We start from the raw sequence: 57,671 nt of genomic DNA, 5'->3' as shown, positions 1-57,671 counted from the left end.
CGTGCCGACCGTGCCCGTCGACCCCGAGTTGGTGGTGCCCCCACCGGTGGAGGTCCGGCCAGTGCGGCTGCACTGGACCGGACCGCAGAGCCGGTTCGACCAACGCGACGGCGCCCGGCAGAACGCCGCCCTGCCGTACGCGCGGATGTCCGAGGGCTACCCGGCGGCGATGACGGTCGCCTACCGCTTCCTCGACGCCTGGCAGGAGTACCTGTGGCACGCCCTGCCGCTGCTCGCCACCGCCCTCCAGCCGCTGTCCGACACCGACCTGGAGACCGGCACCGGAGACGTCTTCGCCGAGTGGGCCGAGCTCAGCTGGACGGTGTGGAACCTGTGGCCGGACACGGCCGCCGACATCGCCGCCGCCGACCGGGCCATCGCCCGGCTGCGAGCGGCCTTCTTCGCGACCGCCGTCGACGTGGCGGCGGTGCACCGCGAGATGCTCGCCGTCGACGCCCCCCTCGGTGGTCTCGAGGCCCGAGATGAGGCCGCACTGGACGCCGAACGTGACGGGCTCATCGGCTGAGCCGGAGCATCGGGCCCGCGGCGGCGCTGCATGATGCGGGTCGGCATCGGCCCTGACGACGGCGGCCGCCGGGCCTCGCGGAGCCCGGACCGCCGGATCAGCTCTCCTTCAGCGGTTCCCGGTCCTCGGCGGGAACGGAGTGGAGGCGCACGATCTCGCTGGCCAGCAGGTAGGTGTTCAACGCGCAGAACTCCGCTTCTGACCGGGCCGGCGCAGCCACACCGGGAAGGACGTCCTGGCCGGTGGGTCCCCGCAACGCGGACTACGGGGCCCGCGAGGGTCCCGGCAGACTGAGGGACGTGGAGGACATCGAGGTGTGCGAGTGCTCCGGGCAGGACCTTGAGTGGCACGGTTACATCCACGAGGCCGCGCATGCGGTAGCCGCCGTGGACAACGACATCCGCTTCGAGTGCATCTACCTGTACGCCGAAGGTGCCGGGCCGAGCGTCAACGGTGGTCTGAGCCGTGTCACAGCAGAGGCGAAGATGCCGAGCGAGGACCCAGCTACCTGGGTCCTCCCCGACACAGCGACCAGCTTCCGGTTCTGCGCTGCGGGCACGCTGGCCGAGGAGCAGCTGATCGGCCACGGCATGTACGGCGCCTACGACAAGGACGTCGAGTACTGGCTCAAGGGCGCCGGACGGCTGGGCGCGATCACCGCAGCCGAGTTCCACGCGCTCATCGGGGGCTCGGCCGACGACGTCGCCGCCAGCATCATGGCCTGGGCGAGTTGCAACGAGGAGCGGATCGAACGACTCGCGGCGCACCTGGCCACGCTGTCGAGGCCGACGGAGGTGTCGTACGACGAAGTCGTGTCACTCGTCGGGCGCAATTGAGGTTCGCGCCCCTCCCCGTCCTTTGATGCCGACCGCGCTCGCAGCGCCTGTCCCCGGTCTCCAGCGCACCGGCGTCATCGTCGGCCGGCGCCGGTGGATGCCGCCGCCCATCGCGACCTACAAGGGCACGGTCACCCGGCTGCGGTATGCACAGAGCTGTCATGCGGCCCCCGACTGTGGTGGAACGGCAAGAAGCTCGTCGACGACGGCGTCTTCGACCTGAACCAGCAGATCGGCAGGGACTTCGCACGCCCCTGGATATGAAGTGCCGGCGCACCCGCGGACGGCGCCGGTGGTCGGTCCTACGGTGACCGCATGGCGGGGAACCCGGAGGCTGCGCGGCGCACGCTGGCCGCCTTCGCCGGCCGGGCCGAGGCGATCATGGAAACCGCCGCCGCGCAGCGCGAGGACCTGGCCACCGTTGGGTCGACCATGAACATCCTGGTCCGAGTCGGCCAGCGGGAGCATCGCATCGAGCGGTTTCACCTGCCCGTGCCCGAGCTGATCGAGGCCGCCGTGATGCTCCGGCCGGTCACCGTCCTGCAGAAGGAGCCGGTCCAGATCGGCAAGGTCCTCACCGCCCTGGGGTTGCTTCTGATGGACGCGCCCGAGCCGGTGCGGGATCTGATCCGGGAAGTCCGACGCCAGGTGAACGAGCTGCTCGGGGGGGAGCGCTGGATCGTCATGGTCGCTGGCCCCGGGGTCGATGAGCAGACCCGGCTGACCGACGTGGAGATCGCCGAGCGGTGGTTCGACGCCTACGTCTGGCACAACGACCTGGACAAGCAATGGGTCTTGCGGCACATCTCCCGGGACGAGTGCCTGATCAGCGCGTCGGCGTGGGTCAGCCACCGGATTCTGATCGTGCGCGCCCTGCAGCAGCTCATCGTCGACCTGCGCCAGGCGGGACACCTGAAGGCATAGTTGCCTCGACGCCCAGAGGCAAGGCGAGTTCCTGGCCGCCGCGGCCGCCTGCCCGGTCGGGGCATCCTGACGGATGCCGTCGCGCGTCGTCTTCGTCCGAGGCAGTCCCAGACGAGTAATCTGTGCCCATCCCCACTGAGACTTGAGGGCCTAGTGGAGGCAGGAACACCCAAGGCAGCGCGGACGACGACAAGGGGACCGCTCCCCCGCTGCGGCGGCAACTGGTGGGCAAGGCCCACGTGGCGGAGTCGAAGTTCCCCTCGAACACCGACAATTGAAGAGGGCCCGGACTCGATCCCACACTGCCAGGCCGTCATGATCGCGTTCGCAGCGGTTCCCGACCGTTCCGTAGGCCACTTGACGTGCCCGTTCGTACGACCGCAGACGCTGATGCACCGGAGCGAACACGCGCAACTGCAACCAGAACTGCAACCACGCCGGCACAGCTGCCCGGGCAAGGGCCCTCTCAGGCGACAAGACGATGGCCGCGCGTCTGCATGTCCCTGACGGCCCGCCTGCTGCGCCGATCGCTCCTGTCGGTGCGGGGTGGCATCCTGCATGCGGCGTCACGCCGGACGGCGGCACCGAGTCAGAGGAAGAGGAAGACGCTGTGCTCGGCCGGGCTTCCTGACGCAAGGGCGACCGGCCATTTCGCGAGGGGGAAGTCATGAGGGCGGCCAACGGGGTGCCGGGGCTACCCGTGCCCTCGGACGGAGAAGTCGCGCTGCTCCTCCAGACCGTGTGGGACCTGCTCACGGCGGGCGACCACTGGCCACCTACGAGCGCGTTGACCGCGCGATGTACCACCATCACAACGTCCCCATCGACACGGTCATCAGCCGTACGCCCACCGACCTCCTGCTGGGGGGCCGGCCCGAGGGCGCGGCGCCACCCAGGGACGACGGTCAGCTGATGCTGACCCTGGCCGGCGCAGCGTCGTGCACCGGCACTAGCCCGGCGATCGACGTGGTGGTGGCTGCGGCGCGGCTCGCGGCGGCCGCCGAGCGGGACGTTGACCCGTCCGGCGGCGAGCCCGTGCTCACCGTCGACCAGGTCGCCGGCGAACTTGGCATGGACCCAGTTGGTGCTCGGGACGTCGCTCGGCAGTCCGGCCTGCTGCTGGCCACCGAGCCGTGGACTGGGAGCCACAGCCGGTCGGCGGACTCCTGGCAGCTCCGGGTGGATCGGCGTGCGCGGCCCTACGCCGGCGTCCACGATCTCGCGGAGTACTGGATGCGACGGCACGGGGCGGACGGCGTCCCCGAACGGAACGCGGAGGCAGTCACGGTGGACAACGTCATTCAGCTGAAGCGCCGCTGGGTGCTCGGCGAGCCGCTCAAAAGGGGCGGCTTCGGTCAGGTGTACGCAGCGACCGGGGATGATGGCAGTTCCGTGGTCGTGAAGCTGGTCCCGAAGGAGCCAGGGGCGGACCGCGAGTTGCTGTTCGCCAACCCGGACGAGGTCCGGAATGTCGTCCCGGTGCTCGACGTCGGCGAGATCGACGGCTCCTTCGTCATGGTGATGCCGAGGGCGGACGTGACGCTCCGGGAGCGACTGGTCGATGCGGGTGGCGCCCTGGCTGCCGAGGAGGCGCTGACTGTCTTGACCGACGTGGTGACCGCCCTTGCGGATCTGGACGGCCGCGTGGTGCACCGTGACATCAAGCCGGAGAACGTCATGCGCCTCAACGACACGTGGTGCTTGGCTGACTTCGGCATCTCCCGGTACTCCGAGGCGTCCACGGCACCAGACACCCGGAAGTACTCCTGGACCAAGCAGTACGCGGCGCCTGAGCAGTGGAGGATGGAGCGCGCGTCGTCCGCGACCGACGTCTACGCCGTGGGTGTCATGGCCTTCGAGCTGCTCGCTGGGGAGCGGCCGTTCCCCGGTCCGGAGGTGTTCGACTTCCGGGAGCAGCACCTGCAGGGCGCGCCGCCGCGGCTCGAGGGTGTCTCCCCGCAGCTGGGCGCGATCGTCCAGGACTGTCTGGCGAAGCCGCAGCAGGCCCGGCCGACGCCATCGAGCCTCCTGAACCGTCTTCAGCGGGCAGGGGCTCCGAGTACTGCACCAGGGCTCTCGACCCTCGCTGAGGCGTACCGGCAGCAGTCCGAGCAGCGGGCGGCGGCAGAGGCAGCGGAGTCGCGCACCATGACGGAGCAGGAGCGCCGGCGCGACCTTGCCGACGCTGCCAGCCGAATCCTCGAGGGTGTCTCGACGACCCTGCTTTCAATCGTCCTCGGCGAGGCGCCCGGCATCCCGGTGAAGCGGCGGGATGACGGCGGCTGGCATGTCGAGATGGGCGGGGCTCGGTTTGGCCTTTCCGCGTCGCAGGCGGTCAAGGACAGTCACCCGCGGTGGCCGTTCGACGTCATCGCACATGCAACGGTAAGCGTCGTGGCTCCTCGCAACCGCGCCGGCTGGGAAGGGCGCAGCCACTCGCTGTGGTACTGCGACGCGCAGCGAGCGGGTGAGTACGGCTGGTTCGAGACGGCGTTCTGGACCCTGGGGGGGAGCCGTCCGCAGGAGCCGTTCGCGCTTCCCCCCGGCAGTGAGGCGCAAGGCGCCGTGTCCGCGGCCATGACCTCCACCCAGGTGGCGTGGCCGTTCACAAAGCTGGTTCCCGGAGAGACCGACGAGTTCGTGGACCGCTGGATCGGCTGGTTCGGCGCCGCGGTCAAGGGCGAGCTGTTCCGGCCGTCAATGCTCCCGGAGAAAAACCCGGCCGGCAGTTGGCGCCGCTCCTGACGGGTCCAGGCGGCGACTCAGTGCGGGACTGATGCTTCATCGGTCCACGGCACGAGCAGCCGACCCAGGCGTGTTGGCCGACCGACCGGCCCCTGGACCCGATGCCGGCGAACGTCACCCCTTCGGTGCGTCGCAGGGCCGCCGCGCTTACACAAGCAACTGCGACGCGTCGAGAACTCGAAGCTCCAGGCCTTCGGCGGCGCAGGCGGTACTGAGCTGAGCGCGCAGGTCATCGTCGATGATGCCCAACGCCGCGGCGATGTGAACATCGGCGCCGAATCGTGCGCTGTTCCTGACATCGTTCTCGACGTCCGCCAGGCGGGCTGCTCGCCTCTTCACCTCCCCGGCCAGCACCTTCGTGCGGCCCCAGCCCAAGAGATCAACTTCGAAGTCCTCGCCGTCGCTGGTGGCTTCGGCGCCCGCGAGCAGGTGGACGCCCTCGGCTTGGAGCACGGCCGCGGCGGCGAGGACGGGAAGGCCACCGTTGGCACTGATGAGCCGCATAACCGGGGAGAGCCGGTAGTACATCGCGGGCTCACCACGCGCTCCGGCGGCGTAGGCGGCGGGCGCCCGACAGGCCCGGCACGTCGGCGCGGCGGCGGCCTCGGTCAGCTGCCGGAGCTCACGGGTATCGCACAGGGTGCAGTCGGCGCGCAGCCCGCGGTGGACGTGGGCTCGGTCCACCAGTTCGCCGAGGGCTTCGGCGACGCGCTTGGCCGTCACTCCCGTCGGCGCCGGAGGCTTCAAGAGCGTTCGGACCTCGTCCAGCGCACGGAGGTCGGGCTCCTTCACCGATGCCACTGCGGCCAGGATGAGCTCTCGATCGGGCTCATCGAGCTTCCCGAGCTGGGCGAGGGAGCGCTTGAGGTCCCGGCTGTCGATCGGGCTGAGCGCCTCGATGACGGAGAGCACCACCGGATCGCGGTAAAGGTCAAGCGATCCACCTTCACGCGCCAGGACGGCCCGCAGCTGGCGCGCCTTGTCTGAGGCTCGGTACGGCAACGCGACGGCGGCGTCCAGAATCTGGTCTGGCCCGGGTAGCCGGAGGTTCAGTTCGTAGCGCGGCAACAGCGCCGAGCGCAGGCGTAAGGCGCCGCCGACCCAGTTGGCGTTCTGGTGGAACAGAGGGGCGACAGCAGGTCGGCGGGGGACGTCGAAGAGCTGGGACCGCAGTCGCAGATCGGTGCGCTGGCCGACGAACCTCGGGGCGACCGGCAACGGGCTCTCGAACGCCACCGTAGTGCCGGGGCGGTAAAGCGCGGTGGTCACGTCGGTGACCGCGCCGACCTCGCGCTCGCCGAACCAGCCACCTCGAGGGTCGCCGTTCACTACGGCGGTCGGCTCCACGGGCGCCTTTCCGAACCTCTGCTCCGTCCACTTGGTGCCCTCATGCTCGGGGATGCCAATGACGGAGAGCAGCCCTCGGAGCTCGTCCGCCGGCACGGACATGCTGACCAACGACAGGGAAGGAGTGCCCCGAGCAGTTCGGTGGACGAGTTCCTTGAGCACATCCGCATTGGGCAGGACATGCTCGACGCCCAGCAGCAGGTCGACTCCCTCTTCGCCGGGCCGCATGGCGCGCGCGTTCCAGAACCACAGCAGGTCTGTGAAAGACGGCTCGGCCCCGGTTACGTAGACCAACATCGGCGACTCCGCGAAAGGAGCAGACACCGCCATCGTGGGCAGACCGTGCCGCGTCACGTCGATGACGCTCCCCGCTGAGCTGCGCCTGCACGAAGTCGGTGTCCGAGACCGGGTGGACCTCGGCTCCGAACTCGGCCCACGAGTCGAGCTCTGAACGACAGGCCAGCCGACCGACGGCCGCCACCAGAAACGGGCTGTCAGTCGGAGCTTCGACCAGCCGCTTTCCGTCGAGGTCCGCGAGCGTGTGGCTGACCAACGTCGAGGGACTCCATTGAGTGGCGTCCTCTAGGGGCCGGGCAGGAACGACGGGAATCTGCCGACTGTCCGACGGCACCGTCCCGCCGGGAACCAGAGCTCCGGTGAAATCGATGAGGGTCGTTACCTGAAGGACGTCAAGGAGCTGTCGGCCCGTTCCCGCGTCGGTGACCTCACCGTCCGTGCTGATCGCCACGATGGGGAACCGACGCCCGCCCCACATGCTGCTGGCGGCCCGCATGGCGATCGACAGTTGGTCCAGGTCGCCATCTGAGACCGCGAGCGCCAGCTGCTCCGGCCCCAGCTCAAGGCGTATCCGCTCCTGCTTCACGAACTCGCCCAACTGGCCCTGACCCCCGTGGATGCTGCGCCGACGCCGCGCCACGATTGTGGCGGACCCGGCGCCGCGACGATCAGCGGGTTCGAAGCCGGCCACCACCCCGTTCACCACAAGCTCCAGAGTGTCGTTATCTGGAGAGTCGTGTCGTTTCCCGGACGCCTGACCGGGTGAGGCTCCCCGGACATCGCGACACTCCCGTCGGATTTCACAGGAGGTGCGACCCTCCACCCGCGGTTCCCGCACGGTCACCCACTACGGCATGACGAGTGCCGTCGAGTCCGTTGTGGAGGCTCTGCCCCCACGGCTGCCCATGACTGCGGGGCTGGGCCGGCTGCTCGGCCTCTACGCCGCGGAGGGGAGCACGACCGCGAACAAGGTGGCATGGACCTACGGCTCACATGAGCAGGACACGCTCGCCCCGGAGACAGTGGCACTCATCAAGGAGGCGCTCGGGGCTGAGGGGCGTGCTCAGCCGCGGCCCAACGGCATCGTGACGTCGTCCTGTACGGCAAGGCGTGGCGACTGCTGTTCGGGCGGCTCGTCCTGGGGACCACCAGGCATGGCGACAAGCACCTGTCCGAGCACGTCACCGCGGGCGACGCCGCGTTCCTCGCTGGCGTGCTGGGCGGTTGGTACGACGGGGATGGAAACGTGCGGGTCCGCAGCAACCACGCGAGTCGGGACGGCATCACCGTCGCGGCCCGACTGGCGCTGGACATGCACGCCATCGCCGTCGGCCTCGGCCGGCGGCCGGCCATAGTCGGCTCGGAACCTTCGGTGAACCGGCACCCTGCAACCCGCCAGGACCGCTGGAACGTAACGCTGCCGTCGGAGCGCGAGGAGGAGACGCGCGAGAGGTACCTGCCGATGCGGATGTGGGGAGCGGGTCACCACAGGCCTTCGGGCGGTGCGCAGCCGCCTCAAGCAGCAGTACATCACCGGGCACAAGCTGCGGGACTGCCGCAGCGCTCAGGACGAGAACCACCTGTGGCGGAAAAGTCCGCCAGGTCGTCGAGGAGCCCTGCGAGGGCGGGTACGTGTTCGACCTCGAGGTCGAGGGGGACCACTCCTACATCGCCGTTCAGGACGGGGCCGGCCGCGGCGGCGATGGCAGATAACGGCCAGTCCTGCGTCGTCCGGGCGCCCGGGCCGTGCCGGCGCCCGTTCGCGGCGACGCCCGCAGCGAACCTCGCTCCTACGCGTTATCTGTCATTCGACGAGTGAGCTTTTCATCATCGCGCTTTGGCCGTCCGGTGACAGTGCGGGCATCCGGTTCCGTTGCGGGTGCGGTTCTTCAAAGCGGTGACCCACTCGCCGGTGCAGGTGACGCATCGCCAGCGGCACCGGTCGTGGCTGCCCGGCTTGAGGGTGACGGGAGTCCGTGCCGCGTTGGTCTCGTTCGCGACGAACTCGGCCGCCAGTGCGGGGAACATGTCGGCCAACGCCAGACCGCGGGGGGCCGTGGCTCGGCTGGCCCCGCTGCGCCGGCGGCCGCAGTCGGGGCACCCGTTGCCGGCGGTCCGCGTCGCAACCAGCGCGTCCCAAGTGTGCCCGCACGCGGGACAGCGCCACCGGCACCGCTTGTTCGAGCGGGGGTGCAACTGCGCGGCGGTCAGGCCGGCCCCGTCAAGGCACTCCAGCAGTTCGGCGGCAATCGCCGGATGGAGGTCGCGCAGAGCAGCGCCCGGTGCCGCCGTTGCCCGCGCCCGGCGGGTGCGCTCGCGGCCGCACGTGGCACATCCGCGCCCGCGGACCCGCCCCGCCGGTGAGGCGGAGTACTCATGCTCACAGCGGCTGCAGCGCCAGGTGCAGCACAGGTTGCTCTGCGGCCGGAGAGAGGAGGGCGTCCGGGTGGGGTCGCGGTCGCAGTGGAGGAACTCGGCGGCGACCTGCGGGTGCAGGTCAGCCAGCGACTCGCCCACGCCGGGCAGGGACCGGGCGCGGGAGGCCGCGTCCGTGCGCACCCGGCTGCAGACCGGGCAGCCGGTGCCCATCCGGGCGCGGGAGGCCACGGAGGAGACCCAGGTGTGTCCGCACGCCGCACAGCGCCAGTCGCACTTGTCCTTCGCGCTCGGGCTGAGCCAATCCAGGGACACACCCTCGCAGGTGCGGTGCCGACGAACTCCTCCAGCAGTGCCGGGGCGGCATCGACGGCGGAGGGCACAGGTCGCGCCGACGTCTCCGCCCGCCACACATCGAACGCTGCCGCCAGGGCGGCCGCCTGCTTGAACGGCGTCAGGCCCTGCCAGGCAAGCCCCCGGGCGGTGAGGACCGGCGCGAGCGCCGCCGCCCACACGTACGGGTCTTCGCACTCCTCGGCGACAGCCACCGTGGGTGCCACGACGGGCGGCAGTGAGCACGGCCGGACGCGGATGTAGTCATGGGCCCGCATCGCGTGCGACTTCCGCTCGTCGCGGGACGCGGCGCGGTGCCAGTACAGCGGATCGAGGTCCACGAGCAGGCCGACGTCGACCACCTGCAGGTCGACACGCCATCTGCGCCCGTCGGCTTCCACGTGCACATCGACGCGGACAGCGCTGCCCGTCGCGCCCTCCAGTAGCTCGGCCACTTGGTACTCGAACAACGACCGGCCGCTGCCCTGACATCGGGCGCAGCCCGCGCCGGCCGCCCGAGAGGCGACAGTCGTGACCCACTCGTGGCCGCGACCGCACCGCCAACGGCAGGCGTCGTTCGACCGGCTGGCCAGCAGTTCTGGACCCCGGCCGGGCACCGCCAGGTTCTCCTGGAACTCGGCGGCTACCTCCGGTGAGAGCTCAGCCAGCGACTGGCCCTCCTTCGGCACGCGGCGGGCGGCGGCGGTGCGCTCGAAGGCGCAGGGCGGGCAACCGCTCGACTGCGTCACGCGGTTCACCACCGTCGCCTGCCACTCGTGCCCGCAGGTGCGGCATCGCCACAGACAGCGGTCCACCGACGCCGGCCGGAGCCGCTCCAGCCCCTCACCGGGGTTCGTGAGGTTCTCCAGGAACTCGGCCACCAGCGCCGGAGCTCGGCTAGCGGCGGTGGCGCCGTCTCGCCGGGGTTGCCGGCGCCCGGCAGCACGGCGGCGGTTGGCGCAGGGCGGACAGCCGCGGCCGTTCACACGGTTCGCCACCGTGGCGGACCACTCCTGGCCGCACCGGTCACACCGCCACACGCAGCGCTGCTGAGAGGCAGGTCGCAAGTCGACCGGCGTCATGTCCTCGCGGTCGAGGTTGCGGACGAAGGTGGCCGCAACCGCCGGATGCAGGTCCTGCAGCGACCTCCCGACGGGAGCCTGCGCTCGCGACCGTGCACGCAGCAACCATGCGCACTGCGGGCAACCGCGACCGGCCTTCACCCGGGCGGCCACCGCGGCCACCCACTCGTGCTCGCAGGAAGAGCACCGCCACCGGACCTTGAGGTTGCTCCCCGTTCCCAGGCTGCCGGGGTCGGTACTGCGTCCGACGACGGCGATGGCCTCCCGCAGCAGGGCCGGGTGCGTCCGGCCGAGGATCTCCTGCGGCGCGGGACCGGGCACACCCGGCATCGTGCCTGGAGGGAGTGACAATTAGCTCTTAGGACACGGCGGCCTCGCCAGCACTGGCAACCGCCATCGCCCAGCGAAGACGTTTCAGTGCGTCATTTAGTCGTCGGCTCGTCGCTGGAACTGGCGGCCCGGGACCGGGTCGTAGTAGGCGCTTGGTGACGAACCCGAGCCACTTCAGGCATCCGTCGACAACAAGTTCAGTCCTTCTGTTCACCGGTAAGAGTCGCTCGCCTTGGCTCCCCGGGCCAGTCAGTCGCATCGTTCGACAGTGCGTCGATCACAACCTCGATCCAGCTGGAGAAGTCAAGATCACGAGCCGTCACACGTCTTGCACTTCGGAGCGCGCAACTCGTTGTGACGGATAGCAGCAACCCCTGCATGCCCTTTGACCTCAGCCGTGGGCCGCGTGTCCGCGCGAGTTCACCTGCGCACGGCGACCGGCATACGGAACGAGGGCGAACGGTAGCGGAGCGACCCGACCAGGGTGCAATGGTGGTCAGAATGGCCGCCGCGACCGGCAGGACAGCGCTACGGGTCCGAAAGCTGACCGACAGCGATGATAATTGCCGTGGCGGGAGCCCAGCGACTACCAATCGCGACCGTCATCTGGCAAGTCGTCGCCTTGACTTCGAGCAATGTCGCGTTCAGCCGAAGCCGCGATGTTTCGATAGAATGTCTCTTCAAGCGATCCTCGAGGCATCTTCGCGGCGGTATCCTTCGATCGGTCGCGCTGCTCGATGTCTTCGCGGAACGGTTGTCCTGGTGTGCCCATTCGAGTGCCAGCGATAGTCGCGCCCCAGAGCGCACCGACCATACCGTCATGGCAGCCTTGGCCGAAGCGGGCCGCAGCATGCAGAGCGGTTCGCACGAAGTCTGGAAAGTCCCAGATGAACGTTCGGTGCGCCTTGTGCAGCACGGCAGCCACCGCATCGATGTCGTCTAGGTTGGTGGACTCGAGCGCATCCTCCAAGACCGCGAGTACGGCGTCGTCGTAAGGGCGAGCTACCTCCCGAAATAGCTCACTACCCGCTTCTCTCCGTACCCATGAGTCTGGCGCTGCCGCGATCCACGCGTGCAGCCGCCGCAGGTGCGTGTTGAAGTCTTCATGTTCACGGACGCGCAGACGGTTCCCCCAGTTGAACGGCATGGGGCGATAGTCGCCCAAATCCTCCAGGCCTTCCCCGAGGGCGACACGGTCTTGAAGTAGGTCGATAACCCACCCAGGTTCCACGGCAGACCGCTCGGCAAGAAGTTCGGTGATCGAATGTTCGTCGATGTCCGACAGAGCAACAAGACGGTCTCGAATGACCCCAACCTGCGCCTTGGTAAACATCTCCCAATCGAGTCCGAAAGGCTTTGCGAAGCAAATGAACACCTCGTCTGCCAGTCGTGGATTGTCCGAAAAGTCGACCGCCGCGGCCAGTTCACAGGCGGCCACCGGGTCCTCCTCAGCGAGGCGCTGCGCCACGACCGCTGGAGCCTGACGGACTGCCGGGTCGGGATGAATCGCGAAGTTCAGGAGCAACTCGCGCTCGCCCTCTGCTAGTGGCCGACGTCCCCGATTCCAGCCAATAGACTGTGCGACTGCCAGGGTGATAGCTGGGTCGTCACGGGCGATCAACTCGTGCGCGCGCCTCATCGCGGCCTCAGCATCAAGTTCCGCCTCCGTCGCAAGAACCACGGGCAATGTCGGCTCAAGCGCTGGTTCATCTCCACTGAGAGCCAAGTCGACGAAGCGCGCCGCGAGCCACGGCCTGGCCTTCACCAGCTCGGAGATGAGTGGTCCCGGGTGAGCCTTGTTGGGCCCGAAAGCCATCCGCTCCTTCGACAAGCGTTCCGTTATCAGGTCAAGGACGTCGTCATCTGGCAACGCCGCGAGATCGGATACGGCGTCTTGCAGACGGCGCTGGATCCTCTCCTGGGCGCGGTCATAGTCATGCTCACGGTCGTAGATGAGATGTCCCCAGCCGTCATGCAGGATCAATGCGACCCGATCCGGCAGATCGCTACGGAGGCTCCGGATGACCGCCTCTGCGACTGGTTGAGTCGCGGACTTCGAGTAGGCGGCATGCCAGTTGAGAGCCGTTCTCATTGCAACCAGTACCACGGGATCCAGATCGAGTTCGGCTGCGATGGTCCCCAGCTGTTGGATCGTGTCTACGAAGCCAGGCGTCCAGCGGTCACGCTCCTCGCTCGATACTGGACGGCCGTGCATGCCGGTGGGGTAGCGCAGCGAGGATCCGAGACACTGGATGCCCGCGACCGCACGCCGGACCTCCTCGGTCCGCACCTCCTGCATGGCTAGTGCGAGGACTCGTTGGCGGATCGGGTTGACCACGTCCACATTGAGCGGGAACGGTTGAAAAGTGAGCGTGTACTCCTGGTAGGTCTGTCGAGTTCCCTCCGTGGCTAGGAGGGGCTCGAGCACGTCGAAGGGGCTTAGGTGCTGCGTCGTGCTGGCGCACCAAGCCGAGGCGACGTCAACCACGGCATCGTTGTACGCCGGCGGCTTCCCAATCTCATACGCCGCGAGATCCTTAATAACGCGCACCGCGTGATCGGGGTATTGGTTCGTCGATCGAGCATCGTTCTGGGCGAGTTTCCAAAGCATGTTCAAGGCCTCTGGCAGCGTTTCGAGGTCGTACGCAGCGGCTTTGAGCATCGGTGGCATGGCGTTGCGAACATCTTGATAGCTGGGCTTTCTGAGGTAGGCCCACGCTGAATGGGAGTCCACTACCTCATCGGTGGGGTTGTCGATCAACCACCGCGCAATCTTGATGACGCGAGCCGGCTGATAGTAGGCCACACGCGCCAGGAGCCTAATTAGCTTCTGACGACCAGGGATGTCAGCACCGCGCAACTCGGCTTCGAGTGGCTCCCAAAGGGAGTCAACCAATGAGGGGATCGCGGGTTCCCGCTGGCGGATTTGCCAGTCGACACGACTGACGTTGACGAAAAGGTGTTGCAAGGCCTGCCCGTCCGTCACCGACCGGACGCGGTCCAGGTAGCCGGTCGGGAGCAGCGTCCTGTCGTCGTAGCAAGCGTCGGTCAAGACAACGTCGCCAAGCAGATCGGGCACGATACGCAGCGAAGCCCCGCGTCGGCGGAGGATGCCGGCGTCCTCAAGACTCCGAAGGTGCTTGTTCACAACGTCGAACGGCCTGCCGATCAAGGTGCTGATCGCCGTACGGAAGGCGTCATCTTCGGTACGGAATGGCTGGAGAGCCGCTACCGCATCAAGAACAGCGCTGCGTACGTCCGGATCCACGACGATCGGATCTGCGACGAGCGCGTTGTGAAAGCTGCGGAGGATCAGCTGACGGACGTGATCGTCTTGGCCCACGAGTCCGGGGTCCAATTGCCCCCGGCGGATTAAAACACCCCCAACGACCGTGACGAGCGGGCAATCGCGAGTCAACCGCGCGAGCCGATGGACGACTGCCTCGTGTGACAATTCGCCCAGGGCTTGGCGCGCCAGTGCTTCAGCCTCGGCAGACGAGAGATCGCCGAGCATGAAAGATAGGGGCTCCTCAGGTGCTAGCGGGTTGCGGCTGAGATCGCTTCGAATGGCGTCCCACCGGTACGGTCGTGTCGCGATAAGAATGTTGGCGCGAGCATTCTGACGCCAGATTCCAGAGATCACATAGTTGAGGTCGTCGCGCTCGTGGGCGTCGTCAATAAGTATGACGAGCGAACGTTCACCCAGCAGCAGTTCGAAGGCTTCCGGCTCCACCTCGACCCCGCCTGGCAATACCAGCACCTGAGTGTCATTGTCCGGAGCAGCTTCCGCCACGGCGCGGAGCAGTCGGGTCTTTCCAGTTCCGCCGCGACCAACGACAACCGCAACACTGCCGGCAGACCCGTAGAGGGTCGCCGCTAGCCGGTCGACGAGGTCCGCGCGTCCAACAAGGCTCCAATCGTGACTTACGAGCTGGCCTCGACCTTGCGCGAAGTGGTCCTCTGGAACTAGCCAAGGTCCGGCTCTCCGGACTCCGAGAAATGCTTCGCGATGCCCCGGGAAGTAGGTATCGACGATCCTAACCGCCCGATCGAGTGGCAGCGAACGGATGTATCGTGAGATGTCTTCACCGTCCCACAACTCCCAAGCGGGGTATCTTCCGATTTCTTGACGGGCGCCAGGTGAAGCGGTATTGCGGGAGAGAAACAAGTAGTGGCGGTCAGCCTCGATTGTGGCCGCATGAACAGCGCCGCTGACGGCCACCGCGCCGAACTGCAGATGACGCTTGCACTGTCCTGTCGCTAAGTTATGCCCATCTGATCCGGCAACTAGAACATCAATGCCGTGCTGCTTTTCTCCTGGGCCACCGAAGCGACTTGCGTGACCTCCCGGGTGGAGAAGTTGAAGAATTTCAGTGGCCAGGTCCTCGAATCGATCCGGCGGCAGGCTGGCGAGTGGTAACGCGGCAGAGCGTGGAGGCAGAACCCGGGCGGCTGCTGCGGTGGCGTATCCGCCCGCATCAAGGAGGACTTCCTCCGCGACGCCCAACACATGGGCAAGGTCCCGGAGCATGGCGCGTCGCGGCCGGGAGCGCCCATGTTCCCAGGTACTAACGGCCTGTTGCCCGACTCCGAGGTGCGCTGCCACTTGGGCCTGTTCGAGTCCCAGCCGTTCGCGCGCCTCGCGAAGTAGACGACCCAGGCGCTGATCCATGCCTCGATCGTACGCATCTAGTGCGTACGGTCCAACCTGAGTCCTCGGCGCTCCCTCGGGCAGCACGTGGACCCGTCATGCAGGCAGCGATGTCCGAGACTCGGCCGCGCAGCGACCTGGAGCGGGACCGTACGGTGGTACCGGAGACCCGCCGCCCCGTCCACCGACCGGAACCGGCCGTTGCATGCGACTGGCCACGGTGCTCGGTCAGCGTCAGGCCCACCGGAGAAGCATCAAGATCAAGTGTCACACACCTCATGCACCCAGGAGCCTCCCCAACTCGTGGTGACGAGTTACAGGAGGACCGTCAGCACCATCGCTAGCATGGGAAACCGCGGCACCCCTGAGTACCGGGCTCGACAGCGCGAGCGGAAACGGCGCCAGCAGGCCCAGCAATCGCCGACGACAAAGGTCCGCTCCGCCCCGAAGGAGGCCGGGGGCCGTCCGGAGCGGCGGGCCGCCGCGACGGCCTGCGGGTGGTGTGGTGGGCCGATCACTGCGCGAGCCCGGGGGCCGATCCCCAAGTGGTGTTCGGCCACCTGCCGGCACCGAGCCTGGGAGCAGACTCGCGCCGCGGCCTCTGGCAGGGCGGCGGTGCAGATCGTCGAACGACGCGTGCAGGTCCCCACACGACAGCCGCTCACCCGACACGACTGGCCCCAAGCCCTTGCGGAGTTGGCTGCGCAGCTCAATGACGGCCGGATCTACGACCGCGACCTTGCAGGCCTGTCGGCTGCCCTCGACGCCGTCCTGGCCGCCTACCACTGCCGGGACCCCGTCGGCTTCCGCGCCGCCGAAGCGCACCATCCCACCTGGCGCCTCCGAGACCGACCTCGCTGACACCTCCGCCGGCAGAGCGCTCGTTCTGCAGGCCCCGCAGGGACATCCGGTACGGCGGCAGCCCAGGCCCGCCTCGCCACGGCGTCCTCCAGTACTCCTCCTGCCGGCCTCCGGTGGCAGCTACCCGGCCCAGCAGCGCGCACCCGCGGTACCACGGCGTCCTCCAGTTCCCCTCCCGTCCGCCTTCGGTAGCAGCGTCCGTGGACCGGAGGTGTAGCTGAACCGGGACTCCAGCACCCGTGGCCACCGGCCCTGCTGACCGGAGCAAGACCGGAGAAACACCGGAGGCCGCTCCGCCATGGTCGAGGGACGCATCGCAGCCCGGCCGTCACCCGCGCATGGAAACCGCAGACGGCCGCCGGTGGAGCGGAGATCCGGAGAGGGAACGACATGGGCGACCCCGAGCCGTTGCAGGACATCCTGGCCAGGAGCTCCCTCCTGCTGACCCCCGAGGAGGCGGCCATCGTCCTCAACATCGGCCGCACCAAGGTGTACGCCCTCATGAAGGCCGGCGACCTGCGCCCCGTGCACATCGGCCGCAGCTGCCGCCTCTCCCGCGCCGAACTCGAGCGGTACGTCCGCCAGTTGGCGACGCCCCCGCAGGCCGTGCGGACGGCGATGGACGAGGTCGCAGCAGCGCGGTCGTCACGACGTCGGACCGACGATCCCCGCCGCCGGAGGAGAAGTAGCGAGTAGCCGTCTCGGCTCGGGATCTGTGGACAACTCCGCGTTCATCCACCGATTGGCCGGACCGGAGCCCGCACCATGCGCGTCCGTGGTGAGTTCGGCCGGGCATGAGGAGCGGCCCCGCAGCCCGCTGACCAGCGGCGGACGTCCAGGAAACTCGAGCTGGAGGATCGGAGTGGCACGACGAGCGAATGGTGAAGGGTCGATCTTCAAGCGCAAGGACGGCACCTGGTCGGCCGAACTCAGCTACCGGGATAACCACGGCACCCTGAAGCGGCGGACTGTCTACGGCAAGACGCAGGCGGAGGTCCGAGCCAAGTTTCGCGATGCCCGGGAGCGAATCGAGTCCGGAGCACCGATCAAGGACGCCTCCATGACTGTCGCCGCGTGGCTCGAGGACTGGATCACCAAGTCGCTGGCCGCCAGCGACCGCAAGCAGGCCACCAAGGACCTCTACGCCACCCTCGCCCGCACCCATCTCGTGCCCACAATCGGGACGATCGCGCTCGGCCGCTTGCGTCCGTCCGATGTCGAAGCGCTCGTCGTCACCAAGCGGGGCGCTGGCCTATCCGGCTCGACGATCCGGACGATCTACACCGTCCTCCGGTCGGCCCTGGAAATCGCAGCCCGCGACGGACTGCTCCGCAGCAACCCCGCAGCAGCAGTGAAGCGGCCCAGCGTCGAGCGCAAGGACGCACCTCACCTGACCGCGGAGCAGGCGCAGGCGCTCCTCGAGGCGATCAGGGGCGACCGGCTGGAGACCCTGTTCCGTCTGATGCTCGCCACCGGGCTGCGCCGCGGCGAGGCGCTGGCCCTGCACTGGTCGGACATCCACCTCGACGCCGGGCTGCTGCGGGTGCGCTGGACCCTCTCCCGAACCTCCCAGGGACTGCGCCTCGACGAGCCCAAGACCGACAAGTCCCGCCGGACCGTGCCACTCCCCCGCTCGGCCATCGAGACCCTCCGGGCCCACCGGACCCGGCAACTGGAGGAACAGCGCATGACCGCCGGAGCCTGGCAGGAGCACGGGCTGGTCTTCACCACCGAGATCGGGACCCCGCTCGAGCCCCGCAACGTGCTGCGCCGCTTCGAGGTCCTCGCGGAGCGAGCAGGCCTCCGCGGCGTCACCTTGCACACCCTGCGGCACTCCGCGGCGAGCTTCCTGCTGGCGGCCGGCACGCACACCAAGGTCGTCCAGGAACACCTGGGCCACTCGTCGTACGCCATCACGGCGGACATCTACAGCCACGTCGGTCCGGCGCAGCAGCGTGAGGCGGCCGACCGGCTCGACCAGGCGCTCCGCTGGTGACCGTTGCTGTTCCCTCAGGCGGCGTTGCTGTACCCGTTGCTGTACTCACGCGAGAGGCGGGCCGGCCTCCTCGGCCGACCCGCCTTTAACCTGCGGTTTTGCTGTCGGGCTGACAGGATTTGAACCTGCGACCCCTTGACCCCCAGTCAAGTGCGCTACCAAGCTGCGCTACAGCCCGAGCGCCGGGCGGCTCGCACCGCCCGATCGCTGCGTAGAGCAGGTTACCGCACCGGCCGGGGCGCCCGACCCGGTGGTCAGCCCCGCGCCGGAACCGCGTCCCGGTCGGCGGCCAGCACCTCGCGCAGCGTCGCGGCGAACGCCTCCGGCTCCCCCGTCTGGCCGTACTCGCCGCCGAGGAAGCCGCCGTGGTCGCCGGGGAACACCACCGGCGCCTGCCCGAGTCGCTCGGCCAGCGCCAGCCCGCACCGGTGCGCCAGCTCGTCCTCGGACCCGGCGCCGACCGCGACGACGATCCGCGTCGAGGCGCTCCGCAGCGCCTCCAGGTCGTGCTCGTGGTGCGTGCAGCTGATGAGGTTGTGACCGAGCAGGGCGTCGTCCCGCGAGCCGTCGTCCCCGGCGGGCAGGCCGAACGCGGCGGGGTCCGGCAGGTCGCCGAGGTCGCCGGGCACGGGCCCGCGGTGGCCGACCAGCCGGATGAACCCCGCCATCCCGGCCCCAAACCCGCGTGCCCGGTAGGCGTCCCGCACCTGCCGGGTCGCGGCGAGCGCCTGCTCGCGGTCGGGCAGCAGCGTCAGGGCCGGCGGCTCGTGCGCGACGAGGGTGCGCACCAACTCGGGGCGGCGGGCGGCGAGCACGAGCGCGTTGACCGCTCCCCCGCTGCTGGCGAAGACGTCGACCGGCCCGGCGCCCACCGCCGCGATCAGCCGGGCCAGGTCCTCGGCGTGCTCCTCGGGCGTGGTCTCGGGCGCGCCGTCGGTGCGCCGGCTGCGCTCCACGCCGCGCGGGTCGTACGTGACGACGGTGCGGTCGCGGAAGTGCGCGGCCAGCGTGCCGAAACCCGCCGCGCCCATCGGCGAGCCGATGAGCAGCAGCGGCGGCTCGGTGGCCGAGGAGCCGGGGCGGACGTCGTAGGTGAGGACGGCGCCCTCGACCTGCAGGGTCTGGGTCTGCGGTTCGGTCATGCCGGGGAGACCGACCCCGGGGCCCGGACTCATCGGTCAGCCCCGGGAACGCTCGCTCCCCCGGCCCTCGCGGACCTTGACCGAGACCTCGATCGGCGTCCCGTGGAAGCCGAAGCGCTCCCGCAGCTTGCGCTCCAGGAAGCGCCGGTAGCCGGCCTCCAGGAAGCCGGTCGAGAAGACCACGAACCGCGGCGGGCGGACGTCTGCCTGCGTCAAGTACTTGATCTTCGGGGCGCGGCCACCGCGGGCCGGTGGCGGCGTCTCCTGCACCAGCGCGCGGATGTAGGTGTTGAGCTCCGCCGTCGGCACCCGCGCCTCCCAGGAGGCCAGCGCCTCGCGCAGGTGCTGGGCGAGCTTGTCGACGCCGCGGCCGGTCAGTGCCGAGATGTTCACCCGCGACGCCCACTTCACCCGGGCCAGGTCGCGCTCGATCTCGCGCTCCAGCTGCAGCCGCCGGTCCTCGTCGAGGGTGTCCCACTTGTTGAAGGCGATGACCAGCGCGCGGCCGGCCTCGATCACCTGCGTGATCACCCGCTGGTCCTGCTCGCTGACCACCTCGTCGGCGGCCAGCAGCACCACGGCCACCTCGGCGGCCTGGATGGCGGCCTCGGTGCGCAGGCTGGCGTAGTACTCCATGCCGCTGGCGGTGTTGACCTTGCGGCGCAGGCCCGCGGTGTCGACGAACCGCCACTCCTCGCCGCCGAGGGTGACGATCGAGTCGACCGGGTCGACGGTCGTGCCGGCGACCGAGTCCACGACCGACCGCTCGTCCTTGGCCAGCCGGTTCAGCAGGCTGGACTTGCCGACATTGGGCCGCCCGACCAGCGCGACCCGGCGGGGGCCGCCCTCCTCCTCCTGCTCCCGCGGGGCCTCGGGCACCGCCTCGAGGACCAGGTCGAGCAGGTCGCCGCTGGCCCGGCCGTGCAGCGCGCTGACCGGCTGCGGCTCGCCGAGCCCCAGCGACCACAGCTCCGCGGCGTTGGACTCGCTGCGCTCGTCGTCGACCTTGTTGGCCACCAGGATCACCGGCCGGTCGCTGCGGCGCAGGATCCGCGCGGCGGCCAGGTCGGTGTCGGTGGCGCCCACCTGGCTGTCGACGACGAACACGATGACGTCGGCGGTCTTCATCGCGTACTCGGCCTGGCGGGTGATCGAGGCGCCGAGGCCGCTGGCCCGGGGGTCCCAGCCGCCGGTGTCGACGACGGTGAACCGCTTGCCGTTCCACAGCGCCTCGTAGGCGATGCGGTCGCGGGTGACGCCCGGGGTGTCCTGGACGACGGCGGCGCGGCGGCCCAGGATCCGGTTGACCAGCGTGGACTTGCCGACGTTGGGCCGGCCGACGATCGCGACGACCGGCAGCGGACCGGTCTGCTCCGTCATCGAGCCGCCCCCACCGTCGAGAGCGCCAGCTCCACGACCCGGTCGACCACGCCCTCGCGGTCCAGGTGCGTGCTGTCGACGACCACGGCGTCCTCGGCGGGGCGCAGCGGGCTGTCGGCGCGGCTGCTGTCGTACTCGTCGCGGCGGCGCAGGTCGGCGGCGAGCGCGGCGATCTCGTCCGGCGTGCTGAGGCCCAGCTGCGCCGCCCGGCGCTCGGCACGGGCCTCCGGCGCGGCGGTCAGGTACACCTTCAGCGTCGCGCCGGGCAGGACGACGGTGCCGATGTCGCGGCCCTCGACGACGACCGCGTCGGCCGCCGCCACCAGCGCGCGCTGCTGGTCGACCAGCCGGCGGCGCACCGAGGGCACCGCCGACACCGCCGACACCGCGCGGGTGACCTCCGGACCGCGGATCCGGACGGCGACGTCGACGTCGTCGACCTGCACCAGCTCGGTGTCGGCCGCCGTCCCGACCTCGATGCGGGCCGCGGCGACGGCGGCGGCCACGGCCTCGGCGTCCTCCGGGTCCACCCCGGCGTCGAGGACGGCGACCGTCGCGGCGCGGTACATCGCACCGGTGTCCAGGTAGGCCGCCCCCAGCCGCGCGGCGACGGCACGGGCGACGCTGGACTTGCCCGTCCCGGACGGGCCGTCCAGCGCGACCTGGCCGGTGAAGTCGGCGGTCACTGGGCGATGTCCCGTCGCAGCGCCTTCGCCCCGCGCAGGTACACGTGCTGCACGTCCGCACGCGGCCGGTCGGTCTCCACGTGCGCCATCAGCCGCAGCACCCGCGGCAGCGCGTGCGGGACGCCGATCTCGGTGGCGCACATCAGCGGCACGTCCCCGAAGCCGAGCTCGCGGGCGGCGAGCGCCGGGAACTCCGAGACGAGGTCGGGGGTGGCGGTGAACAGGATGCTGATGACGTCGTCGTGCTCCAGCTGGTTGCGCTCCATCACCGCGCTCACCAGCTCGCGGGTTGCCTCGAGGACCAGCTCCCGCTCGTCGGCGTCCACCTGCGTCGCGCCCCGGATGGCTCGGACGGCCACTACCACTCTCCTCGATCGGTGCGGGGCAGCGGATCGCCGTGCCCCCCGGTCGAGTCTAGGTACCGGCGCCGGGCACCCGGTCCGCGGTCAGGTCCCGGACCTCCGCGTAGCGCTCGCGGACGGCGGGCACCGGGTCGGCCTCGTAGACCTCGGTGGCCGCGCTCGGCCAGACCGGAGGGGTGTCGCCGCCGGCCAGCACCCAGGCCGCCTGCCGGGCAGCGCCGTCGGCCACGTACTCCCCCGGCGGTGGGACCAGCACCGGCACGCCGAGCACGGCGGGGGCGATCCGGCGGATCGCCTCGGAGCGTGCGCCGCCGCCGACGAGGAACACCCGGCGCACCGGCGTCCCCCCGGCGGCCACGGCCGCGAGCCCGTCGGCCAGCCCGCACAGCAGGCCCTCGACGGCCGCCCGCGCCAGGTGCGCCGGGTCACCGGTCGCCAGGGTGAGGCCGTGCAGCGCCCCGGTGGCGTAGGGCCGGTTGGGCGTCCGCTCCCCCTCCAGGTAGGGCACGAGCACCAGGCCGCCGGCGCCGGCCGGCGCGGACAGCGCCAGCCGCGACAGCTCCGCGTGGTCGACCCCGAGCAGCCGGGCCGTCGCGTCGAGCACGCGGGCGGCGTTGAGGGTGGTGACCAGCGGGAGGAAGTGCCCGGTGGCGTCGGCGAACCCGGCGACGGTGCCGGTCGGGTCGGTCATCGGCGTCGTGGAGACGGTGGAGACCACCCCCGAGGTGCCGATGGAGACGACCACGTCGCCGGGCTCGGCGTTGAGGCCGAGCGCCGCGGCGGCGTTGTCCCCCGTGCCCGGGCCGAGCACCGCGCCCCCGTCACCGCCGGTCAGCGAGCCGGCGGCGACCGTTCCGGCCTGCTCTGCCGGGCCCAGCACGCGGGGGACGACGGGGGTGCGCCCGAAGGCCCGCTCCAGCAGGTCCAGGCGGTAGTCGCCGGTGACGGGCGACCAGTAGCCGGTGCCGCTGGCGTCCCCGCGGTCGGTGACGAGCGCGCCCAGGTCGCGCGAGCCCGCGAGCTCCCACGTCAGCCAGTCGTGGGGCAGGCACACCGCCGCGGTGCGGGCGGCGTTCCCGGGCTCGGACTGCGCCAGCCAGCGCAGTTTGGTGACCGTGAAGGAGGCGACCGGCACGAGGCCGACCGCGTCGGCCCACGCCCGGCCACCGGCCTCCGGCCCGCCCAGCTCGGCCACCAGGTCGGCCGCGGCTCCCGCGGAGCGGGTGTCGTTCCACAGCAGCGCCGGGCGGACCACCGCGCCGTCCTCGTCGAGGCAGACCATCCCGTGCTGCTGCCCGCCCACCGCCACGGCGGCGACGTCGCCGAGGCCGCCGGCCCCGGCGACGGCCGCCTGCAGCGCCGCCCGCCACGCGGCCGGGTCGACCTCCGTCCCGTCGGGGTGCGGCGCCCGGCCCTCCCGGACCAGGCGACCGCTCTCCGCGTCCCGGACCACGACCTTGCACGACTGGGTCGACGAGTCGACCCCGGCCACCAGTGTCATGACGCAGTGCCTACCGGAGTCAGCGGGCGCCGAGGAGGTGCTCCACCGCCAGCTGCGAGAGCCGCACCTGACCGCCGGGACGGGCACCGGCGGCCTCGGCGTCGAACTCCTCGAACGCCGCGCGGTCGGCCAGCAGGTCCTCGTACGTCTCGCCGTCGGCCAGCGTCGGCTGCGCCAGCTCGGGCACGCGGGCGGCGGCCAGCGCCTCCTGCACCTCCGGGTCGGCGCGGAAGGCCGCCGCCCGCTCCTTGAGCAGCAGGTAGGTGCGCATGTTGGCCGCGGCCGAGGCCCACACCCCGTCGACGTCCTCGGTGCGCAGCGGCTTGTAGTCGAAGTGCCGCGGCCCGTCGTAGGCCGGACCCCCGTTCGGGCCGCCGTGCTCGAGCAGGTCGACGGTGCCGAAGGCGCTGAGCAGGTCGCCGTGGCCGAAGACCAGGTCCTGGTCGAACTTGGGACCGTGCTGGCCGTTGAGGTCGATGTGGAAGAGCTTGCCCTGCCACAGCGCCTGGGCGATGCCGTGGGTGTAGTTCAGGTTGGCCATCTGCTCGTGGCCGACCTCGGGGTTCAGGCCGACCAGGTCGGCGTGCTCCAGGGTGGAGATGAAGGCCAGGGCGTGCCCGATGGTCGGCAGGAAGATGTCGCCGCGCGGCTCGTTCGGCTTGGGCTCCAGGGCGAAGCGCAGCCCGTAGCCGCGGTCCTCCGAGTACTGCGCCAGGGTGTCGATGGCCTCGCGGTAGCGGTCGAGCGCGGCTCGCAGGTCCTTGGCGGTGTCGACCTCCGCGCCCTCGCGGCCGCCCCACAGCACGTAGGTGCGCGCGCCGAGCTCGGCGGCGAGGTCCATGTTGCGCATGACCTTGCGCATCGCGAACCGGCGGACGTCGCGGTCGTTGGCGGTGAGCGCACCCTCCTTGAACACCGGGTGGGTGAACAGGTTGGTCGTGGCCATGGGGACGACCAGGCCGGTCTCCTCAAGCGCGGCCGTGAAGCGCTCGACGTGCTTGGCGCGCTCGGCGTCGTCGCTGCCGAACGGGATCAGGTCGTCGTCGTGGAATGTGACGCCGGCGGCGCCCAGCTCGGCGAGGCGGTGCACGCTCTCCACCGGGTCCAGCGCCGGGCGGGTCGCGTCGCCGAACGGGTCGCGGGCCTGCCAGCCGACGGTCCAGAGGCCGAAGGTGAACCGGTCGTCCTTGGTGGGCTGCGGCGCGGTCATGCGATCTCCCTCGATCGGGTTTTGTTCTTCCGTAGAACATAAAGCAGCGACGCGGCTAACCTCAAGGGGTGCGGACGACGGAGGGGACCGGGGCGCGGCAGTCGACGCTGCGCAGCAGCAACCTGGCCCTCGTGCTGCGCACCGTCTGCGCCGCCGACGGGCCGCTGTCGCGCGCCGACGTCGCCGTCCGCACCGGGACGACGCGGGCGACCGCCGCCCGGCTGGTCGACGAGCTGGTCGCCGGCGGGCTGCTCGACGAGGGCGAGCGCCTGGCGCCGCCCCGCCGCGGGCGCCCGGCCACCCCGCTGCTGCCCGGCGCCCGGATCGGCGCGCTGGGCCTGCAGGTGGACGCCGGACTGCTCGCCGCCCGCCTGCTCGACCTGCGCGGCCGGGTGGTCGCCGAACGCGTCGAGGAGGACGACCTGGTCGGCAGCGACCCCGCGCGCACCCTGGCCCGGCTCGGCGCGCTGGCCACCGACCTGCTCGCCGGGCCGGCCGGTGAGCTGCGGCTGGCCGGCGCCGGGCTGGCGCTGCCGGGGCTGGTCGACGTCGAGCGCCACCTGCTGCTGCGCGCTCCCAACCTCGGCTGGTCCGACGTCGACGCCGTCGGCCTGCTGGCCGCGCACCTGCCGGACGGGCTGCGCCCGGTGCCGGGCAACGAGGCCGACCTGGCCGCCCGCACCGTGGCCGAGACCGCGCCGGGACGACCCGGTCCGATGCGCGACTTCCTCTACCTCTCCGGGCAGATCGGCATCGGCGGCGCAGCGGTGGTCGGTGGGCAGGTGATGACCGGCAGCGCCGGCTGGGCCGGCGAGGTGGGGCACGTCTGCGTGGACCCCGACGGGCCGCCCTGCCGCTGCGGCTCGACCGGCTGCCTGGAGCAGTACGCCGGACGGCACGCGCTGCTCGCCGCCGCCGGGCTCCCGCTGGACACCGCGCCCGCGGAGGTCGTCGCCCGCGCCTCGGCCGGGGACGCCGACGTCCGGCGGGCGCTCGACGCCGCGGCCCGCGCGCTCGGCGTCGCCCTGGCCGGCGTGGTCAACGTGCTCGACCTGCCGGCCGTCGTCCTCGGCGGGCACCTGGCCGCGCTCGCCGGCCCGCTCCGCCCCCCGCTGGAGGAGCTGCTGGGCCGGCGGGTCCTGTCGGCGCGGTGGCGCCGTCCGGTGGTGGCGGCCGTGACCGGTCCCCCGGCGGCGGGCGCCACCGGAGCCGCCCTGCGCGCGCTGGGCGACGTGCTGGCCGACCCGGTCCGCCGGCTCGGCTGAGCCCGCCGGTCCTCCCGGCACCGCCGTCCCCCGGGCCGCGACCCGCGCCCGAGGCGTCACGGGGACCGGCCACCGTGGCCGGCGTCCCGCTGGTCGACCTCGGCTCCCACCGGGCCGAGCGGTCGTCCGGACGGGCCGGTGACCTGGCTCCTGCTGAGCCCTAGAGGCCGACGGCCTCCTGCAGCGCGCCGACCTCGGCGCGGGAGAGCCGGCGGATCGACCCGCTGCGCATGCGCTCGAGCTTGACCGGGCCGACGGCGGTGCGGGTCAGCCGGGACACCGGCAGCCCGACGGCGGCCAGCAGCCGCCGGACGATGTGCTTGCGACCCTCGTGGAGCACGACCTCGACGACCGACTGGCCGGCGTGGGTGTCGACCACCCGGAAGGAGTCGACCTTCACCGGGCCGTCCTCCAGCTCCACCCCGGAGCGCAGCCGGCGGGCCATGTCGCGCGGGACCGGGCCCGACACCTGCGCCAGGTAGGTCTTCTTGACCTCGTAGGAGGGGTGCGCGAGGCGGTGGGCCAGCTCGCCGTCGTTGGTGACCAGCAGCAGGCCCTCGGTGTCCTGGTCCAGCCGGCCGACGTGCACCAGGCCGGGCGCCAGGTCGCCGACCATGTCCCCGACGGTCGGCCGGTTCCGGTCGTCGCTCATCGCGGTGATGACGCCCGGCGGCTTGTTCAGCGCGTAGGTGACGCGGTCGTCGCGCAGCTCGATGCGGACGCCGTCGACGGCGATCTTGTCGCGCTCGGGGTCGACCCGCATGCCCTGCACGGCGACCGTCCTGCCGTTCACGCTGATCCGGCCCTGGTCGACCATGTTCTCCACGACGCGGCGGGAGGCGACCCCGGCGCGGGCGAGGACCTTCTGCAGCCGCTCCCCCTCCGCCGACGCGTCGGTGCCGCTGCCGCCGCGGTCACCGGGGTGCACGGGGGCGAGCTCCACGTCCTCCGACCACCCCTCGTCGGGGCCGGGGGTGCTGTCGTCGTGCGGGGCGGTGTCCATCGCCGTCCAGTCTCCCACCCGGTGCACACCCCCCGTACGGCCGGACGTCGCCCCGCGGGGTCGCCGGGCAGGCCGTCGCGGCGGGGTCCCGCGCCGTGGCTGCCGCTCTCGCGCCGGTGTAGCAGCGCGGGGACGCGGGGAAGCACGCGACAGTGCCGTGGACCGCCGGCGCTGTCCGCGCATTGCCGGTGCTGCAGCGCCCGCAGTGCACGAGGAACCCCGGCAGAGGGGTCCTCTCAGGCGTCGGGGTGCTCGTCTAGCAGGGACGACGTCTCGGGCAGCAGCGGACCGAGCTCGGGCAGCTCGTCGAGGCTCTCCAGCCCCAGCCGCTCGAGGAACAGCGGCGTGGTCGCGTAGAGCCCGCCGCCGCTGTCGGGGTCGGTGCCGACCTCGGACACGAGGCCGCGGGAGATGAGCGTGCGCATGACGCCGTCCACACCGACGCCGCGGATCGCCGACACCCGCGCGCGGGTCACCGGCTGCCGGTAGGCGATGACGGCGAGGGTCTCCAGCGCCGCCTGGGTGAGCCGGCTGCGCTGCCCGTCGACGAGGTAGCGCTCGACGACGCCGGCGTGCTCCTCCCGGGTGTATAGCCGCCAGCCCTCCCCCGCCCGGCGCAGCGTGATGCCCGCGCCGCGGCGGTCGTAGTCCGCGGCGAGCTCGGCCAGGAGGGTCCGCACCCGCGGCACCGGGCAGCGCAGCGCGCCGGCCAGGGTGACCTCGTCGACCGAGGTGTCGACGACGAACAGCAGCGCCTCCAGCCCGCCGCGCAGCGCGGCCGGGTCGAGGTCTGGCCCCGGCTCGGGTTCCGGCTCCGGTTCGGGTCCCGGCGCCGGCTCCGGCTCGCCCGACGCGACGACGGGTGGGGGCAGGGGCGCGGGCTCCTCGACCGGAGCGGGCTCGGCTCCCGCCGCCGGCCGGTCGGCGACGCGGGCGGCGAGCTCCGCGGCGACGGCGTCCCAGGTAGCGGGGTCGGGGCCGCTGCGCTGCTCGGCCTCCTCGCGGGTGGCGGCCAGCTCCGCGGCCAGCGCGTCCCACGAGACGGGCGGCCGCTCGCCGCTCACGCGTACTCCCCGTCGACGAGGACCTCGGGCCCCGGTTCCGCGCCGCCGGTCCAGCGCACGTGCAGCTCGCCGAGCGGGGTCAGCTGCTCGAAGACGACCCGCTGCTGGCGGTAGAGCTCGAGCAGGGCGAGGAACCGGGCGACCACCTCGAGGGTGTGCCCGCAGTCCGCGGTCAGCGCCCGGAAGCTCGCCGTCCCGGCGGCGAGGAGCTGGTTGCGCACGAGCAGGAGCTGCTCGGACACGCTGACGGCCGGCGCGTGCAGGTGGGAGATCCCGACCGTGGGCGGCACCTTCGGGGTCAGCGCCGAGGTGGCCAGCGCGGCTAACTGCTCGGGCGTGACGCCCAGCAGCACCTCGGGCAGCAGGTCGGCGAACCGCGGCTCGAGCGCGACGTCGCGGGCGTGCCGGCGGACGGCGCCGGCCTCGCGATCGCGGAGGAAGGCCGCGGCCTGCTTGTAGGCGCGGTACTGCAGCAGCCGGGCGAACAGCAGGTCACGCGCCTCGAGGAGCTCGAGGTCCTCGTCGTCCTCGACCTCCGCGGCGGGCAGCAGCCGGGCGGCCTTGAGGTCCAGCAGGGTGGCCGCGACCACCAGGAACTCGCTGGCCTGGTCGAGGTGGAGCTCGTCGCCGAGCGCGCGCAGGTGCGCGATGAACTCGTCGGTCACCCGGGACAGCGCGATCTCAGTGACGTCGAGCTTGTGCTTGCCGATGAGCTGCAGCAGCAGGTCGAACGGGCCCTCGAAGTTCGTCAGCTTGACGGTGAACCGCCCGCTGCCGACCTCCGGCGCACCCGTCGCTGTCACACCCTCAGCTTAGGAGCGGTCACCGACGGTCGCGGTCATCGCGGCGCCGGGGGGAAACCCGCTACTTCTTCAGGCGCTGCACCAGGACCGACTCCTCGCCGCGCTCGGCCAGGTCGGCGAGCAGCACGTTGATCGCCTCGCGGACGATGCGCCCGCGGTCGGCGGCGACGCCGTACTGGCCGCGCAGCGTGAGCCGCGCGCTCTCCAGCGCCAGCAGCTCCTCGGCGGAGATGTAGACGGTGATCTTCTCGTCGTGCTTGGTCCGCTCGGTGCGCTGCGCCCGGCCGCGGGTGGGCCGGACCGGCGCCACGGCCGGGGCGGGCTGGCGGAAGGAGGCCAGCGGGTCGGCGTCGTCCGCACCGCCGGGCACCAGGGTGAGCGGCGCGGTGGTCTCGCCGTCGCCCCGGCGGGCCGGCCCGCCGCGCAGCGCCGGCGAGCTCACCGTGGCGCTGATGCTGGGCAGCTCGGTGACCTCCGGCGCCGGGGCGGCGTCGGTGCGGCGGAACAGCTCCGCCGCACCGGGGAGGACGGGTCGCCGGGTCACAGCGCCAGGACCTCCTTGGCCAGGTCGCGGTAGGCCGACGCGCCCGAGGACGACGGCGCCCACGTGGTGATCGGCTGACCGGCGACCGTGGTCTCCGGGAAGCGCACGGTCCGCTGGATGACGGTCTGGAACACGGTGTCGCCGAAGGCCTCGACCACCCGGCTGAACACCTCGCGGCAGTGCACGGTGCGCGCGTCGTACATCGTGGCGAGGATCCCGGAGATCTCCAGCTCGGGGTTGAGCCGCTCCTTGACCTTCTCGATGGTGTCGACGAGCAGGGCGACGCCGCGCAGCGAGAAGAACTCGCACTCCAGCGGGATGACGACGCCCTGCGCGGCGGTCAGCGCGTTGACCGTCAGCAGGCCCAGCGAGGGCTGACAGTCGATGAGGATGTAGTCGTACTCGTCCCGGACGTCGGCGAGCACCCGCAGCAGCGTCTGCTCACGCGCCACCTCGCTGACCAGCTGCACCTCGGCGGCGGACAGGTCGATGTTGCTCGGGACCAGGTCCAGGCCGGGGATGTCGGTGGACACCCGCACGTCCTTCAGCGAGGTCCGCCGCTCCATGAGGGCGTTGTAGATGGTCCGGTCGAGGTTCTGCGCCGGGACGCCGAGGCCCACCGACAGCGCACCCTGCGGGTCGAGGTCGATGAGCAGCACCTTGCGGCCGTACTCCACCAGCGCGGCACCCAGGTTGATCGTCGACGTCGTCTTGCCGACGCCACCCTTCTGGTTGCACATCGCGATGATCCGCGCGGGGCCGTGCTGCGTCAGGGGCTTGGGGTCGGGCAGCCGGCGCATGCGCGCACGGGCCGGGTCCAGCCGCGGCGCGGCCGCGCCCATCTCGGGCTCGGGGTCGGTCGGGAGCGCGAAGGCCTGACCGGCCGCGTCCCCTCGGATCGCCATCGCTGTCGTGTCCTCCACCTCGTGCCCGTTCCGGTTCGCACCGGGAGCGGTCAGTCGTTCTGCCGCGCGGGATGCACCGACGGTAAGGAGGTCACCACGGTTCACCCAGGAGGCACGCCGCATGTCGTGTCGACTTGGCGACCCGTGACAACACAGACGTCACATGCAGGCGAAACGCCTGGCAGAAGACGCCGAGGCGCTCGCCGAGGAGCTGTCAGGTCAGCGCACGCGGGTGGCTGCTGGCGTACACCTCGCGGAGCCGGTCGACCGTGACGAGCGTGTAGACCTGCGTGGTGGTCACCGACGCGTGACCGAGCAGTTCCTGGACGACGCGGACGTCGGCGCCGCCGTCGAGCAGGTGGGTGGCGAAGGAGTGCCGCAGCGTGTGCGGCGAGACGTCCGCGGTCGATCCCGCCCGCTCGGCCGCCGTCCGCAGGATGGCCCAGGCGCTCTGCCGCGACAGCGGCCCGCCGCGGGCGTTCAGGAACAGCGCGCCTCCGCGCACCCCGCCCCGGCCCGCCGCGGCCAGCGCCGGGCGGGCGCGCACCAGGTAGTCCTCCACCGCCCGCAGCGCGTAGGACCCGACCGGCACGATCCGCTGCTTGCCGCCCTTGCCGGCCAGCCGCACCACCGACTGGCCGCGGTCGAGGTCGTCGACGGCCAGCCCGACCGCCTCGGAGATGCGCGCCCCGGTGCCGTACAGCAGCTCCAGCAGCGCCCGGTCGCGCAGCCCCCGCGGCCCCTCCGGCGCGCCGGCGGCCTCGATGAGGGCGACCACCGACTCCACCGGGATGGCCTTGGGCAGCCGCCGCGCCGGGGACGGCGGGCGCACCTCGTGGGCGACGTCGTCGGGCACCAGTCCGTCGAGCAGCGCGAAGCGGTGCAGCCCCCGGACGGCGACCACCGCGCGCGCCGCCGAGGTGGCCGACAGCGGCGGGTGGTCGTCGTCCCCCTGCCGCAGCGCGGCGAGGAACCCGGCGACGTCGGACTCGGCCACCTCGCCCAGCCCGCGCACGCCGGCGGCGTCGAGGAACTCGGTGTAGCGGCGCAGGTCGCGGCGGTAGGAGGAGATCGTGTTGGCGGCCAGGCCGCGCTCCACGGTGAGGTGGTCGAGGTACCCGGTGACCACCCGGTCGACGGCGGAGGTGGTGGGCGCGCTCAGGGGAGCACCTCCGCCAGGGGGACGGCGGTCATCCCGTGCGCCTCGGCGACCTCGGGCAGCACCACCTGCCCGGCGACCACGTTGACCCCGTGGGCCAGCGCCGGGTCGGCGTGCACGGCGGCCGCGGTGCCCTCGTTGGCCAGCGCCATGACGTAGGGCAGCGTCACGTTGGTCAGCGCGTGCGTCGAGGTGTTGGGCACCGCGCCGGGCATGTTGGCCACGCAGTAGAAGACCGAGTCGTGCACCCGGAAGGTCGGCTCGTCGTGCGTGGTGGGGCGGGTGTCCTCGAAGCAGCCACCCTGGTCGACGGCGATGTCGACGAGCACCGAGCCCGGCTTCATCCGCGACACCAGCTCGTTGCTGACCAGCGTCGGCGCCTTGGCACCCGGCACCAGCACCGCACCGATCACCAGGTCGGCGTCGAGGACGGCCCGCTCCACCTCGTAGGCGTTGGAGGCGACCGTCTGCAGGTGCCCTTGGTAGATGCGGTCGGCGGCGCGCAGCCTGTCGATGTCCCGGTCGAGGACGACGACCTCCGCCTGCATGCCCAGGGCGATCGCGGCGGCGTTCATGCCGGAGACGCCGGCGCCGATGACGACGACCTTGGCCGCGTAGACGCCGGAGACGCCACCGAGCAGCACACCCCGGCCGCCGTGCGCGCGCTCCAGGCTGTGCGCGCCGACCTGGGGCGCCATCCGGCCGGCGACCTCCGACATCGGGGCGAGCAGCGGCAGCGCGCCGCCGGCGGTCTGCACCGTCTCGTAGGCGATCGCGGTGGTGCCGGAGGTGACCAGCGCGTCGGTGCACTCCTTGGACGCCGCCAGGTGCAGGTAGGTGAACAGCGTCTGCCCGGCGCGGAGCCGGGAGTACTCCTCGGCGACCGGCTCCTTGACCTTGAGCAGCAGGTCGGCGTCGGCCCACACGTCGTCGGCGTCGGCCAAGGTGGTCGCCCCGGCGGCGGTGTAGTCGCCGTCCGGGATGGAGGAGCCCTCCCCCGCGCCCCGCTCGACGAGCACCGCGTGCCCGGCCCGCACCAGCTCGGTCACCCCGGCAGGGGTGAGCGCCACCCGGTACTCCCGGTTCTTGACCTCTCGGGGAACCCCGACCCGCATCGTCCGCACTCCTGGTCCCGGTGGGACGTCCCGAGGGTGACGGGCGCCGCACCGCGTCGTGGGCCCACCCGGTCGGGGCGCGCCTCGCGCGGAGTGTAGGCAGGGCGGAGCGCCCTGGGGATCACCCGGCAGTGGTGGCGTAGCCGCAGGCGGTGACGGCGGCGCTGCAGACGTCCTCGTCCTGCTGCCCGGTGCCCCCGCTGGCGCCGAGCGCCCCGACCAGCTGCCCGTCGGCGAAGACCGGGACGGCGCCCGGCTGCGGCGTGAAGCGGCCTGCGGTCATCGCGGTGAGCGCGGTGGAGAAGTTCGGCAGGCTGTCCATCTTGGTCTTCTGCCCCGCGCTGGGCATGCCGTAGGCCGCCGCGGTCCAGGCCTTGCCCTGGGCGACGTCGGTGGAGATCCACGGCGCGCCGTCGGTGCGCAGCAGGCCCACGAGGTGGCCCGCCGCGTCCATCACGGCGAAGGACATGGGCACGCCGACCCGGGCGCACTCCTCCCGGGCGGCGGAGAGGAGGGCCAGGGCCTGGTCGGAGGTCAGCACCCGGTCAGCCTGCCAGCGCCCCCGGGGTCTCCGCCTGCGGAGACGGCGGCCGGGGCGGAAGGTGGGCGGGTCCGTCGTCCCACAGGAGGAGTGCCCGTGCCCCTGTACGCCCCGTCCCCCGCACTGCGCGGCCGCCAGCTCGCCGCCGACGTCGGGCTGCTGGCCTGGCTGGTGCTGTGGGTGGTGGTCGCCCGGACGGTGCACGGCGCGGTCCTCGCCCTGGCCGGGCCGGGCCGGGCCGTCGAGGACCTCGGCGCATCGGTCGCCGGCAGCATGTCCTCGGCCGCGCAGGCCGCCGCGGACGTCCCCGTGGTCGGCGACGAGCTGGCCGCACCGTTCGAGGCCCTGGGCTCGGCCGGCGGGTCGGTCGGCGGCGCGGGGCAGGCCGCGCAGGACGCCGTCGGCACGCTGGCCACGGTGCTCGCCGTCGTCCTCGTCGTCCTGCCGGTGGGCTGGCTGCTGCTGCGCTGGCTGCCGTGGCGGCTGGGCTGGGTGCGGGACGCCGGCGTGGCCCGGCGGCTGGCCACCGCCGACCCCGCGCTGCTCGCGGCCCGGGCGCTCGCCACCGCGCCGCTGACCCGGCTCGCGGCCCTGCCACCGGGCACCGCGGAGGCGTGGCGGGCCGGCGATCCGACCGCGACCCGCGCGCTGGCCGCCGTCGAGCTCGCCCGCCTGGGGCTGCCCGCGGACACGCTCGGGCGGGACGAGCGCCGGTTGGGGTTGAGGTGACCGCTGTGACTGCCGATGACGGGGAGGACACCGGGAGGTACTGAGTGGCACGGCGGGCACGACGGCGGGGACGCGGGACCGGGACGGTCGCCGCGGTGGCGGCGGTCGGGCTGATCGCGCTCAGCGGCCCGGTCACCGAGGTCGCCGCGACGGTCACCGCGTCCCGCACGCCGCTGCCCGCGGTCCCCGCACCGGCGGCCGCGCTGCCCGGCCCGGTGCGCGTCGTCGCCCCGGCACCCGCCGCACCGGCCGCCGTCCCCCCGGTGAGCGCCGTGGCCATCCCGCGCCCGCAGCCGATCGAGGTCCGGGTGCGGCCCGGCGTCCCCCACGGCGTCATGCCCGACACCGACCCGCCGCCGTCGGCGTGCGGCGGCTACGCCAATCCGCGGCAGATCCTCCCGGGCGTGGTGCCCGGTGTCGCCTCGGCCACGGTGAGCTGGCAGGCCGACGGCTCCGCCGAGGTGCAGCGGTACCGGGTGCAGGCGGTCAGCCAGCGGCTGGTCAGCGGCCTGCAGCCCGACCCGCCGGTCCGGATCGCCGCCCAGCCCGCGGACTGCGTGCCGGTCACGGTGGCCTTCGCCGGCCTGACCTCCGGCGTCCCCTACGTGTTCTGGCTGGAGGAAGAGGTGCCCGACTCCTTCGGCGTGCTGCGCTGGGTGCAGGTGGGCACCTCGTCCGCCGTCGTCATCGGCTGACGGCCTCCTTGCAGGGTCCCGCCGCGAGCCTGCGAGTGGCGGGGGGCAAGGAGGCCCTCTCTACGTGGCGTCGGCGGGGCGCAGCTGCGGCGCGGTCGCGCGGACCTGGGCCGCGGCCAGGACGCCGATGACCGCCGAGGAGTTGCGGATCCCCCCGGAGAAGACCCGCTGCACCGCCTCGTCCAGCGGCACCCGCTCGACGGTCATGTCCAGCTCCTCGTGCTCGACGACGAAGCCCTCCGGCCGGTCGACGGCCGACAGCCCCTCCGCGAGGTAGATCAGGATCTGCTCTGTGCAGAAGCCCGGCGTGCTGAGGTTGTTCGCCAGCAGGGCCCAGCGTTCGGCGGCGAGGCCCGCCTCCTCGGCGAGCTCGCGCTTCGCGGTGGCCAGCGGGGCCTCGCCGTCGGCGTCGCGCAGGCCCGCGGGCAGCTCCCACAGGTAGCCGCGGACCGGGTGGCGGTACTGGCGGACCATCACGATCCGCCCCTCGTCGTCCACCGCGGCCACGCAGACGGCGCCGATGTGCCGGATCATCTCCCGCACGCTGTCCCCGCCGCCGGGCATGGCGACGGTCTCCTTGACCAGCGTGATGATCCGGCCCTCGTGCACGGTCTCGCTGCCGAGGACCTCGTACTCCCCCGGCCGCGCCGGCTCCACCATCAGGTCCCCACCTCCTGGGTCCCAGGAGCCCCGCGGTCCATCAGATCCCCACCTTCTCCGCCTCGTCGATCGGCACCGGCAGCCGGGCGGACTCGGAGAAGTCGATCGCCGCCTGCACGAACGCCGCGAACAGCGGGTGCGGCCGGGTCGGGCGGCTCTTGAGCTCCGGGTGCGCCTGGGTGCCGACGAAGAACGGGTGCACCTCGCGCGGCAGCTCGGCGAACTCGACCAGCAGGCCGTCGGGCGAGGTGCCGGAGAAGACCAGCCCGGCCTCGCCGATCCGGTCGCGATAGGCGTTGGCCACCTCGTAGCGGTGCCGGTGCCGCTCGGTGATCTCCGTCGAGCCGTAGGCCTGCGCGACGACCGAGCCCTTCTGCAGGGACGCCGGGTAGCTGCCCAGCCGCATCGTGCCGCCCATGTCGCCCCGCCCGGCGACGACGTCGACCTGGCTGGCCATCGTGGCGATGACCGCGTCGGGGGTGTCCGCGTCGAACTCGGCGGAGTTGGCCTCCGGCAGCCCGGCCAGGTTGCGCGCCGCCTCGATGACCATGCACTGCAGACCCAGGCACAGGCCCAGCAGCGGGACGCCGTTGACCCGCGCGTGCCGGATCGCACCCAGCTTGCCGTCGATGCCGCGCACGCCGAACCCGCCCGGGATGCAGACGCCGTCGACGCCGGCCAGCGCCCGCTCGGCGCCCTCCGGGGTCTGGCAGTCGTCGGAGGGCACCCAGCGGATCTGCACCCGGCTGCGGTGGGCGAAGCCGCCGGCCCGCAGCGCCTCGGTCACCGACAGGTAGGCATCGGGCAGGTCGATGTACTTGCCGACCAGCGCGATCGTCACCGTCTGCTTCGGCGCGTGGACCCGGTCGAGCAGGTCGCCCCACACGGTCCAGTCGACGTCCCGGAACGGCAGGCCCAGCCGGCGGACGACGTAGGCGTCCAGGCCCTCGCGGTGCAGCACCTTGGGGATGTCGTAGATCGACGGCGCGTCGGGGCAGGAGATGACGCCCTCGGCGTCGACGTCGCACATCAGGCTGATCTTGCGCTTGAGGCCGGTGCCGATCTCCCGGTCCGAGCGGCACACCACCGCGTCGGGCTGGATGCCGATGTTGCGCAGCGCGGCGACCGAGTGCTGCGTCGGCTTGGTCTTCAGCTCACCGGACGGCGCGATGTAGGGCACCAGCGAGATGTGCAGGAAGAAGCAGTTGTCCCGGCCGATCTCGTGGCGCACCTGCCGGGCGGCCTCGAGGAAGGGCAGCGACTCGATGTCGCCGACGGTGCCGCCGACCTCGGTGATGACGACGTCGACCCGCTCCGGACCCTCGGCCGCGGCCATGATCCGGGCCTTGATCTCGTTGGTGATGTGCGGGATGACCTGCACGGTGTCACCGAGGTACTCGCCGCGCCGCTCCTTGGCGATCACGTCCGAGTAGACCTGGCCGGTCGTCACGTTCGACCGGCCGGTCAGGTCGGTGTCGAGGAAGCGCTCGTAGTGCCCGATGTCCAGGTCGGTCTCGGCGCCGTCCTCGGTGACGAAGACCTCGCCGTGCTGGAACGGGTTCATCGTCCCCGGGTCGACGTTGAGGTAGGGGTCCAGCTTCTGCATGGTGACCCGGAGGCCACGGCTGGACAGCAGGGCCCCGAGGGAGCTGGCCGTCAGGCCCTTGCCGAGGGAGGAGACAACTCCGCCGGTGACGAAGACGAACTTCGTCGGCTGGGAGTTGTGGAGGAGAGCCCGTATCCCGTTGTCATGGTCACGCGTTCCATGCGGTCGATCCACGGGAGACCACCGTAACACGATCGGCCGCCTCCCCCGCCCGGCCCGCGGGCGTGCCGTCGGCCGCCCTGGCGGCCGTGCGCGGGCCGCTGGCCAGCCACACCAGCAGCGGCACCAGCAGGGCCGCTGCCGTGGCCGGCAGGGCCACGCCGGAGTCGTTGGCGAGCGCGCCGAGGGCGAGGCTGAGCGCGGCGGCCAGCAGCCCGGCCCGCAGGACCGCGAGGTCGCCGGCCGGCAGCAGGTCGCCGCGGCCGCGCAGCAGCCCGGGCCCGCGCAGCGGCCCCGGCAGCCACCGCTGCAGCCGCCTCCCCCGCCGTCCCCGCGCCGGGCGCACCAGCCACACGGCGGCGACCAGCGCGACCGGCAGCAGCCAGGCCAGCGGGCTGCCGAACAGGATGCCCAGGTTGGCCTCCGCCTTGCGGCTGACCACCGTCCACGCCTCCCCGGTGAGCAGCTGCTCGACGAACCGGCCCAGGTGACTGCGCTCGGACGGCGGACGCAGCCAGTCGACGAACGCCAGCGAGCCGACCGCGGCCACCGCCAGCGTCAGCACCGCCGCCATCCGGGTCACCGTCACGCGGGTGCCGGTGAGCAGCATCGCCAGCAGCAGGAAGCCGGGCAGGGCGGCGAGCACCCCGCCGAAGTCGCGGCCCAGCGCCGGCGCCCCCACGACCAGCACGGTGAGCGCCCCGGCGCCGAGCACGACCGCCGCGGTCACCACCCGGGCCCGGCCGGCCGGCGCCCGGCGGCCGGCCGCGGCGGCGAGGGCGGCGGTGAGCAGCAGCGCGCTGACCCCGAGCAGCCCGAAGCCGAGGTTGCCGTAGCCGGTGAACCGCCCGGCCACGATCGGGTCGTAGCCGAGCAGGCCGTTGAGCTCCAGGGTCGACCCGGTCAGCACGTCGCCCACCAGGGTGCCCAGCGTGACCGCGAGGACGGCGGCCGGCGGCCCCAGCGGGTGCCGGCGCCAGGGGCCCAGCGTGGCGACGGCGAGCACCGCGAGCACGGCGAGCAGGACGCTGCCGGCCAGCGCCAGGCGCGGCACGCCGGCCCGCTCCCACGGCAGCAGCCCGGCGAGGTAGCTGGCGACCGGCACCGCCGCGGTCCCGAGCGCGACCGGGCGCACCACGCCGCGCAGGCGCTCGCCGGCCGGGCGGGGTGCCCGGTCGCGGCGCCGTCCCCCGGCCGCCAGCAGGCCCAGGCCGACGACGGCCGCGTTCAGCAGCACCAGGCCGATGAAGAAGGCACCGGTGCTGCGGTAGTGCACGGAGGCGGCGGTGTTGGCCCGCTCGAGCAGCGGGACCGCCTCGGCCAGCGGCGGCCGCTCGCCGTCGGACCGCAGCGCCTGGCCGTTCATCGACGCCGTCCGCTCCAGGCCCAGCGCGGCCAGCACGGTCGGCGCGACGTCGATGAGCTGCACGAACGGCGCCCGCCCGGTGCTCGCCGAGGTCAGCCAGCGCGGCTCGGTGAACCCCGGCCCGGAGGCGATGCCGACGTGCAGCTGCGCCCGGCCGTCGTTGACCTCGCTGATGCCCTGCACCAGCAGCAGCGTCTCCCCCGGCGCGGCCGCGACGGCCTCGACCAGCCGGCCGAGCGCGGCGTCGATCGCGTCCAGCGCGGCCGCGCGGGGCCGTGGCTCGGTGCCGGTGTCGCTGCCCTCGAGCGCCGGCTCACCGGCGTCGACCAGGTCGTCGAGGCCGACCAGCGCCAGCGGGCAGCCGGTCAGCAGCTCACCGGGGTCGGCCGGCAGCTGCTCGCGCTGGCCGATCGTCACGCCGGGGGCGGCGACGGCCAGCGCCGGTGCCCGGCCGACGACGGTGGCACAGCCGACCGCCTCGCCCAGCGCCGCGGGATCGGCGCCGAAGCGGGCCGTCGCGGAGTCAGCGGCCACCGCGGCGACGGCGGTCTGCGGATCGGCCAGGCCGGCCGCGGCCAGCCGCTCCTGCAGTCCGCAGTGCGACAGCGCCGGACCGACGGGTGGCAGCGGCGGGGTGGGCTCCTGCGGCGCGGCGTCGGCCGGCGCGCCCGGCTCGGCGGGGGCCTCGCCCGGCAGCGGGACGGTCGGCAGCGGCACTGGCGGGATCGACTCGTCCGGCGCCGGGAAGCGGGCGCGGTTGCCCGCCCCGAGGGTGGCCCAGCCGTCGAGGACGCAGCTGGTGGCGCGGGCGGCCCGCACCGACACCGCGCCGATCGGCGAGCCCTCGGCCAGGGCCCACAGCTGCGGGGTGGCCTGCGGGTCGACGTCGTCCCACACCAGGCCGGGGACGCCGACGACCACCACCCGGTCGGCGCTCGCCCCCTCCGCCGGGGCGGCGCCGGCAGTTCCGCCGCCGGCCACCAGCACGGCCAGGACGGCGAGCAGCAGCGCCGCGAGCCGGGTCATCGCGGGGCGCCGAGCAGCTCGCGGTAGAGGGCGACCAGCTGACGGGCGGTGGCGGCCTCGTCCGGCCAGGTCGCCGCCTGCCGGCTGCCGGCCTCCGCCAGCCGCCGGGCGCGCGCGGGATCGGCCAGCAGCCCGGTCACCGCGTCGGCCAGCGCAGCGGGGTCGCCCACGGGCACCAGCAGCGCGCCGTCCCCGAGCAGCTCGGGCAGCCCGCCGGTGCGGGTGGCGACCAGCGGGGTGCCGGTGCGCAGCGCCTCCTGCGCGGTCAGCGAGCGGGCCTCCCAGCGCGAGGGCAGCACGGCGAGGTCCGCGGCGGCCAGCAGGTCGGCGACGTCGCTGCGCCGGCCGAGCAGCACCACGGGCAGCCGTTCGGCGGCGATCCGGGCGGCGAGCTCGTCCTGCAGCGGGCCGTCGCCGGCGACCGCCACCAGCGGGGGCGGCGAGCTGCCGGCCCACCGGGCGGCGGCGTCGAGCAGGACGTCGTAGCCCTTCTGCGGGTGCAGCCGCCCGACGGCGACGACCAGCGGCCGGCCGTCGGCCAGGCCGAGCTCGGCGCGCACCTCGGCGGCCGTCCGGGCCGCGGCGGGCAGCGGCGGCGCGGAGACGGGGGCGACCCGCACGTCCCGCGCACCCTGCCGCCAGGCGTTCTCGGCGAGGTCACCGGAGGCGGCGAGGACGACGTCGGCACCGCGGATCGTGGCCCGCTCGGCCAGCCGCAGCACCCGGCGCAGCGCGCCCCCGCCCTCGGGCAGGGCGTTGTGCAGCGTGAGCACCAGGGGCCGGCTGCGGTCGCCCAGCCGGCGGGCTGCCGCGGCGACCAGGCCGGCGCGCAGGCCGTGGGCGTGCACCAGGTCCGCGGCGGCGGTGGCCCGGCGCAGCGCGGCGACGGCGCGGGCGTCGGCTCCGGGCGACAGGCCGGCGGAGATCCCGACGGGCGCGAAGGCGGCACCCGCGGCGGTGAAGCCGAACAGCTGCTCGGTGGCCGCCGGCCCGCACACCCGGACGTCGGCGCCGGCCGCGACCAGGGCGGGCAGCACCGCCCGCACGTGCGTGCCCACCCCACCGGTGCTGGTGGCCAGGACCTCGGCCACCCGGCGGCCCTGCAGCGGGAGCCGCTCAGCCACCGTGCACCTCCTGGGGGTCGCCTCGTCGCAGAACGCGCACGGCGGCCAGCAGCGGGCCGCGCGCCGTCCCCATCATGACCGCCGTGGCGACGGCCAGTGCGGCCGCCGAGGCGAGCACGCCGGCGCCGACCGTCGCGAGCAGCCCGCCTCCCGGCACCGGGTCGGCGCCCAGCGCGCCGGCGACGGCCAGCCCCGCGGCGCCGGCGAGCGCGGCGGCGAGCAGCGCGGGCAGCCCGGTGCGGGCGACCCCGGCCAGCCCGGCGGGGCCCACGACCCGCGCGACGACGGCGAGCAGCGCCAGCCCGGCGACGGTGACCCCGGCGCTGTGGCCGGCGGCGAGGGCGGCCCCGCGGTCGGTCGCGGGCAGCAGCGCGGCGAGGGCGACGTCGGCCGCCACCGCCACCAGCCACCCGCCGAGCACGCACGCCGTCGGCGCCTTCCACAGCCCGCGGGCGTAGAGCGCGCGGGAGAGCACCGCCACCAACCCGTAACCCGGCAGCCCGGGCGCGAAGGCGACGACGGTGTCCCGCAGCGCGCCCACGACGTCCGCCGGCTGCCCGGTGAGGAACACCCCCGCCATCGGCCCCGCGACCGCCACCAGCACCGCCGCGGCGACCGTCGAGGCGACGACGACGAGGACGGCCACCGGGGCCAGTGCCCGGCGGAAGCCGGCCTCGTCCCCGGTCTCGGCCCGCTCGGCCAGGCCCGGGTAGGCGGAGGTCGCCAGCGGCACCGCCAGCGCGGCCCACGGCACGAGGAAGACGGTGAGCCCGGCGGCGTAGACGACCTGGGTGCCGTCCGGGGCGCCGGCGTTGGCCAGCCGGATCGCCACCGCGGCCAGCAGCTGCTGCCCGGCGAGGGTGAGCACGCCCGCGACCGCCAGCCGGCGCACCCGGGGTGCGGCGCCCACCGGGAAGTGCAGCGACGGCCGCAGGCCCAGCCCCAGCCGGCGCACCGGGAGGACCAGCCAGAGCGCGAGGGCGGCGACGCCGAGCGTCGTCCCGACGGAGAGGACCAGCTCGGCGGGGGTGGACAGCCCCTCGGCCGTCCGGCTCCCGCCGATCGCGGCGAAGGTGAGGTACGCCCCGGCGACGACGACGCTGGACAGCAGGGGCGCCAGCGCGGGGGCGGCGAAACGGCGGTGGGCCTGCAGCACGCCGGCGAGCACGATGCCGATGCCGTACAGCACGACCTGCGGGGCGAAGACGACCAGGAAGCGGGCGGCGAGCTCGACCTGGGCCGGGTCCCCGGCGCCGAGCAGCAGCCGGGCGACCGGTTCCGCGCACAGCGCCAGCAGCACGGCCAGCGGCGTGAGCACCAGCAGGCTCCAGCCGAGCAGCGCCGAGGCGGTGCGCCGCACCTGCTCGCGGTCGCCGGTCGCGATGCCGCCGGCCAGCATCGGCACCACGAGGCTCGCCAGGGCGCCACCGGCGACGACCTCGAAGACGATGTTCGGGACGTTGTTGGCCGCCAGGTAGGTGTCACCGGTGCTGCCGGCGCCCACGGCGTTGGTGAACACCAGCGTGCGGCCGAACCCGGCGAGCCGCGCCAGCACGGTGAGGACGGCGATCAGCGCGGCGGCGCCGGCGACCCCCCGGACGACGTGCCGGGAGCTCATGCCCCGCGTCGGCCGATCCGGTCCAGCTCGCGGAGCACGGGGGTGGCCTCGATGACGCGCGTGAAGCTCACCCGCTCGCTGGCCAGGGTCAGCCCCACCACGGCCGCGAGCGCCCCGGCACGCGCCCTGCGGCCCGGCACCGCCGCCAGCCGGAGCCCGAGCAGCGCGCCGACGGCGTTGGCGCCGCAGTCGCCGAGCATGACCCGCTCCCCCAGGTCGGCCGGCAGCACGGCGATGCTCGCACCGAGCGGGCCGGCGACGAGGGCGCCCGACGGGCTCCCCAGCCCGGCGGCGGCGGCGAGCGCGGCGGCCTTGGCCGCCCGGCCGGGGCGCAGGTCGAGCAGGTTGACCAGGTTGGCGGTGCCCGCGACCAGCCCGGTGGTGAGGACGGCGTCGGCGAGCGTGGTGAGGCGGTGGAGCGGCCTGGCTGCAGGTGGGAGGACCCCGTCCCCCCCGTGGAGGACCCTCCTGCCCCCCGCCACTCGCACGCTCGTGGCGAAGCCCTGCAGGAGGGCCGATCGAGGCTCGGGGCGGTGCCCTGGATGGGGCCGGCAGGGGGCAGCGGGGTCCTGCACGAGCAGCGCCGCGGCCGCCGCGGCGGCGCCGATGCCGGCGACCTTGACCGCGCCGGCGGAGACCCGCCCGGCCCGCAGCGCGCGCAGGTGCCCGGCCAGCCCCTTGTCGCGCGCCTGCTCGGGACGGGCACCGGCGAGGTCGTCGTAGCTCCCGACCAGCCCGGACACGGTGCCGACCAGCGCGGCGGCAGCCCGGGTGCCGGCCGGGGCGCCGGCGACCGCGGAGGCGGTCGCGGCGAGCGCCAGGGCGGGGCCGCCGAGCAGGGTCACCGGCCGGCCGGCGTAGTTGGTGCGCCGCCAGGGCGCCCCGGCCGGCCGCGCGTCCAGCGCGGCGGCACCGGCCAGGCCCAGCCGGGCCGCGGCGGCACCGCTGAGCGCGAGCAGCGCCGATCGCCGGCGGCTCACGGGGTCGCGGCGGGCAGCGGCGGCACCGGCTGGGCGTCCTCGCCCGTGCCGTAGGCGCCCGAGGTGCCCTGGCTCTCCCGCCCGAGGGCGAGCACCGTGCTGATCCGGCCGGACGCCGCGTCGACGTTGTCCACGGTCGAGACGGCCGCCGAGTTCTCCGGGTCGGCGCGGATGACGCCGACCGGACCGGTGTCCCCGGCCGAGGCGGCGTCGCCGGCGACGACGGCACCGGAGCCCGCGGCGTCGAGGGCCAGCGCCAGGTCGACGAGGGTGTCGGTGCGCTGCGCGGCGTCCTGCTCGGCGGGGGCGCCGGCGGTGAGCAGCACGGCGAAGTCGGCCGGGGTGACCGAGCTGGACTCGACGTCCAGCAGGTCGAGGGCCCGCAGGCCGGCGAGCACCGAGGAGAGCGCGGCGGTGTCCGGCGCCGGGGCACCAGGGGTCGCCGGGCGCATGAGCACCTGGGCCAGCAGCGAGCCGACCAGCTGCCCGGTGTCGTCGGTCTCGGGCAGCGTGACGCCGGTGGGCAGGCCCGGCCCGGTGACGTAGCTCTGCACCTCGGCGGCGGCGGCCGGGTCGCTGTACTCCGGCTGCAGCCGGACGGTGCCGGTCACGGTGCCGCCGGCCTGGCCGACGAGGGTGGAGACCTCCTCGACGGTCTCGGTGGCGACGTCCTCGCCGGCGGCGACCAGCACGACGCTGCGCCCGGCGAGGTTGTCGGCGACCAGCGACGGGGCGACGGCCTGCTCGAAGGCCTCACTGGTGTCCAGCTGGGCCTGCAGCTCCCGCGTCTGGGTCTCCAGCTCCCGCTTGTCCTCGGCGAGCGCGGCCACCTCTCCCTCGAGGTCCTCGAGGATCGGCGCGTTGAGCGCCGTGGTGCCGATGACGATGCCCAGCGCGACGGCCAGGAAGACCGCGATCAGCGAGACCAGGTGGTACCGGAAGTCGATCACGAGAAGAGGTTCTCCAGCCAGAACACGAAGCTGTTCCATTGGTCGACCGTCAGGTCGAGGTAGACGCGGCCGACCGCGGAGACGGCGAGGGCCGACCCGATCGCCACCAGGGCGGCGAGCACCAGGACGACCAGGGTCAGGGTCGAGATGCGGCTGCGGTAGAGCCGGCTCACGCCCTTGGCGTCGACGAGCTTGCCGCCCAGCCGCAGCCGGGTGAGGAAGGTGGAGGCCATGCCGCCGCGGCCCTTGTCGAGGAACTCGACCAGGGTGGCGTGGGTGCCGACGGCGACGATGAGCCTGGCGCCCTTCTCGTCGGCCAGCAGCATCGCGATGTCCTCGCTGGTGGCCGCGGCCGGGAAGGTGATCGCCTCGACGCCGAGGTCCTGCACCCGCGCCAGGCCCGGGGCGCGGCCGTCGGCGTAGGCGTGCACGACGACCTCGGCGCCGCTCTTCAGGACGTCGTCGCTCACCGAGTCCATGTCGCCGATGATCATGTCCGGCCGGTAGCCGGCCTCGACGAGCGCGTCCGCGCCGCCGTCGACGCCGATGAGCACCGGCCGGTAGTCACGGATGTAGGACCGCAGCGCCTGCAGGTCCTCCTTGTAGTCGTAGCCGCGGACGACGACCAGCACGTGCCGGCCCTCGATCTGCGTGGCCACGTCCGGGACGCCGACGCCGTCGAGCAGCAGCGCGCGCTCGCGCTTCATGTACTCCATCGTGTTGGTGGCGAACGCCTCCAACTGCACGGACAGCCCGGCGCGGGCCTCGGCCATCGCCTCGGCGACGGACTCCGCGGTCTGCTCGGTGCCCTCGGCGACGACGGTGCCGTCCGCCAGCAGCAGCCGGTTGCCGTCGACGCGGACCGCCGTCCCCTCCTTGACGGCGGACAGCACCTCCTTGCCCACCCCGTCGACGAGCGGGATGCCGGCGTCGACCAGGATCTCGGGGCCGAGGTTCGGGTAGCGGCCGGAGGTGCTGGGTGCGGCGTTGACGACCGCGGCGACCCTGCAGGCGACCAGCGAGTCGGCGCTGACCCGGTCGATGTCGACGTGGTCGATGACCGCGACGTCCCCGGGGCGCAGCCGCTTGGTGAGGTTCTTGGTGCGGCGGTCGAGCCGCACGGTGCCGGTCACTCCGGGGGCCGCTTCCGGCGCCCGGCCACGGCGGAGAGAGCCGATGCGCATGGCCTGCACTCTCCCACGCAGACCTGGAGCCACCGCCTACCGACGCGCATCGACGACATACCAGTCACGCAGAGTGTCCGACACCACGGAGACCACGACACGCCGGGCACACCTGCCGCACGGGCCCTGCCGGAGCCCCCCGCCGGGCTGTCTAGCGTTGGCGGGGTGACTCCAGGGGCGCACGCAGTCGGCCGCACGGACGAGGACGACGACGTGCGGCCGGAGACGCCCGAGGCGGTCGGCCACGACCTGCCCGCGCCGGCGACGCCCGACGACGAGGCACCGCCGCTCCCCGGGACCACCACGCCGGCCGCTCCCCCGGCCCCTGCCGAGCCCGAGCAGGCGGCCCGGGGACGGCGCGGGCGGCGCGCGCTGCGCGGCCCCGGCCTGCGCGAGCGGCGCCGCCAGCAGACCCGCGGCACGATCATCGAGGCCGCCGCCGAACTGTTCGCCGAGCGCGGGTTCGACGCGGTGAGCGTCGTGGAGATCGCGCAACGCGCCGGCGTGGTCGAGAAGACGGTGTTCAACCACTTCCCGGTCAAGGAGGGGCTGGTCTTCGAGGCCGACCCGCCGATGCGCGCAGCGCTGCTCGAGGCGGTGCGCCGCCGTCCCGCGGGCGAGTCGGTGAGCGCGGCGGCCGGCACCTTCGTCGTCCGGGCGATGAGCGGGCTCGGCGCCCCCGAGGCCGCAGCCGGTGTGGCGGAGATGGCCCAGGTGATCCGCGGCAGCCGCACGCTGCAGGTGCGCGAGCGGGAGATCCTCGGCGAGCTGACCACCGCGCTGGCGGAGCTCATCGCCGAGGAGACGCAGGCCGAGGCGGGTGAGCTCGCGCCGTGGCTGGCCGCCCACGCGGTGCTCAGCCTCTACGCCGCACTGCTCGAACTGGCCCGTGACCGGGTGCTCGCCGGCGTCTCGGGCCCGGCGCTGTCCGCGGAGCTGCGCGCCCGCGGCGAGCGGGGTCTCGCGCTGCTGCAGTTCGGACTCGCCGGCTACGCCAAGCGGCGGTGACGACCACACCGTCGGCCTACCGGCCGGCGCCGCGGCCAGGTGCCGTCCACCGGCTGAGCTGAGCCCACCCCGGCCCTCCTCGCGAGGCGACCCACCCCGGGACCGCTGGAGGCGCCGGGGTCAGGCGGACAGCTGCAGGGCGCGCAGCAGCTGCCCGGCGCGGTCGCCGGGGATGTCCGGGTCCTGCGTGAAGAGCGCGACGGCGACCATGTACTCGTCCTCCCCCGCCCAGCCGCGGCCCTCGGCGACCAGCCGGCGGACGTGGTCGCGCACCTTGGGCTCGCTGCTGTACTCGCCGTAGTCCAGGCCCATGGCGAGGAAGTTCACGACGCGGTACCCGAGGTCCTCCGCCGTCCGGACCGTCGTCTCCGGGTCGGCGTAGCTCGGCACCGCGGTGACGACGTTGCGGTAGCCGGCCTTGAGCAGCTGCAGCACCAGGTCGTTGCCGTACACCCCGCCCCAGAGCTCGGGCATGAGGATGTCGCGGTCCGGCGCCGGGATGTAGGGCGGGTTGGCGATCACCGTGGACGCCGACGGCCCGGCCGCGGAGTCGGCGCGGTCGAAGAAGTCGCCGAACTCGACGGTGTAGCGGTCGGCGACACCGCGGGCGGCGATGTTCTCCCGGGCCCGCTCGACCGACGGGGCGCTGATGTCGAAGCTGCGCACCCGCAGCTCCGGCAGGCCGGCCACCACGTCGGCGATGGCGGTGGCATCGCCCGTGCCGAGCTCGACGACGCCCTCGCGCGCCCAGCCCAGCTGATCGCGGTAGTGCTGCAGCAGCATGCAGACGCTGAACCCGTAGTGCGCCGACTCGTCGGCGGAGGAGAAGCAGCTCACCGGGCGGCACCGGTCAGCGCGGGGTGGGCGAGGGGCCGTGCGGCTGCGGCGGTGCGACGTCGGTGGGGCACGATCCGGCCCTACCCCACTCGTTCCGCCGTCACTCCTGGCTGCCCGACCGCGCCCGCTACGCCGCCGCGCGTGCGGTCGCCGCCACGGCGAGCAGCTCCCGGGCGTGGGCCTGGCCGGTGTCGCTGTCGGTCAGCCCGGAGAGCATCCGGGCCAGCTCGCGCACCCGGTCCTCGCCGTCGACGGCCCGGATGTCGGTGGCGGTCACGCCCGCTCCGGTGTCCGGGGACTTGTCGACCACCAGGTGGGTGTCGGCGAACGCCGCGACCTGCGCCAGGTGGGTGACGACGACGACCTGGTGCCGGCGCGCCAGCCGGGCCAGCCGCCGGCCGATCTCCCCGGCGGCCTGCCCGCCGACCCCGGCGTCGACCTCGTCGAAGACCATGACCGGCACGGGGTCGGCACCGGCGAAGACCACCTCGATGGCCAGCATCACCCGGGACAGCTCGCCACCGGAGGCACCCTTGTGGACCGGGCGCGGCGGGGCGCCGGGGTGGGCCGCCATCAGCAGCGCCACCTCGTCGATGCCCTCCGGTCCCGGGGCGTCCGGGTCGCTCTCGATCGAGAAGGAGACCCGCGCGCTCTTCATCGCCAGCCCGGCGAGCTCCCGGCCCACCTCGGCGGCGAAGCCCTCGGCGGCCGCCCGCCGCCCGGCCGACACCTGCGCGCCCAGGTCGTCGACCTCGGTCCGGGCCGCGTCGCGGGCGGCCTCGAGCGCCTCGAGGGCCTCGTCCGAGACGTCGAGCTCGTCCAGGCGGCGGCGCGCGTCCTCGGCCCAGGCCAGGACGCCGTCCACGCCGTCGCCGACGTCGGCGTACTTGCGCACCAGGGCGGTGATCGCCGCGCGGCGGTCCATCACCTCGGCCAGCCGGGCGGGGTCGGCGTCCAGGTCGGCGACGTAGGTGGCCAGCTGCCCGGCGACGTCGGAGACGACCGCGACCGCGTCGTTGAGGTCCTGGGCGAGCATCACCAGGGTGGGGTCGTCGGAGGCGGCCAGCGCCCGCTCCGCGATCGCCAGCGCCGCGCTGGCGTCCTGCGGCAGGTCGTCGCCGAGGTCGCCGGTGACGTCGCCGACCAGCGCGGTGCGGGCCTCGTCGGCGGCTGCGCGGAGCGCGTCGGCGTCGCTGAGCCGCCGCGCCTGCGCGTCCAGCTCGGCGTCCTCTCCCGGCTGCGGGCCCGCCGCCTCGATCTCCTCCAGCCCGTGGCGGAGGACGTCGGCGGCCTGGGCCAGCTCCCGCGCCTGACCGCGGCGGCGCTCGAGGTCGCCGGCCAGCTGCCGCCAGCGGGTGTACGCCTCGCGGTAGCGGTCCAGCAGCTCCAGGTGCGCGGTGCCGGCGTAGCGGTCCAGGGCCCGACGCTGCTCGGCCGGACGGGACAGCCGCAGCTGGTCGCTCTGCCCGTGCACCGCCAGCAGGCCCTCGGCCAGCTCGGCGACGACGCCGACCGGCACGCTGCGCCCGCCGAGGTGGGCCCGCGAGCGGCCCTCGGCGCTGACCGTGCGCGCCAGGATCAGCGTGCCGTCGTCGTCGGGGTCGGCGCCGGCGTCGGCCGCGCGCTCCCACACCGGGGAGTCGGCGGGCAGCGCCAGCCGGCCCTCGACACCGGCCCGCCCGTTGGCGCGCACCCGGCCGGGGTCGGCCCGCCCGCCGAAGAGCAGCGTCAGGCCGGTGACGACCATCGTCTTGCCCGCGCCGGTCTCCCCGGTCACCACGGTCAGGCCGTCGCCGAGTTCGAGGGTGACGTCGTCGATGGCGCCGAGCCCGCGGATGCGCAGCTCGGTCAGCCGGCCCAGCGACGTCCCGCCGTCCGGTGGCGCGGCGACCGTCTCGACCGGCTCCGCCGTGCGGGCCGGCCGTCGGGTCTCACGCGTCGTCGTCCGTGTCGCCACCGTGGCCCCCCTCCCCTCCGTCCCCGCGGACGTAACCGCGGGTCAGCACGTTGCGGTCCGGAGACATCTCGTGGCCCGGGTCGTGCCGGCGCGCGTCGCGGAACCCGCGCACCGGCAGCCCGAACTTGGCCACCAGCCGGTCGCCGAACGTGGTCGTGTGCACGCGCGCGATGCGCACCGGCCGCGCGGCCCGGCGGACGTCGACCCGTCCGCCCTCGGGCACCTCCAGCGCGCGCCGCCCGTCGGCGGACACGCGGGCGCGGTTGCCGTCGGCCGGGATGGCGACGGTGAGCACCGAGTCCGGCGAGGTGACCAGCGGGCGGGAGAACAGCGCGTGCGCGTTCGACGGGACGACGAGCATCGCCTCGACGTCGGGCCACACGACCGGCCCGCCGGCGGAGAACGCGTAGGCCGTGGACCCGGTGGGTGTGGCGAACAGGACGCCGTCGCAGCCGAAGCTGGTGAGCGGACGACCGTCGATGGCCACGACCAGGTCGAGCACCCGCGAGCGCTCGGACTTCTCCACCGAGGCCTCGTTCAGCGCCCAGGTGCCGCCGACGACGGCACCGGTGGCGTCGAGGACGTCGACCTCGATCGCCAGCCGCTTCTCCACCGAGTACTCGCACCGCTCGATGGCGGTGAGCGTCTCCTCGACCGCCTCGGGCTCGGTCTCGGCGAGGAAGCCGACCCGGCCGAGGTTGACGCCCATCAGCGCGGCGTTGCTGTAGCGGGCGAGCTCGGCGGCGCGCAGGAAGGTGCCGTCACCGCCGAACACCATGACGATCTCCGCGCCGCGGGCGGCCTCGGCGTCCGGGGGCACGACCTGCGCGCCCTCGATGCCGAGCGCGTCCGCCTCGTCCTCGAGCAGCCGCACGGTGATGCCGGCCTTGGCCAGCCGGGCGGCGGAGCTGCGGGCGAGCTCCACGATGTCGTGGCGGCCGGTGTGCACGGTGAGCAGCACGTGCCGGTTTCCGCTGGGGGCCCAGGCGGTGGGGCTGACCTCTGTCACGCTTCCTCCTCGCTGGCGCTCGTCACTCGCGTGCCAGGCAGTGCTGTGTCCCTGGGCGACCTCGTACGCTCGGTCACTGGTCCTCCTCGGGAGCGGCCGCCGGCGGGGTGCCGGCGCGGCCGCGGTGCTGGGCGGCCGACGGGTCCTGGGTACCCAGGCGACGGCTCACGACGGTCCTCCTTCGACGGCGCGGCGCACGTCCTCCTCGCGCGGCGGCCCGGCGTCGCGGCGCAGCCAGAGGAAGAACTCGACGTTGCCGGCTGGTCCGGGCAGCGGGCTGGCGACCACGCCCGCCGTTCCCCAGCCGATCCCGGCGGCGGCCCGCGCCACCTGCAGGACGGCGTCCTGCCGGTGCGCCGGGTCCCGCACGACGCCACCGGCGCCGAGCCGCTCACGGCCGACCTCGAACTGGGGTTTCACCATGGGCAGCAGGTCGGCCTCGCCGGTGGCGCAGGAGGTGAGGGCGGGCAGCACCAGCCGCAGGGAGATGAACGACAGGTCGGCGACGACCAGGTCCACCGGCCCGTCGACCTGGTCGGCCGTCAGCGTGCGGACGTTGGTGCGCTCGAGGACCCGCACCCGCTCGTCGGTCCGCAGCGACCAGGCCAGCTCGCCGTAGCCGACGTCGACGGCCACCACCTCGCGGGCCCCGCGGCGCAGCAGCACCTCGGTGAAGCCGCCGGTCGACGCGCCGGCGTCCAGCGCCCGCCGGCCCTCGACGGGGACCGGGAAGGCCTCCAGCGCGCCGAGCAGCTTGTGCGCGCCGCGGGAGACCCAGCTGGGCTCGTCGGGGTCGGTGCGCACGACGACGGGGGTGTTGGCGTCCACGCCGGTGGCGGGCTTGGTCGCGGCCCGTCCGGAGACGGCGACCCGTCCGTCGGCGATGAGCGCGACGGCGTGCTCCCGGGAGCGGGCCAGTCCGCGACGCACGAGCTCCGCGTCGAGCCGGCTGCGGCGGACCATCAGAGCTGGTCGATCGTGCCGAGCTCGCGCTGCAGCCGGGCGTGCTCGGCCTCGAAGACCGCGACGTGCTCGGCCACCGGTCGCCGGTCGAGGTCGGCGAACGGCGTGCCGTCGTCCGTGTCCGCGCCGGTCGGCGGGACCTCGTCCGGCGTGGCCGGGACCGGTACCGGGGCCGCGCCGCCCCACGGCCCGGGCCGGGGCGGCCCCGGTACCGGTCGCGGTCGGTTCGGCTCGGTCATCGCTGGCCTCTCGGGTGGACGGGCACGGCGCGGGAGGACGCCGGCAGGAGCTCGGGACCGGCGGCCCGGGCGCTGCCGGTGCTGCTCCCCCGGCCCGCGAGGGTACCGGCCGGGGCCGACGCACACGGGTCGCCGGCGGGCGCTAGCGTTCGGCCGCCCGGTCCCCGAATGCGATGGAGGCGTGCCCGCGTGGCGACGATGGAGCAGTGCATGACCGCCCTGGAGGGCATCCTCGGCGACCTCGCGGCCAAGCCTGCGGCGCAGGGCCTGGACCGGAGCCTGTCCTGCCGGCTGACCGACCTCGGGCAGCTCGTCCGCGGCCGGCTGGCCCGGGGATCGGTGCGCGAGCTGCGGGCCGAGCCCGACGGGCAGTCGCCGGAGAAGGCCGACATCCGTTTCACCATGTCCAGCGACGACCTCGTGGCGCTGACCGAGGGCCGGCTCAGCTTCGGTCCGGCCTGGGCGTCGGGGCGGGTGAAGCTGGAGGCCGGCCTGCGCGACATGCTCCGGCTGCGCACGCTGCTCTGAGGGAGGACCCTCCTGCGCCCTCCGAGGGGAGGACCCCGTCCTCCCCTCGGAGGACCCCTCGCCCCCGCCATGGGCGGACCCCGTCCGCCCCACCTCTCGCGAACTCGGGGCGGGGCCCTGGACGGGGCCGGCGACGGGACCCTGCCCGGAGGCCATCAGAGCTCGGGGCGGTGCCCGGGACGGGGCCTGCGGTGGGCCGCCGCAGGAGGGCCGTGCCGACCCACCCGGCGGGTCACGACGGCAGCGCCCAGCGCCGCAGCTCGGCGGCGGCGGTCTCGTCGGCAGCGGTGACCCGCGCCGGTGCGGCCGTGTCCGGGTACCGGGCCCAGTGCGCGACGCACAGCGCGCGCAGTCCGTCGAGCCCGTCGGCGCCGGCGGCAGCACCGGCCGAGTGACGGCCCAGGCGGAGCGGACCGTCCCCGACGCCGGACCGGGCCGACCACGCCCCGCACCGCCACCCACCGTCCTCCGCGACGACCCCGGGGTGGGCGGTGAGCAGCCCGGCGGCATCCGGGGCGAGCAGGTCGGGCCGCTGGTCCGGACCGGCTGCCAGCAGGGTCGCCGGATCGGTCACGCCGGTGAGGACCAGCAGGGTCGCCGCGCCGGCGCGGCGACCACCCTCGACGTCGGTGTCGAGCCGGTCACCCACCACCAGGGGCCGCTGCGCTCCGGTGCGGCGGACGCACTCGGCGTGCATGGCCGGGTCGGGCTTGCCGGTCACCAGGGGGCGCCGGCCGGTGACGGTGCTGACCACGCCCACCAGCGCGCCGTTGCCGGGCAGCGGCCCCCGCGGGGAGGGGATGGTGGCGTCGGCGTTGGTGGCCACGTGCTCGGCGCCGTTGCGGACGGCCACCACGGCCTCGGCCAGCTCGGTCCACCCGACGTCGCGGCCGTAGCCCTGCACGACCGCGAGCGGCTGCTCCTCGGCGTGGGTGACCACGGTGAGCCCCGCGGCCCGGAGCGCGGCGGCCACGCCCGGGCCGCCGACCGGCAGGACGCGGGCGCCCGCACCGAGCCGCTGGGCGACGACCGTGGCCGCCGCCTGCGAGCTGGTGATCACCTCCAGGGCGCCCGCGGGGACCGCCAGGGCGGTGAGGTGCCCGGCGACCTCCTCCGGCGTCCGGGACGCGTTGTTGGTGACGAAGCCCAGCCGCATGCCCGCCGCCCGTGCGGCCGCCAGCGCCTCGGGCACGCCGGGCACCGCCTCGGGGCCGACGTAGACGACGCCGTCGAGGTCGAGCAGCGCGACGTCGTACTCCCGGCAGGGTGGCTCCGCTGCGCCGGCGGACAGCGGGACCGGCGCGCCGTTCACGAGGTCTCCCCGCCGCGGCGGGCGCGCACCCCGCGCAGCGCGCGCGAGTAGTGCCCCAGGTCCGGGCGCATCGCCACGGCGAGGGCCAGGTGCTCGGCGGCGAGGTCGAGGTCGCCCGCTCGGCTGGCTGCGAGGCCCAGGCCGAACTGGGCGTAGTCGTCGGCCGGGTTGCGGACGGTGAGCTCGCGGAACGTCCCGACGGCCTCGGCATAGCGGCCGGCGTCGTACTGGGCGCGGGCCAGCGCCTCCAGCAGGCTGCGCGACCCCGGCTCCGCCGCCGCGGCGCGGGCCAGGATCGTCGCCGCCGCTGCCGGGTCCCGGTTGGCCAGCAGCTGCAGCCCGCGCTGGTACCAGTCGTAGACGTCCCCGTCGGGCACCCCCGCGTCGGACACCGCTGCTCCCTCGATCCGGGTGCCTCCGGGCGGTGTCGTCGTCACCGGACCGCTACCGCAGCCCGCGACGCCCACCGTCCGGAGCGCACCGCTCCTACGATTCCCGTCGTGCGCTCGTCGTGGGACTCCCCGTACCCGGAAGCTGCGACGGGGCTCCAGGTCCGGCCCTTCCGCGCTCTCACGTACCGGCGACGAGACCCGGGCCACCTGGCCCGGGTGAGCTCGCCAGCCTACGACCTGGTGACCCCGGAGGGCCGGGACCGCCTGGCCGCCGCCGACCCGCACAACGTCGTGCGCCTCATCCTGCCCGGCGTCGCGTCCGGAGCGGACGGCCCGGGCGGCGACGGGCTGGGCCGCTCGGTCGCCGAGGCCGCCGTGACGCTGCGGAACTGGGAGCAGGCCGGAGTGCTCGAGCGCGACGCCGAGCCGGCACTGTGGGTCTACGCGTTGAGCCCGGCGGACGGCGCTCCGGACACCGTCGGCTGGCTGGCTGCGGTCGAGCTGCCGCCGGCCGGCTCGCGGGCCGTACTGCCCCACGAGGACACCTTCCCCGGTGCCGTGGAGGGTCGCCGGGCGCTGCTGGAGGCCACCGCGACCGACCTGGAGCCCATCGTGCTGGCGCACGACCCGCACCCGGGTCTCCCCGCGCTGACCGTCGCAGCGCAGGAGGGCCCGCCCACGCTCGAGGTGACCGACGCCGACGGTGTCCGGCACGCCCTGTGGCGGGTGTCCGACCCGGCGCTGACCGGCCTGGTCACCGCCGCGCTCGCCGACACCGGCGCGGTCATCGCCGACGGGCACCACCGCTTCGCGGCGGCGCGGGCCCACGGTGCCCAGGCCATCCTGGCGCTGGTCACCCCCATGGGACCGGGCGGGCTGCGGGTGCACCCGATCCACCGGGTGGTGCCCGATCTCTCCCTCGGCGAGGCGCTCGCCGCGGCGTCGGCGGGCTTCCGGGCGACCGAGCTGCGCGTGGGCGCCGGTGGCCCCGCCGAGGCGGTGGAGCGCTGGATCTCCGTTCCCGGCGAGGTGGGCCTGCTCGTCAGCGACGGATCGCGGGTGGTCCGGCTGGACTCCCCGTCGGCCGACGTGCTCGACGCCGTGCCCGCCGAGGCCCCGGAGGCGTGGCGCGGACTGGACGTGGTGCTCGTCCACCACGGTCTGGTGCACCGGCTGTGGGGGCGCGCCGATGACGACGGAGCCGTCCTCATCGCGCACGGCCTCGACGAGGCGCTGGCCGGCGCACGCAGCCGCCACGGCGTGGCGGTCCTGCTGCGAGCGCCCTCGCCGGCCGACGTCGCCGCCGTGGCCCGGGCCAATGCCCGCATGCCGCGGAAGTCGACGCTGTTCGTCCCGAAACCGCGAACCGGTCTGGTGCTGCGGCCCCACGGGGACTGACCGGCCGCTCACGCGGTGCGGACGTCGGCCCCCGCGGACCGCGGCACCTTGCGTCCGCGCCGGCAGTTCACCTCCGTCATCGACGTGGTGCCGGTCGCGGTCCGCCAGAACCGGCGCTGGAGGGCGCCCTCCACCTCGACGACGTCACCGGCCTGCCACGCCGCGACCCGCTTCTGCAGCGCGCGGTCGTACGTGATGCACGGCAGCGTGTCGGTCGACCGCCCCCGAGTCTGCGGTCCGGGCCGGCGGACCACCAGGCGGAAGCTGACCAGCGTGTCGCCGCTGGGCAGGGTCCGCACCTCGGCCGGGGCGGAGAGCTTCCCGCGGAGCACCACGTCGTTCCGGTCGATTACAGCCACGCTCATGACGGCAGCCTCGCCGTCCCGCGACGCCCGGAGGAGGGCCCGCCGAGGGTCTGTGGACCGCGGGCACCGGTGTGGACGACGCCGCTCCCGCTGTCGGCGGTCAGTGCTCGGCGGCGTCCTCCGCGGCAGCGTCGTCCTCGGGCCTGTCGGTCTCGCCCAGCAGCTCGGCGACCTCGGCCTCGACGTCCTCGTGGAAGTCGTAGGCGCCGGACCCGCCACCGTCGTCCGGGGCCGCGTCGTCGCCGGAGGCGTCCGCGTCCGCCGGCCCCTCGCCGGCCGGTGCCTCGGCAGGCTCGACCGCCGGGGCGGCGTCGACCTCCGGCAACTCCTCCTCGGAGAACTCGACGTCGGACTCCTCCGGGGTGTGCGCGGCCACCGCGGCGTGCCACTCGGCGGCCAGGGCGCTCTCACCGGCGGCCTCGAGGAGGTCGGCGTAGGCCGCCGAGACGCGCAGCACGGCGGGCTCCGCCCAGTCGACCGAGTCCGGGTGGGGGCGCCCGCCGAGGACGCCCTCCAGCACGAGACGGGCCGCCGGCAGCTCATCGAGGTCCTGGCGCGCACCGGCCTCGACCAGGCGCAGCTCGATGGTCTCCTCCGCGTCCGGGTGCTCGGCCAGCGCTTCGCGCACCAGCCGTAGCGCGACCTCGGGACGCCCCAGGGCCCGCTCGCAGTCGGCGAGAACCGCCCGGTACCCGGGGTCGCCGCTCATCCGGCGGTAGGCCCGCAGTTCTCGAGCGGCCTCGGCGTAGTCCCCGGCGTGGTAGGCGGCCACGCCGACGGCCTCGCGGACGACGGCGATGCGCGACGCCCGGTCGCGGGCCGCTCGCGCGTGGGCCAGCGCCTCCCCGGGCTGGTCGTCGACGAGCGTCCCGGCGACGACCAGGTGGCCCGCCACCCGCTGGGCGTTGCGCGGGTCGAGCCCGCGCAGCGCCGCACGCACCGACTGGTCCAGCTCGCGCGGGTCGGCCCACTCGGGGACCTCGGGGCCCGTGGGCGCAGGCGGGGTGCGTTCGCCGCTTCGGGGTGACCGCTGAGCACGCTCCGGACGACCACGGCGGTCGTCGTCGGGTCGGCGGTCCCGCCAGTCTCCCCGGTGCCCGCCCGGGCGACCCTCGCGGGACTGCCCCTCACCGCGTGACCCGCCGGGGCGTTGCGGACGCCCCTCCCGCCGGTCCGGGGCGACGTCGGGACGTCCGCCACGCGGACGGTCGCGCCACCCCGTCCGCTCGCCCTCGGGCCGCTGCCCTGCGGACCGGCGGTCCTGCCAGCTGCTGCCTGCCCGGCGCTCCGCCTGCGGCCGCTCCCCTGCGGACCGGCGGTCCTGCCAGCTGCTGCGTGCCGGGTGCTCCCCCTGCGGTCGTCGGTCGTCCCGGCCCTGCCGGTCGTCCCGCCCCCGGTCACCCGACGGGCGGCGGTCCCGCCACTCCGATCGGCCCGCCGCTGGGCGCTCGCCGTGCGGTCGTCGGTCGTCCCGGCCCTGCCGGTCGTCCCGGCCCTGCCGGTCGTCCCGCGCCCGGTCATCCGACGGGCGGCGGTCCCGCCACTCCGATCGGCCCGCCGCCGGGCGCTCCCCCTGCGGTCGCCGGTCCTGCCGGTCGTCCCTCCCCCGCTCATCCGACGGGCGGCGGTCCCGCCACTCCGATCGGCCCGCCGCTGGGCGCTCGCCGTGCGGTCGTCGGTCGTCCCGGCCCTCCTGCGGTCGCCGGTCCTGCCGGTCGTCCCTCCCCCGCTCATCCGACGGGCGGCGGTCCCGCCACTCCGATCGGCCCGCCGCCGGACGGTCACCTTGCGGTCGCCGGTCCTGCCACTGCCCGCGCGGCGCACTGGCGTTCGACCCGGCGTCGCGCTGCGGACGGCGGTCCCGCCAGTCCTGTCGCGAGCCACCGTCGTCCCGGCCACCCGTTCCACCCTGGGGACGACGCTGCGGCCGGTCACCTTCCGGACGACGCTCCTGCCAGCCACCTCCGCGGCAGTCCTCCGACCGCCCACCGGCCGGGCGGCGGCCCTGCCAGGAGCCCTGACCGCCGCGACCGGAGGACGCCCCACGGGCACCCGCGCCTCGTCCCTGCGGACGCCCCTGTCCGGAACCGCCGCGGCCTCCCCGGGGTCCCTGTCCGCCGGTACCGCCGGCGCCTCGTCGCGGTGAAGTCATGAGCGTCTGCGTACCTCGGGAGTCGGGGCAGCACGCACAGCGCTGCGAGAAGTGTCCGGAAACAGCAGAACGGGGATCAGAGCACGTGGCTCTGACCCCCGTTCTGGGATGGTTGTCCGGCGGTGTCCTACTCTCCCACCCCGTTCCCGGGGCAGTACCATCGGCGCTGAGAGGCTTAGCTTCCGGGTTCGGAATGGGACCGGGCGTTTCCCTCTCGCCATGACAGCCGTAACACTGTGAACCTGACCGACCGGATCCCGGTTGGTGCGTTCAGAACCGCACAGTGGACGCTGTTTGCTACGCATGATTCTTCGACCGTCACCCCGCACACCTGGTGTGGGGGTCGTTGTGGTCGTGTGGTCAAGCCCTCGGCCTGTTAGTACCGGTCAGCTCCACACCTCGCGGTGCTTCCACCTCCGGCCTATCAACC

Annotated in this window: 49 protein-coding genes, 1 tRNA gene, 1 rRNA gene and 1 pseudogene; 14 read left to right on the top strand and 38 right to left on the bottom strand. The window is 73.9% G+C overall.

All coding sequences use genetic code 11. From position 1 onward, the window contains the following. The first annotated feature begins 10 nt into the window (after positions 1 to 10). Complete coding sequence (locus BMW27_RS00270) at positions 11 to 526, top strand: hypothetical protein (protein ID WP_245743231.1); 516 nt, start codon at positions 11 to 13, stop codon at positions 524 to 526. Positions 527 to 623: 97 nt separating this feature from the next. Here the strand turns inward: BMW27_RS00270 and BMW27_RS24220 are convergent, their stop codons facing one another. Next, a complete protein-coding gene (locus tag BMW27_RS24220; RefSeq protein ID WP_281244733.1) occupies positions 624 to 746 on the bottom strand; it encodes a hypothetical protein in 123 nt (40 codons plus the stop codon). Positions 747 to 825: 79 nt separating this feature from the next. Between BMW27_RS24220 and BMW27_RS00265 the strand changes: the two genes are divergently transcribed. The 3 genes from BMW27_RS00265 to BMW27_RS00255 all read left to right on the top strand — a co-directional run bounded on the left by BMW27_RS00265 (position 826) and on the right by BMW27_RS00255 (position 5,031). Further along, the gene (locus tag BMW27_RS00265; protein ID WP_139206795.1) at positions 826 to 1,362 is read left to right on the top strand and encodes a hypothetical protein; all 537 of its coding nucleotides are present in this window, start codon (positions 826 to 828) and stop codon (positions 1,360 to 1,362) included. A gap of 315 nt (positions 1,363 to 1,677) precedes the next feature. Then, the gene (locus BMW27_RS00260) at positions 1,678 to 2,286 is read left to right on the top strand and encodes a hypothetical protein (RefSeq protein ID WP_091437419.1); all 609 of its coding nucleotides are present in this window, start codon (positions 1,678 to 1,680) and stop codon (positions 2,284 to 2,286) included. A gap of 912 nt (positions 2,287 to 3,198) precedes the next feature. After that, positions 3,199 to 5,031, top strand: a complete 1,833-nt coding sequence (locus BMW27_RS00255; protein ID WP_175486255.1) for a serine/threonine-protein kinase — start codon at positions 3,199 to 3,201, stop codon at positions 5,029 to 5,031. 147 nt (positions 5,032 to 5,178) lie between these two features. On the opposite strand, the gene BMW27_RS00250 is transcribed toward BMW27_RS00255, so the two are convergent. Next, complete coding sequence (locus BMW27_RS00250; RefSeq protein WP_139206794.1) at positions 5,179 to 6,675, bottom strand: hypothetical protein; 1,497 nt, start codon at positions 6,673 to 6,675, stop codon at positions 5,179 to 5,181. A gap of 1,110 nt (positions 6,676 to 7,785) precedes the next feature. Here BMW27_RS00250 and BMW27_RS24520 point away from each other — a divergent pair. After that, positions 7,786 to 8,388, top strand: a complete 603-nt coding sequence (locus BMW27_RS24520) for a hypothetical protein (RefSeq protein ID WP_091437411.1) — start codon at positions 7,786 to 7,788, stop codon at positions 8,386 to 8,388. Between the two features lie 114 nt (positions 8,389 to 8,502). On the opposite strand, the gene BMW27_RS24515 is transcribed toward BMW27_RS24520, so the two are convergent. Then, positions 8,503 to 9,366 (bottom strand): zinc-ribbon domain-containing protein, encoded by an 864-nt coding sequence (locus BMW27_RS24515; RefSeq protein ID WP_425431642.1) that lies wholly within the window; start codon positions 9,364 to 9,366, stop codon positions 8,503 to 8,505. A gap of 332 nt (positions 9,367 to 9,698) precedes the next feature. On the opposite strand from BMW27_RS24515, the gene BMW27_RS24215 reads away from it, so the two are divergent. Then, positions 9,699 to 9,830, top strand: a complete 132-nt coding sequence (locus BMW27_RS24215; protein WP_281244732.1) for a hypothetical protein — start codon at positions 9,699 to 9,701, stop codon at positions 9,828 to 9,830. A 48-nt stretch (positions 9,831 to 9,878) separates the two neighbouring features. Here the strand turns inward: BMW27_RS24215 and BMW27_RS24510 are convergent. Beyond that, positions 9,879 to 10,796: pseudogene (locus BMW27_RS24510) on the bottom strand (zinc-ribbon domain-containing protein); the annotation flags it as partial. Positions 10,797 to 11,382: 586 nt separating this feature from the next. Continuing rightward, complete coding sequence (locus BMW27_RS00225; protein ID WP_091437404.1) at positions 11,383 to 15,468, bottom strand: helix-turn-helix domain-containing protein; 4,086 nt, start codon at positions 15,466 to 15,468, stop codon at positions 11,383 to 11,385. Between the two features lie 1,230 nt (positions 15,469 to 16,698). Here BMW27_RS00225 and BMW27_RS00215 point away from each other — a divergent pair. Continuing rightward, on the top strand, positions 16,699 to 17,004 hold the full coding sequence (locus tag BMW27_RS00215) for a helix-turn-helix domain-containing protein (RefSeq protein WP_091437397.1): 306 nt from the start codon (positions 16,699 to 16,701) through the stop codon (positions 17,002 to 17,004). 166 nt (positions 17,005 to 17,170) lie between these two features. Next, complete coding sequence (locus BMW27_RS00210) at positions 17,171 to 18,304, top strand: tyrosine-type recombinase/integrase (protein WP_091437393.1); 1,134 nt, start codon at positions 17,171 to 17,173, stop codon at positions 18,302 to 18,304. A 104-nt stretch (positions 18,305 to 18,408) separates the two neighbouring features. On the opposite strand, the gene BMW27_RS00205 is transcribed toward BMW27_RS00210, so the two are convergent. From BMW27_RS00205 to xylA, 7 genes are all read right to left on the bottom strand, one after another. After that, positions 18,409 to 18,482: transfer RNA gene (locus tag BMW27_RS00205), tRNA-Pro, on the bottom strand. A 76-nt stretch (positions 18,483 to 18,558) separates the two neighbouring features. Beyond that, complete coding sequence (locus tag BMW27_RS00200; RefSeq protein ID WP_091437391.1) at positions 18,559 to 19,446, bottom strand: alpha/beta fold hydrolase; 888 nt, start codon at positions 19,444 to 19,446, stop codon at positions 18,559 to 18,561. 36 nt (positions 19,447 to 19,482) lie between these two features. Next, positions 19,483 to 20,826, bottom strand: a complete 1,344-nt coding sequence (gene der, locus BMW27_RS00195) for a ribosome biogenesis GTPase Der (protein WP_091437388.1) — start codon at positions 20,824 to 20,826, stop codon at positions 19,483 to 19,485. Then, positions 20,823 to 21,512 (bottom strand): (d)CMP kinase, encoded by a 690-nt coding sequence (cmk, locus tag BMW27_RS00190; RefSeq protein WP_091437385.1) that lies wholly within the window; start codon positions 21,510 to 21,512, stop codon positions 20,823 to 20,825. Before cmk ends, der begins: the two co-directional genes overlap by 4 nt. Further along, positions 21,509 to 21,871, bottom strand: coding sequence for a chorismate mutase (gene aroH / locus BMW27_RS00185; RefSeq protein WP_091437382.1), 363 nt, complete (start codon positions 21,869 to 21,871; stop codon positions 21,509 to 21,511). Before aroH ends, cmk begins: the two co-directional genes overlap by 4 nt. A 55-nt stretch (positions 21,872 to 21,926) precedes the next feature. After that, complete coding sequence (gene xylB / locus BMW27_RS00180) at positions 21,927 to 23,375, bottom strand: xylulokinase (protein WP_091437379.1); 1,449 nt, start codon at positions 23,373 to 23,375, stop codon at positions 21,927 to 21,929. 19 nt (positions 23,376 to 23,394) lie between these two features. Then, positions 23,395 to 24,585 (bottom strand): xylose isomerase, encoded by a 1,191-nt coding sequence (xylA, locus tag BMW27_RS00175; RefSeq protein ID WP_091437376.1) that lies wholly within the window; start codon positions 24,583 to 24,585, stop codon positions 23,395 to 23,397. Between the two features lie 68 nt (positions 24,586 to 24,653). Between xylA and BMW27_RS00170 the strand changes: the two genes are divergently transcribed. Further along, the gene (locus tag BMW27_RS00170) at positions 24,654 to 25,850 is read left to right on the top strand and encodes an ROK family protein (RefSeq protein WP_091437373.1); all 1,197 of its coding nucleotides are present in this window, start codon (positions 24,654 to 24,656) and stop codon (positions 25,848 to 25,850) included. A 160-nt stretch (positions 25,851 to 26,010) separates the two neighbouring features. Here BMW27_RS00170 and BMW27_RS00165 read toward each other — a convergent pair whose 3' ends face one another. From BMW27_RS00165 to BMW27_RS00130, 8 genes are all read right to left on the bottom strand, one after another. Beyond that, complete coding sequence (locus BMW27_RS00165) at positions 26,011 to 26,853, bottom strand: pseudouridine synthase (RefSeq protein WP_091437369.1); 843 nt, start codon at positions 26,851 to 26,853, stop codon at positions 26,011 to 26,013. 236 nt (positions 26,854 to 27,089) lie between these two features. Next, positions 27,090 to 27,917: an SMC-Scp complex subunit ScpB gene (scpB, locus tag BMW27_RS00160; RefSeq protein ID WP_091437365.1), complete on the bottom strand. Its 828-nt coding sequence runs from the start codon at positions 27,915 to 27,917 to the stop codon at positions 27,090 to 27,092. Beyond that, positions 27,914 to 28,720, bottom strand: coding sequence for a segregation and condensation protein A (locus BMW27_RS00155; RefSeq protein ID WP_091437362.1), 807 nt, complete (start codon positions 28,718 to 28,720; stop codon positions 27,914 to 27,916). Before BMW27_RS00155 ends, scpB begins: the two co-directional genes overlap by 4 nt. A gap of 61 nt (positions 28,721 to 28,781) precedes the next feature. Continuing rightward, positions 28,782 to 29,264 carry a hypothetical protein gene (locus tag BMW27_RS00150; protein ID WP_091437361.1) on the bottom strand — a complete coding sequence of 161 codons (483 nt, stop codon included), beginning with the start codon at positions 29,262 to 29,264 and terminating at the stop codon, positions 28,782 to 28,784. Then, the gene (locus BMW27_RS00145) at positions 29,261 to 30,169 is read right to left on the bottom strand and encodes a ParA family protein (RefSeq protein ID WP_091437358.1); all 909 of its coding nucleotides are present in this window, start codon (positions 30,167 to 30,169) and stop codon (positions 29,261 to 29,263) included. The genes BMW27_RS00150 and BMW27_RS00145 overlap by 4 nt, the downstream gene beginning before the upstream one ends. A 214-nt stretch (positions 30,170 to 30,383) precedes the next feature. Next, positions 30,384 to 31,298 carry a site-specific tyrosine recombinase XerD gene (xerD, locus tag BMW27_RS00140; protein WP_091437356.1) on the bottom strand — a complete coding sequence of 305 codons (915 nt, stop codon included), beginning with the start codon at positions 31,296 to 31,298 and terminating at the stop codon, positions 30,384 to 30,386. A gap of 29 nt (positions 31,299 to 31,327) precedes the next feature. Then, the gene (gene ald / locus BMW27_RS00135) at positions 31,328 to 32,443 is read right to left on the bottom strand and encodes an alanine dehydrogenase (protein WP_091437352.1); all 1,116 of its coding nucleotides are present in this window, start codon (positions 32,441 to 32,443) and stop codon (positions 31,328 to 31,330) included. Positions 32,444 to 32,564: 121 nt separating this feature from the next. Continuing rightward, on the bottom strand, positions 32,565 to 32,984 hold the full coding sequence (locus BMW27_RS00130) for a GlcG/HbpS family heme-binding protein (RefSeq protein WP_091437350.1): 420 nt from the start codon (positions 32,982 to 32,984) through the stop codon (positions 32,565 to 32,567). 96 nt (positions 32,985 to 33,080) lie between these two features. On the opposite strand from BMW27_RS00130, the gene BMW27_RS00125 reads away from it, so the two are divergent. Next, a complete protein-coding gene (locus BMW27_RS00125) occupies positions 33,081 to 33,713 on the top strand; it encodes a hypothetical protein (RefSeq protein ID WP_091437347.1) in 633 nt (210 codons plus the stop codon). 95 nt (positions 33,714 to 33,808) lie between these two features. Further along, positions 33,809 to 34,408 (top strand): hypothetical protein, encoded by a 600-nt coding sequence (locus BMW27_RS00120; protein WP_091437345.1) that lies wholly within the window; start codon positions 33,809 to 33,811, stop codon positions 34,406 to 34,408. A gap of 60 nt (positions 34,409 to 34,468) precedes the next feature. On the opposite strand, the gene BMW27_RS00115 is transcribed toward BMW27_RS00120, so the two are convergent. The 8 genes from BMW27_RS00115 to steA are packed head-to-tail and all read right to left on the bottom strand — an operon-like array spanning position 34,469 to position 45,081. Beyond that, positions 34,469 to 35,068 carry an NUDIX domain-containing protein gene (locus BMW27_RS00115; RefSeq protein ID WP_091437342.1) on the bottom strand — a complete coding sequence of 200 codons (600 nt, stop codon included), beginning with the start codon at positions 35,066 to 35,068 and terminating at the stop codon, positions 34,469 to 34,471. 40 nt (positions 35,069 to 35,108) lie between these two features. Beyond that, a complete protein-coding gene (locus BMW27_RS00110) occupies positions 35,109 to 36,848 on the bottom strand; it encodes a CTP synthase (protein WP_245743230.1) in 1,740 nt (579 codons plus the stop codon). Continuing rightward, positions 36,823 to 39,225: a hypothetical protein gene (locus BMW27_RS00105; RefSeq protein ID WP_091437338.1), complete on the bottom strand. Its 2,403-nt coding sequence runs from the start codon at positions 39,223 to 39,225 to the stop codon at positions 36,823 to 36,825. Before BMW27_RS00105 ends, BMW27_RS00110 begins: the two co-directional genes overlap by 26 nt. Further along, positions 39,222 to 40,349: a glycosyltransferase family 4 protein gene (locus BMW27_RS00100; RefSeq protein ID WP_091437335.1), complete on the bottom strand. Its 1,128-nt coding sequence runs from the start codon at positions 40,347 to 40,349 to the stop codon at positions 39,222 to 39,224. Before BMW27_RS00100 ends, BMW27_RS00105 begins: the two co-directional genes overlap by 4 nt. Further along, on the bottom strand, positions 40,342 to 41,967 hold the full coding sequence (gene murJ, locus BMW27_RS00095) for a murein biosynthesis integral membrane protein MurJ (protein ID WP_091437331.1): 1,626 nt from the start codon (positions 41,965 to 41,967) through the stop codon (positions 40,342 to 40,344). Before murJ ends, BMW27_RS00100 begins: the two co-directional genes overlap by 8 nt. Continuing rightward, positions 41,964 to 42,947 (bottom strand): hypothetical protein, encoded by a 984-nt coding sequence (locus BMW27_RS00090; protein ID WP_091437327.1) that lies wholly within the window; start codon positions 42,945 to 42,947, stop codon positions 41,964 to 41,966. The genes murJ and BMW27_RS00090 overlap by 4 nt, the downstream gene beginning before the upstream one ends. Further along, the gene (locus BMW27_RS00085; RefSeq protein WP_091437324.1) at positions 42,944 to 43,897 is read right to left on the bottom strand and encodes a copper transporter; all 954 of its coding nucleotides are present in this window, start codon (positions 43,895 to 43,897) and stop codon (positions 42,944 to 42,946) included. Before BMW27_RS00085 ends, BMW27_RS00090 begins: the two co-directional genes overlap by 4 nt. After that, on the bottom strand, positions 43,894 to 45,081 hold the full coding sequence (gene steA / locus BMW27_RS00080) for a putative cytokinetic ring protein SteA (protein WP_091439626.1): 1,188 nt from the start codon (positions 45,079 to 45,081) through the stop codon (positions 43,894 to 43,896). The genes BMW27_RS00085 and steA overlap by 4 nt, the downstream gene beginning before the upstream one ends. Before the next feature lie 165 nt (positions 45,082 to 45,246). On the opposite strand from steA, the gene BMW27_RS00075 reads away from it, so the two are divergent. After that, complete coding sequence (locus BMW27_RS00075; RefSeq protein WP_091437320.1) at positions 45,247 to 46,089, top strand: TetR/AcrR family transcriptional regulator; 843 nt, start codon at positions 45,247 to 45,249, stop codon at positions 46,087 to 46,089. Between the two features lie 120 nt (positions 46,090 to 46,209). Here the strand turns inward: BMW27_RS00075 and BMW27_RS00070 are convergent, their stop codons facing one another. From BMW27_RS00070 to BMW27_RS00050, 5 genes are all read right to left on the bottom strand, one after another. Continuing rightward, complete coding sequence (locus tag BMW27_RS00070; RefSeq protein ID WP_091437316.1) at positions 46,210 to 46,926, bottom strand: class I SAM-dependent methyltransferase; 717 nt, start codon at positions 46,924 to 46,926, stop codon at positions 46,210 to 46,212. Between the two features lie 127 nt (positions 46,927 to 47,053). Continuing rightward, a complete protein-coding gene (gene recN, locus BMW27_RS00065; RefSeq protein WP_217637992.1) occupies positions 47,054 to 48,883 on the bottom strand; it encodes a DNA repair protein RecN in 1,830 nt (609 codons plus the stop codon). After that, complete coding sequence (locus BMW27_RS00060; RefSeq protein ID WP_091437312.1) at positions 48,858 to 49,892, bottom strand: NAD kinase; 1,035 nt, start codon at positions 49,890 to 49,892, stop codon at positions 48,858 to 48,860. The genes recN and BMW27_RS00060 overlap by 26 nt, the downstream gene beginning before the upstream one ends. A gap of 165 nt (positions 49,893 to 50,057) precedes the next feature. Continuing rightward, the gene (locus tag BMW27_RS00055) at positions 50,058 to 50,855 is read right to left on the bottom strand and encodes a TlyA family RNA methyltransferase (RefSeq protein ID WP_091437310.1); all 798 of its coding nucleotides are present in this window, start codon (positions 50,853 to 50,855) and stop codon (positions 50,058 to 50,060) included. After that, on the bottom strand, positions 50,855 to 51,094 hold the full coding sequence (locus BMW27_RS00050; RefSeq protein ID WP_091437309.1) for a hypothetical protein: 240 nt from the start codon (positions 51,092 to 51,094) through the stop codon (positions 50,855 to 50,857). Before BMW27_RS00050 ends, BMW27_RS00055 begins: the two co-directional genes overlap by 1 nt. A 210-nt stretch (positions 51,095 to 51,304) precedes the next feature. On the opposite strand from BMW27_RS00050, the gene BMW27_RS00045 reads away from it, so the two are divergent. Continuing rightward, on the top strand, positions 51,305 to 51,622 hold the full coding sequence (locus BMW27_RS00045; RefSeq protein ID WP_245743229.1) for an SCP2 sterol-binding domain-containing protein: 318 nt from the start codon (positions 51,305 to 51,307) through the stop codon (positions 51,620 to 51,622). Between the two features lie 232 nt (positions 51,623 to 51,854). On the opposite strand, the gene BMW27_RS00040 is transcribed toward BMW27_RS00045, so the two are convergent. Together BMW27_RS00040 and BMW27_RS00035 are read right to left on the bottom strand one after the other, a co-directional pair. After that, the gene (locus tag BMW27_RS00040; protein ID WP_091437303.1) at positions 51,855 to 52,934 is read right to left on the bottom strand and encodes an HAD-IIA family hydrolase; all 1,080 of its coding nucleotides are present in this window, start codon (positions 52,932 to 52,934) and stop codon (positions 51,855 to 51,857) included. Next, positions 52,931 to 53,326, bottom strand: coding sequence for a tetratricopeptide repeat protein (locus BMW27_RS00035; protein WP_012949056.1), 396 nt, complete (start codon positions 53,324 to 53,326; stop codon positions 52,931 to 52,933). The genes BMW27_RS00040 and BMW27_RS00035 overlap by 4 nt, the downstream gene beginning before the upstream one ends. Before the next feature lie 216 nt (positions 53,327 to 53,542). Between BMW27_RS00035 and BMW27_RS00030 the strand changes: the two genes are divergently transcribed. After that, complete coding sequence (locus tag BMW27_RS00030; protein ID WP_245743228.1) at positions 53,543 to 54,724, top strand: DUF1015 domain-containing protein; 1,182 nt, start codon at positions 53,543 to 53,545, stop codon at positions 54,722 to 54,724. A gap of 8 nt (positions 54,725 to 54,732) precedes the next feature. On the opposite strand, the gene BMW27_RS00025 is transcribed toward BMW27_RS00030, so the two are convergent. The 3 genes from BMW27_RS00025 to rrf form a co-directional block, all read right to left on the bottom strand. Next, positions 54,733 to 55,089, bottom strand: coding sequence for a single-stranded DNA-binding protein (locus BMW27_RS00025; RefSeq protein WP_091437300.1), 357 nt, complete (start codon positions 55,087 to 55,089; stop codon positions 54,733 to 54,735). Between the two features lie 100 nt (positions 55,090 to 55,189). After that, positions 55,190 to 56,029 (bottom strand): tetratricopeptide repeat protein, encoded by an 840-nt coding sequence (locus BMW27_RS00020; RefSeq protein ID WP_091437298.1) that lies wholly within the window; start codon positions 56,027 to 56,029, stop codon positions 55,190 to 55,192. A gap of 1,326 nt (positions 56,030 to 57,355) precedes the next feature. Further along, positions 57,356 to 57,472, bottom strand: a 5S ribosomal RNA gene (gene rrf / locus BMW27_RS00010). Positions 57,473 to 57,671 lie beyond the last annotated feature (199 nt).

The sequence above is a fragment of the Geodermatophilus poikilotrophus genome, assembly GCF_900111455.1.
Taxonomy (GTDB): domain Bacteria; phylum Actinomycetota; class Actinomycetes; order Mycobacteriales; family Geodermatophilaceae; genus Geodermatophilus; species Geodermatophilus poikilotrophus.
The sequence above is the reverse complement of the archived record's forward strand: the minus strand, read 5'-3'. Positions and strand labels throughout refer to the sequence as shown.

Coding starts and splice junctions, on each gene's coding strand:
- BMW27_RS00165 (WP_091437369.1), bottom strand. CDS start 26,853: ATGGACACCGCCCCGCACGACGACAGCACCCCCGGCCCCGACGAGGGG.
- BMW27_RS00215 (WP_091437397.1), top strand. CDS start 16,699: ATGGGCGACCCCGAGCCGTTGCAGGACATCCTGGCCAGGAGCTCCCTC.
- BMW27_RS00145 (WP_091437358.1), bottom strand. CDS start 30,169: ATGGCGATCCGAGGGGACGCGGCCGGTCAGGCCTTCGCGCTCCCGACC.
- BMW27_RS00255 (WP_175486255.1), top strand. CDS start 3,199: ATGCTGACCCTGGCCGGCGCAGCGTCGTGCACCGGCACTAGCCCGGCG.
- BMW27_RS00105 (WP_091437338.1), bottom strand. CDS start 39,225: ATGACCCGGCTCGCGGCGCTGCTGCTCGCCGTCCTGGCCGTGCTGGTG.
- BMW27_RS00055 (WP_091437310.1), bottom strand. CDS start 50,855: ATGGTCCGCCGCAGCCGGCTCGACGCGGAGCTCGTGCGTCGCGGACTG.
- der (WP_091437388.1), bottom strand. CDS start 20,826: ATGACGGAGCAGACCGGTCCGCTGCCGGTCGTCGCGATCGTCGGCCGG.
- xylA (WP_091437376.1), bottom strand. CDS start 24,585: ATGACCGCGCCGCAGCCCACCAAGGACGACCGGTTCACCTTCGGCCTC.
- BMW27_RS00200 (WP_091437391.1), bottom strand. CDS start 19,446: ATGACCGAACCGCAGACCCAGACCCTGCAGGTCGAGGGCGCCGTCCTC.
- BMW27_RS00025 (WP_091437300.1), bottom strand. CDS start 55,089: ATGAGCGTGGCTGTAATCGACCGGAACGACGTGGTGCTCCGCGGGAAG.
- BMW27_RS00115 (WP_091437342.1), bottom strand. CDS start 35,068: ATGGTGGAGCCGGCGCGGCCGGGGGAGTACGAGGTCCTCGGCAGCGAG.
- murJ (WP_091437331.1), bottom strand. CDS start 41,967: ATGAGCTCCCGGCACGTCGTCCGGGGGGTCGCCGGCGCCGCCGCGCTG.
- BMW27_RS00045 (WP_245743229.1), top strand. CDS start 51,305: ATGACCGCCCTGGAGGGCATCCTCGGCGACCTCGCGGCCAAGCCTGCG.
- BMW27_RS00260 (WP_091437419.1), top strand. CDS start 1,678: ATGGCGGGGAACCCGGAGGCTGCGCGGCGCACGCTGGCCGCCTTCGCC.
- BMW27_RS00050 (WP_091437309.1), bottom strand. CDS start 51,094: ATGACCGAGCCGAACCGACCGCGACCGGTACCGGGGCCGCCCCGGCCC.
- BMW27_RS00250 (WP_139206794.1), bottom strand. CDS start 6,675: ATGTTGGTCTACGTAACCGGGGCCGAGCCGTCTTTCACAGACCTGCTG.
- ald (WP_091437352.1), bottom strand. CDS start 32,443: ATGCGGGTCGGGGTTCCCCGAGAGGTCAAGAACCGGGAGTACCGGGTG.
- BMW27_RS00225 (WP_091437404.1), bottom strand. CDS start 15,468: ATGGATCAGCGCCTGGGTCGTCTACTTCGCGAGGCGCGCGAACGGCTG.
- xylB (WP_091437379.1), bottom strand. CDS start 23,375: ATGACACTGGTGGCCGGGGTCGACTCGTCGACCCAGTCGTGCAAGGTC.
- steA (WP_091439626.1), bottom strand. CDS start 45,081: ATGCGCATCGGCTCTCTCCGCCGTGGCCGGGCGCCGGAAGCGGCCCCC.